Consider the following 57,671-nt stretch of genomic DNA (forward strand, 5'->3'; position numbering starts at 1 on the left):
CGCTACTTTGCCGACATACGGTCCGAGCACCAATTCTTCGCCCCGCGCAAAGTAGAAACCAGACCAATTCAGCTCGCCCACCGTTTGCATGACAAACGCCGAGAACTGAGCCGCGTTGCAGATAAAATCTCGCTCTCCGCTTAATAACGCCGCCAGCTGAGTATTAAGATCTTGATACGTGCTTTCAAGGGAAGCATGTGAACCAACGTCTATCGTAAACATCGTGTTTTGCACCAGATAAAACAAAAAAACGATGATAACAAAGTCTGTATCAGAGCCAACCCAAAAACGCTTTCTACTATGAAAAATTCACCTGAAAACAAATATTACTGGCACAAAAAAGCCACCGACCTTTTGACTCACGACTAACGTGTGACAAAAAATCGATGGCAGATAGATCCGTCGTTAAGCGCATCATTCCGCTCGTGAAGGAACTATTTTTCGCCTAGTTCATTCGCAAGGTCGTTGATGTGCATATGACGAACATCGACGCCTTTGACCATGAAGATCAAATGCTGACAAATATAACGCGAGTGATCCCCAATGCGTTCTAGCGCGCGAAGCACCCAAATCACATTGATTACACGCGAAATACTGCGTGGATCTTCCATCATGTAGGTCACCAAAGAACGCATCGCTGTGTTGTATTCTTGAGCAATTGCACGATCTTGCTTAGCCACTTTAACGGCGGCAGCAATATCCAAACGCGCGTATGCGTCTAGTGTGTCATGAATCATGCGTGACACCATTTGGCCAATGCGGTTGATCTCAACATAGCCGCGTGGCGACTCGCCTTCGTCGATCAAGTTTAGGGTAAGATTGGCGATTTTCTTCGCTTCATCACCGATACGTTCTAGCTCACCCACCGCTTTACTGATGGACAAGATCATGCGTAAATCCGTGGCAGCTGGCTGACGCTTAGCCAAAATACGCGTGCATTCTTCGTCAATCAAACCATCTAGTTGGTTGACCGTCGCTTCTTTGTCTTTCACGTCTTCTGCCAGAGAACCGTTGCTGTCCAGTAACGATTGAACCGCGTCCTGTACCTGAGTTTCAACAACACCACCCATGGTTAAAAAGTGCTGACGTAGTCTTTCTAGCTCGTTATTAAACTGCTGAGAAATATGATCCGTTGTTAACTCTTTCATAATGCGTCCTCCGCCTAGCCGTAGCGGCCCGTGATGTAGTCTTCTGTTTGTTGCTTGCTTGGATTCGTGAACAACGAGTTGGTATCACCAAACTCGACCAAATCCCCCATGTACATAAACGCGGTGTAATCAGAAACACGCGCCGCTTGCTGCATATTGTGCGTCACAATGGCGATGGTGAACTCATTCTTTAGCTCATGGATCAGCTCTTCAATCTTCAACGTTGAAATAGGATCCAAGGCCGACGCAGGCTCATCCAACAAAAGCACTTCGGGTTTTACCGCGACGGTACGCGCAATCACCAAACGCTGCTGCTGACCGCCAGACATGCCAAGCGCACTTTCGTGCAGACGGTCTTTTACTTCGTCCCATAGCGCAGCAGAACGCAGCGCCCACTCAACGGTTTCGTCTAAAAGGCGCTTTTTATTAATGCCTTGAATACGCAAACCGTACGCGACGTTTTCATAAATACTTTTAGGGAATGGGTTTGGCTTCTGGAATACCATACCAACACGACGACGCAACTCGGCGACGTCGGTGCCTTTGGCGTAGATATTTTCATCACGTAGGTTTATTTCCCCCGTAATACGACAGCCATCCACCAAATCGTTCATGCGGTTAAAACAACGTAATAGCGTCGATTTACCACAACCAGAAGGCCCGATAAACGCCGTCACCTTTTTCTCTGGAATGACCATGTTAACGCCTTTCAGCGCTTCTTTGTCACCGTAATAAAGGTGCAAGTCGTTGACAGAAAGGCAAACTTTTTCGTCTTCAATGCGCAAAGCCTGTTGGCTGCGCTGCATTGCTGAAATATCAATAGAGTGTGTTTTTGCGTCGCTCATAATAATCTCTTCTTAGCCGCTTACATTTCCAGCGATTTGTATTTTTCACGTAGGTGGTTTCGGATCGTTACTGCTGATAAGTTTAACAAAGCAATAACCAACACAAGTAAAAAGGCTGTTGCATAGACCAATGGTCTTGCGGCTTCTACATTTGGACTTTGGAAGCCCACATCATAAATATGGAAACCTAAGTGCATGAACTTCTGATCCAAATGGATGAACGGGTAATTCCCATCCAACGGCAAGGATGGCGCAAGTTTCACTACACCAACCAACATCAATGGCGCCACTTCACCGGCCGCACGAGCGACAGCAAGAATCACCCCCGTCATGATCGCAGGGCTCGCCATCGGCAAGACCACACGCCATAAGGTTTCGGCTTTCGTTGCACCCAACGCCAAGCTGCCTTCTCGCACATTGCGAGGAATACGAGACAAGCCCTCTTCCGTCGCCACAATTACCACAGGCACCGTTAATAGCGCCAATGTGATAGACGCCCACATCAAACCACCCGTACCGAATGTCGGCGATGGTAAGGCTTCCGGGAAGAACGCTTGGTCAATGCCAGACCCTAGGAAGTAAATAAAGAACCCTAAGCCAAACACACCGTAAACGATAGAAGGAACACCCGCTAAGTTATTGACGGCAATACGAATAATACGAGTCACCCAACCTTGTGACGCGTATTCACGTAAGTAAACCGCCGCTACCACACCAAATGGGGTAACCAAAACCGTCATCAGCAATACCATCATCACCGTACCGAAAATAGCCGGAAACACGCCACCTTCTGTATTGGCTTCACGCGGCTCGTCTGACAAGAATTCCCACAACTTGGTGAAGTAAAAACTCATTTTTTGGCCAACGTTCATCGCATTAGCGCGGTAAGCATGAACAATTTTCGCCACTGGCATTTCGTGTTCAGAGCCGTCCATCACTTGCACAACAAACGTATCACGATTAAACGCCTGATAAAGATCAATCAAGCTTTGCTGAAGACCTTTGTATTCTTCATCGTATTGACTACGCTCTACAGCAAGATCGGCTTCTGCTGCTGGCGTTAACTTGTCTTCTAGCTCAAGACGACGTTGCTTAAGACGAATGCGCTCAAGGGCGTAGTTGATCTTGCCAATGTCGCCTTTCTCAATGTCATGGATTTGGTCGTAAATCCCTGCCGCACGCTCAATGCTTGCTTCAAAAACCGCCCATGTCGCCAACGCAGAATCTGTTGGCGTAAGATCCGTCGTTTGAGACGTGATCTGACCATCTTCTTTCACTGCTTTGAGGTAACCGTATAAATTACCCCACTCACGACGTTCCGCCGTGAACAGCATGTCCGGACGCTGAGTGTTCGTGATGTATTCGTCGATCACCCAACGGAAATCGGAACCGTACACATCACGGTTACCGGTTTTCATTAAGGTACGTTGCATCAGCTGATGATTGTCTGGAATGTCGATGCCCGCTTCGCGCAACTGCGCTGCTGGCACTTCCAAACTTTCTACGCGCTCGGCGACGATGTTGTATTCCGACTCACCCGGCAAAGCGTAATGTGACTCCACCACGTCTGCAGGCCAGAAATGACCTAAACCACGTACGGCAATCAGCAATAACAAACCCAGCACCATGATGACGGAAATCGCCACCGCGCCGGCGTTAAGCCACACCCATGGATCACCTGATTTGACCCACTCGGATACGGACTTTTTCTTCATTTTCATTGGAGTACTCATTATAGCGACCCGTATTTTTTGCGTAGGTGCTGACGCACGGTTTCGGCGATTGTGTTCACGATAAAGGTGAAGATAAAGAGCACAAATGCCGCTAAGAACAAGATACGATAATGTGAACTGCCCACTTCAGATTCCGGCACTTCCACCGCCAAATTGGCAGCCAGAGTCCGCATTCCTTCAAAGATGTTCGCGTCCATAATTGGCGTATTACCCGTTGCCATCAAGACAATCATGGTTTCGCCCACCGCACGTCCCATACCGATCATGATCGCAGAGAAGATCCCTGGGCTCGCCGTCGGTAATACCACGCGCGTCATGGTTTGCCAGTAAGTGGCACCCAAGGCCAAAGACCCTTGGGTCAAGGCTTTCGGCACACTGAAAATGGCGTCTTCGGTAATCGAGAAGATGGTTGGAATCACCGCAAAGCCCATCGCAAAACCCACTACCAGCGCGTTTCGTTGGTCGAATGTGATGCCCAAATCGTGCGTTATCCAACCGCGAATGTTACCGCCGAAGAAGTTCAACTCGATGATAGGGCTTAGCGCCAAACAGAACCACGCCAAGAAAACGACCACTGGAATCAACACCAATGGCTGCCAGCCATCCGGCACTAACCAACGGATTTGCTGAGGCAAACGCGACCATAGATAAGCAAATATGAGAATACCGACTGGCAAGACCACCAAAATACTGAAGGTCGCGGCAAGGTTTTCTTCTAAGAAAGGCGCGAAAAACAAACCGGCTAAGAAACCCAGAATAACGGTCGGCAAAGCTTCCATTAACTCGATCACAGGTTTGATCTTACGGCGCAGCGCTGGCGCCATGAAGTACGCCGTGTAAATCGCACCACAAATTGCCAATGGCACGGCCATCAACATGGCATAGAACGCGGCTTTCAAGGTACCAAATGCCAACGGCATTAAGCTGTATTTTGGTTCGAAGTCATTGTTCGCCGCAGAAGACTGCCACGTATAAGTCGGCTCTTGATAGCCTTCATACCAGACTTTACCCCACAATGAAGACCAAGAGACTTCTGGGTGTTCATTGTCGACATGGTAGAAGTGCAAACCTTTCGAATCTTCTAGCAACAAACCATTCGCACGTGGCGCAAAGCTGATTAAACGCGCGGTGTTGTCGCTGAGTTTTTCGTCGATGACTTGGCGAGTCGATGTGGCGTTGTAAATCGCCACCAAACCACGTTCGTCCAAGGTTGCAAAGCCTTTACGACGTTGCTCCATGGCCAAATCCACCAAGGCAACCGGTTGTTTTACATCACGGATGAACGTCAGTTTTTCTTCGTTTGTCGCATCATTACGAACGTTGAACCATTGGCTCACACGGCCAGAAGAATCTGCAACCATGATGGACGACTTGCCCAATAGATACGTCATCGAGACCAATTTGGCGTCGCCGTTAAACAGTGACATTTCGTCTTTAAGTGCGATGTTATCAAAGTCACGCAGATCAAATTCACTCATTGCACCAGAGCGTGTGGCCACATAAAGATAGCGCTGATCACCACTCAACAGCATGCTAGCAACATCGGCAACGAACGGTAATGGCTCGCTTTGTTCGCTCAACTCCACTTCTTCGGTGATGAAGTTAACTTCTTTTGTCACCTTAGTAATGGCGCTGCTGTTGTCACCAATCGCGGCCATTGTCATAGCGTCACTGCCATCACGCAGTGTTAGCTTTTTGATCGCAAAGTCCGCCACATCAATCGCGTCTTCGCCATAAGGGTATTCAACGACTGGGGTGATTTTACGTTTGCCGTCTGGGTAAGAAATTCGGTAATCGTGTTTGACGATTAACGCTTTGCCATCTTCATAACCAAACGCCATCAAATGGCTGGTGTCTGACTCAACGGCAAAGGCGGTGACTTTTTCAGTACGAAGGTTTTTAACGGTGTCGATTACGCTGCCATCCGCAACAGAGAAAAATACGATGCTGCCATTACTCGCTACTCGCATACCGACTTCGGCTTGTTCTTCCGTCGTTAAGTAGAGACTTTCACCTTGATCTTCTGCCGGCATCGAATAGCTGGCCTCAAGATCAATACTAGCGCTCGAAAACAGCGGCGCCACTTCATAAAGTAAATAGAAACAGATCAGAAGCACAGCCAAAATAACGCTGCTGCCTCCAATGGCAATGCCCATGCCGGCCATACGGTCCTTCAGGGCGCGAATTTTACGATGACGCTTTAAAGCTGGCGTATTGAAATCCAGTTCAGGCATCCGATGGTCAGTTGGTTTAGTCATCCGCATTCATCTTTGTTGTGTGACATTTTATATATGACAGTAGTGTGACAGCTAACAGAACAAGAAAAGTAGGAGAGCTTCTCAGCCCTCCTACTCTAAACACCTTATTCCTAAGCTCGCTACGGCGTTGCTTAGTTAATACCTAGATCGTTTAGGTATTTGTTGGCTACTTTCGATGGTAGAGGAACATAACCGTCTTTTACGACAACCTCTTGACCCATTTTAGAAAGAACCATCTTAACAAACTCACGCTGTAATGGAGCAAGTGGCTTGTTAGGTGCTTTGTTTACATAAACGTAAAGGAAGCGAGACAGTGGGTATTTACCTGTTGCTGCGTTATCAATTGTTGCATCGATAAACGCGCCGCCTTCTTTCTTCGTTAGTGGTACAGCACGTACAGAAGACGTTTTGTAGCCAATACCAGAGTAACCGATACCGTTAAGAGAAGTAGAAACAGACTGAACAACAGACGCAGAACCTGGTTGCTCGTTCACACTGTTTTTGTAATCGCCTTTGAAAAGCGCGTGTTCTTTAAAGTAACCGTAAGTACCAGACACTGAGTTACGACCGAACAACTGAATGTCGCGATTCGCCCAAGCTCCGGATAGGCCTGCTTTGCCCCAAGATGTGATGTCTTCGCTGTGGCCACCCTTACGAGTAGAAGAGAAGATCGCATCAACTTCAGGAAGAGACAAACCTTTGATTGGGTTATCTTTATGTACGAAAACCGCAAGTGCATCGATTGCTACTGGAACCGCTGTTGGCTTGTAGCCGTATTTTTTCTCAAATGCTGCGATTTCTTTGTCTTTCATCTTACGAGACATAGGGCCGAAGTTAGACGTGCCTTCTGTCAATGCTGGTGGCGCAGTAGAAGAGCCAGCCGCTTGAATTTGAATGTTTACATTTGGGTATAGACGCTTGAAGTCTTCCGCCCACAATGTCATCAAGTTTGCTAATGTGTCAGAGCCAACACTTGAAATATTTCCTGAAACGCCGCTTGCCTTGTTATAAGACATCAAATTTGAATCAACATCTGCAAAAGCGTTAACAGAAACGCCTACTGCTGCTGTCATTGCTAAACCTGCAACTAGTTTTTTCATCACATAAACCTCAGTGGTTATAGTCAAATATTTATGAGCGACTGCTCATTGCTCGTTTGATGTTTCGTACTATAGAAAAGTTATGTGACAGTTATGTTAAAGAATGAAATATTTCAAAAAAATATTGAGAGGGGTTGATGAACAAATTGAGATTGAGGCTAAAGGCGTCACTATTTTTAAAGAACCTGACCCTTTAGGACTAATAATAGTGATTAGATAACAGACGAATTTTTCAATCAGCGTTGCTTATCGTACAGACTCGACGTAATAAAAAAGAACATGGACATGTTCTTTTGGGAGAAATTCTACAGTTTTAACGCCTCATTCAGAAGCAAATAATTTTTGACTAAAATAGCAACGCAGGAGCAAAAGCCAACTGTTATTTATCCTGCTGAAATAACTTGTTAAGTCACTGATGCGATGGTCAAAATTTCATGTATCATCTCTGCTTCAGGTTTGCCTTGAGGATGTTTAGCAATAATAATTTTGACGTCTTTGTCATTAATTTTTAACACTCCATGAGCCTCAACCAAACTATGTTCTTTGTTGCTTGATAGTGATACAGCCTCGTTTAAGAAGCCATTGAACCAGTTCAGACCAGTAAAGAAAACAATTACTCTTGGTCTGTATTCTATAATTTCAGCAAGTAGTAATTCATTACAGTAGGTAAACTGTTTATCACACAGGCTGTCACTAGGGTTTCCTGTAATGCTTGGAGCTATTTTGTAAAGATTTGACCATACAATTTTACTTGCCCAACCTGTAGTTGAAGAGGCTTCATTTAAACGTTGAGATACTTGTTTGATAACACGCCAAAATGCAGATGATTTTGTATTGTATCCTTCCTGACTACCCCATGAATCCTCAACCCACTTCAACGGACATTCAAAAGTAGTCGGCTGCCTAAAGACTTCTTCAACCATCGACTCTACGTTTAAATTATTCAGCTCAAACTCATGGTGCCAACTATTCACGGCCCGCCCGACGACCATAAGGTTGTTATTATATTCACTCCCTTTTTGAGCATTAAAACAACACAAACTCTGAGAGCTGTTTCTATATTTAGAAACCTTTAGCTGATTAAGTAAATTTAGGTACTTCTGTGCTTGCATGTAAACCTCAGACTCAAGTGACTTAACGCCGCAATAAGCGGACTAAAATGGTGGGTTATAATGTGTAGCGAAGCGAAACCTAACCCACTGTTTTAGTTCCGTTTAATTGCCTTGTTATATTTCTATTACACTTCCACTTTCTTTCATTTTTGTATTTTTAATATGTTCTTTATTTTCTTCGTCAAAGCTTAATGAAATTAATGAAGCAGCATCTCTTGTTAAGTCCTGAGCCTCTTTAAATGTCTGAAACCCGACATCAGGGTAAAATAATTTTGCATCCCCTAATGAATCGCGTAGTGGCTTAAGTCGATAATACGAGAATTGCAAAGGTAATTTACCAACTTGGTCTGTTGTTAATACTATGAAAGCAATTTCCCCTATAACTCCGGACATTACAATTGCATTTACCTCATTAGTATTGCATAGCCCCATAGGAAGGTATTCTTTTCCCTGATACGGGTCTTTTATTAATGCAACAGCTAGTACTAGATTCCCTCTAATAGAATCTAAGCTTTTTAATACTCTTTCTTTAACTGTATAAACACCCGAGTATTGGGAATCAGGCAAGCTAACCCTCCAAGAAAAAGCCTCCATTTTCCATGCACAGCGAACAAAAATTTCAGCATCATTATCTGAAATTCCTTTTCCGAGTTCGATATCGATAAGTAATTCCATCATTGGTTTTTCTAATTTACTACCAAATTCAGAATTGCATGATAAGCATAATGGGATCGTTGCTGTTAAAGGATAAACTCTATCTTCACTCATCCACATTATTTTATGGCCAGTCATATTTGTATGCTTAATTAACCATTTTGGCCAAAAATGTTCTTTGGTTGGCTTCTTCATTTTTTTATCACAGCTAATACAAATTTTCTTAAACTTTTTCATAAAACTCCGATGAAATATAACGCCTAATTAACAGGCAAAAAAATAGTTGGCTAAAATAAGTGAACGGAGTGAAAAAAAAGCCAACTGTTTTTTGTCCTTTTTGAATTTCTTGTTATATTGCATTAACTGAAATGCTTTAAGTACCTGTAATACAATTCTTTTTGACCACCAGCAAGAGTAACATTTAAAGTACCAGCTTCTAGGCATTCCAGAGCTTTCTGTGCAACCGACGAGGCGAGATCTATAATTTTATTTGGATTAATTAATGTAGTCATCTCAGGTTTATAGCTCTCAATGTTTCCATCCCAAATCACAGATGAATACTCAACTAAAGTTTGTATTTCTCTATCAAATCTAAAATTAAAACTAGGCTTGTTCTTATGTTGTGCGATTGCCATTAAACTTGCGTTATGAAGAAATGAATTACGCAATGCATATACTGCTTTGGTATCCATGTGACCTTCAGGGTAATCAGCAAAATAGTATAAGGCTTTCAAAATTGGACTAGAGGCTGAGTTAGAAAATTCTTCCTTATCTGTACGCGCGTAACAAAAACCTATTTGTTCTATTACTGCAAAAGCACCAACAACAGGGACGAAGTTTTTAGAATACTCCATATGTTTAGCATGATTAATTTCTTGTAGAGTAATCGGTAGAATTGATTTTAGATGGCCGTCCTTAAGTTGGTAAAAAGAAGCTCCTCCTAAATGTGCATACGCTAACTCGGAAAGGGATAATTCCGTAAGAATCTTATGTTTCCATTCACTGATATCCAATTAATACTCCATGCCTACTTTGCAATATAACATCTTTAATAGTGCGCATGCGCGTTTACACATTTTTAAAACTCTTTAAATATCCCTATAACTAACTGAATTTTCAGTATTTTATAAAATTATTCATAAAGTCCAAAACTGGCTAAACGAGCGTGCGCGTTATTCCTTCTTTTTATAAGGAAAGCCCAGCACGTTATCTCTGCACTGAAAATGCTTATCCATTGATATTAAAAGACTTTTTATTTATCTACCAGTACAAACGCGTAAAGCAGTGATTATTTTTTAGACAAAACGAGCATACAATAGACAGGGCAAAAAATAACCTTTCTCTTAATTATTTTTTCCTATGGTGAATTGATCACCTAAATTAAGGTGCCTTTAAAATCCGTTTTTTGTATTGAGATGACGCTGTAAGCGCAAAGCAAAGCCGATGAGCGAGGTCAAACGATAGTGTCGAGCGAATGGGGTTGGTTGGCTCTAACGTCGAGGAGAAGTCTGGGACACAACCCTTATGAACTCCTACGCAAGAGCATGGAAACGAGGAATGTTTATTACCTCTATGAAGTGTCTTAAAGCAAAAAGGGGCTCGATCCTTTCGGAGTTTCATGCATGCTGACAGAAACACATCACGGGCGAATAACATTTCAACAAGGTAGGCGGTCGTTTCGAGGAGGCATGTTATTCGGTCGATGAGTATAAAGTCGCAGAACAAAGAACAACCCCATCCTAGCCTTCCCCTTGAAGAAAGGGGAAGGAACAAGTGCATGTTCAGGTGTACTTCCAATGTCCTAAACATCACTAAAAAAAGACAACGTTACATTAGCTCAATCCAAATACTGAAAGTGACTTCTTGGTTTTATGTGTTCCTAAAATGCGCTGTAAAACCACTTTCACACTAAAAACCCCATAATTTGTTCATAAAATACTACGAACACTCGCTTACAAGCCTCTGTAATATTCCCAAGAGTGGCGTTATCCAATAGACTAACCGTCCGGATTTTATAGGCACTGTGGCCTCGCTAAACGTCCGATAATAATGATTAAAAACTGTGGGTACTTTAATGTTTAACAAACTGGTCTGTTCAGCTGAGGCCATTTCCCATTACACGGGGAAATGTGTGGCTTGGCTCACGTTAGCGATGATGCTACTTACCTGTCTCGTCGTACTTCTGCGCTATGGTTTTGATATGGGTTCCATCGCGCTACAAGAATCTGTTCTTTACCTTCACGCTATGGTTTTCATGCTGGGCGCGGCTTATACCTTTAAAGACGATGAACACGTTCGTGTGGATGTGTTTTATCGAGACTTTTCCGCCACCAAAAAAGCCTGGGTGAATATCATTGGCGGTATCTTCTTTCTATTACCCTTTACGCTTTATACGGCGTACTTGAGTATGGATTACGTGAGCGCGTCGTGGCGCGTATTAGAAACGTCTCCAGAACCAGGCGGTTTGCCGTTTGTATATCTCCTCAAAACACTGATCCCAATGATGATGATCACTCTCATCATTCAAGGTACGGCGGATATTTTGAAAAATATTGGCGTGATACGTGCGGCTTGCTCCCCCATTAATAGACAGGCTAAAGGACAAAACTAATGGCTGAATTTATCCCTTTATGGCTCTTTGCCGGCGTTTGTGTCTGCTTATTATTTGGTTACCCTGTGGCGTTTTCTCTAGGCGGCACTGCCTTAATTTTTGCGGCAGTGGGTTCCTTTTTTGGTACCTTCGACGGTGTGTTTCTCGAAGCCTTACCAAACCGCTTGTTCGGTATTATCGGTAACGAAACCCTAATCGCGGTGCCGCTCTTCGTATTGATGGGCGTGCTACTGGAAAAATCAAAACTGGCTGAGAAGCTGCTTGATTCCATGGCGATGCTGTTTGGTACCTTGCGCGGTGGCTTGGGCATTTCGGTGATTTTGGTAGGAATGTTATTGGCCGCCAGTACCGGTATTGTGGGGGCGACTGTGGTCACCATGGGCATGATTTCATTACCAACCATGCTACGCCGTGGTTATGATCCTGCGTTAGCCGCCGGTACCATTTGTGCGACGGGCACCTTGGGACAAATCATTCCACCATCGATTGCGTTGGTGTTATTGGGCGACGTTATGTCCAATGCCTTCCAAAAAGCGCAACTGGAAATGGGCATCTTTTCTCCAAAAACCATTTCGGTCGGCGACTTGTTTGTTGGCGCCTTGATTCCTGGTTTGATCTTAGTTGGCATGTATATTCTTTACGTCATCGCTGTCGCATGGTTACAGCCTCATAAAGCACCAGCCGTGCCGCGTGAAGAATTGCGTAATGGCTCTACTGAACCGTTGGCCATACAACTTATAAAAGGCTTGGTTCCACCTTTGGCGCTGATCTTTGCCGTTCTTGGTTCTATCTTAAGCGGTATTGCAACGCCAACCGAAGCCGCTGGTGTCGGTGCATTAGGCGCCGCGATTTTAGCCTTAGCAAGCGGTAAATTGAGCTTTCCAACGTTGAAAGACGCGGTGTACTCCACCACAAAAGTCACCTGCATGGTTTTCATGATCCTCATCGGTGCGTCACTGTTTTCTTTGGTGTTCCGTGGCTTTGGCGGCGAAGAGTTGATTCAAGACTTCTTCTCTCAGCTTCCTGGTGGTGTGGTTGGCGCCATGATTGTCGTTATGTTGTTGATGTTCTTTCTTGGCTTCATTTTAGACTTCATCGAGATCACCTTTGTCGTCGTACCGATTGTGGCGCCAGTTTTATTGGCAATGGGCTTAGACCCTGTTTGGTTAGGCATCATGATGGCGATCAACTTGCAGACATCGTTCCTAACGCCGCCGTTTGGCTTCGCTCTGTTTTACTTACGTGGTGTCGCGCCACCAGAGCTAAAAACACAGTCTATTTATAAAGGGGTTTTGCCTTTTATTCTGATCCAGCTGTTTGTGCTATTAATGCTCTCAATCTGGCCAGAGCTGGCGACCTGGTTGCCTGAACAAGTGTATGCAGACTGATTTAAGACATAACTTTTGAAATAACAAAAACAGAACTCATTAAGTTAGGACAAAAAATATGAAAGCAATGCAAATGAAAGACTACGGTCCAGCCAGCGATTTAACGCTGACTGATGCCAACAAACCCAGCATCAATGCGGATCAACTGTTGGTTCAAGTCGGTGCGGCTGGCGTGAATCCAGTCGACACCTACATTCGCTCTGGCACAAACAACTACAAAGCAACGTTTCCGCATACACCAGGATCCGACGGCGCCGGCACCATTGTTGAGCTAGGCGAAAACGTCACCGGGTTCCAAGTCGGTCAGCGCGTGTATTTCAGTCGTAACCTTGGCGGCTCTTCGGCGGAATTTACCGTGTGTGCTACCACGCACACTTACCCGTTAGCCGACGCGTTATCGTTTGAAGAAGGCGCGTGTCTAGGCGTGCCTTATACAACGGCGCATCGTGCGTTATTTGGCCGAGCACACGCGAAAGCGGGAGATAAAGTCCTTGTGCATGGCGCAACAGGCGCAGTCGGCATTGCCACTGTTCAGCTGGCGTTAGCCGCTGGCATGGATGTAGTGGCCAGTGCAGGCACGGCGGCAGGCGCAGAATTATTGCGTCAACAAGGCGTCGACACCGTTATCATGCACAACGAAGCCGACCATCTTGTGCCTTTCCAAACGCTTGAAAACGGCTTTGATGTCGTGATCGAAATGTTGGCCAACCATAACCTAGATCAAGACTTAAAAGCCTTGGCCTTTGGTGGTTGTGTGGCCGTGATTGGTAACCGTGGCACGGTTGAGATTAACCCTCGTGACCTGATGGCGCGTGATGCGTCTGTGGTTGGCGTGGCGTTGGCCAATGTACAGCCAAACGAGCTCGCATTGATTGCAAAATCCCTATTGCCACTGTTTGAAAAAGGCGTGTTGAAGCCCGTGGTTCGCCATAGCTATGCCTTAACGGAATTGGCACAAGCCCATGAAGATGTTCTGAAATCAGGGGCATTGGGCAATCTTGTTATTCGCGTTAGTGAGTAAGAATCACTAACGTCGCCAAACTCGACGTTTTAATACTATAAAACGTCGAGTTTGCTATCTCTTTGAATTTCCCTCATATTCTCCCCTAAACACACGAAATCACCGTAAATTCGGGTATCTCCAAAAAAATACGCTACTAAAGCGCCAATAAGCTCGCTATACTTTCCCGATTAATCCACCCAAAAGGCACATTTTGACTCAGTCTGATTCCGACGTTTTCAGCCTGCCAAATGAAGCGGATACCCATGATCACGACTTTCACCAATTGGTGGTCGTTTTAGATGGTAATACCGATTTCGATATTCAAGGCAAAGGCAAGCAGCTGCATACTGGCGAAGGTTGTATCCTTCCGTCAGAAAACAGCCATGCGTTTGCGGGTCTGGGGGAAAATCGCATCATGGTGGTCAATCTGCCGATTCCGCCGCAAAAAAGCATTACCGACGAAGAATACGAAATCGTCTCGCGTCTGTTCGATCAAGCCGCGTATTTTCAGCTCAATCCACGTTTACAAATTTTAGCGTCTGCCTTGTCGGGCGAATTGCAGCAATATCCAAACGACACTGTGCTGGCTAGGGCTTGCGGTAACACCTTGCTCAGTGCCATTCGTCATCAGCTCAACAGCAAAAACGTTCGTACACGCGGCAATCACCTTGATATCGACAAGCTCGACCAATTTATCGAGCTCAACTTATCGCGTCGTGTACACATCGATCAGCTCGCTAACTTCTGCTTTCTGAGTGTCAGCCAATTTCACGAACGCTTTAAAGACAGAACGGGCATGACGCCGCATCAATACTTGATGCGCAAACGCTTAGAACGCGCTCAAGCATTATTACGAGAAGGCTTCCCGCCGATCCAAGTGGCTGAAATGTGTGGTTTTTCCAGCCAGAGCGCGATGACCAACGTGTTTTCTCAAACACTCAGCATCACACCGTTAAAATACCAGAAACAATTCGTCAGCCGCTAAGCCCTCTTTTCTCTTACTTTTTCCCGATATCGACTCAAGAACACCGACACTTTCTGCGGATTCTAAAAAAGTCGGACTTTCTTATAAAAAAAAACGATTTTTTCGAAAGACACAAAATCCCTTCTGTCACTAAAGTGTCAGCATTATCCAGATATGCGCGCGGCGTCTTTTGATTGATTAAAAAATAGCCAAAGATACGCGTTATGCTCTATAACAAATATGCGGCCAATTATAAAAAGCCATGTCGATTTTTATGCCTACGCGGGAGAATACAACCATGTTTAAAGCGATTGAGGTGTTACAACCTAACTTCATTCAGCGACCACTTAACGAATTGTGGCAGCTTATTTCTCCTCTTTATAAGATGGATGAAGAAAAGTGGTTGAACGAGCTTTTGCCATTGGCAAAACCGTCTGAAAGCGAGCTACTAAACCAAACCAATGCCGCGTCCAACTTGATTGCCGATGTGCGCCAAGACGACGACAGCATGTCGATGATTGACGCCTTGTTGTTAGAATACAGCCTAGACACCAAAGAAGGCATTTTGTTGATGTGCTTGGCCGAAGCGTTAATGCGCGTGCCAGACAAAGAAACCGCAGACGCCTTCATCAAGGACCGTTTGAGCGTCGCCGATTGGGCCTCTCATGCAAAAAATTCTGACTCCTTCTTCGTCAATGCCTCCACGTGGGGATTGTTGCTCACTGGCAAAATCGTCACCATGGACGAAAACCAAGACGGCACACCCGCCAACCTGGTGAATCGCATGGTCAACCGGGTTTCTGAGCCAGTGATTCGCAAAGCGATGAACCAAGCGATGAAAATCATGGGGCATCAATTTGTATTAGGTCGCAGCATCCAAGAAGCCTTGTCTCGTGGCAAAAGCTACCGCGACAAAGGGTACACCTATTCTTTCGACATGTTGGGTGAAGCCGCACTGACCGCAGCGGATGCCGAAAAATATCTAAAATCTTACGAGCAAGCTGTCGACGCCGTTGGCAAAGACACCTACAGCCAAAAACACCGCCCGACGATTTCGATCAAACTGTCTGCGCTTCACCCTCGCTACGAAGTGGGTTGTGAAGAACGTGTGATGACGGAGTTGTTCGACAGCGTGAAAGGCTTAATCACCAAAGCGCGCGCCTTAAACGTCGGCATTACCATCGACGCCGAAGAAGCCGATCGCTTAGAGCTGTCTTTACACCTATTTGAAAAACTCTACCGCGATGAATCAACCAAAGGCTGGGGCTTATTTGGCCTAGTGGTTCAAGCTTACTCCAAACGCGCGCTGCCGGTTTTGGTTTGGTTGGCGGCACTGGCCAAAGAGCATGGCGATCGCATTCCTGTTCGTCTTGTAAAAGGCGCGTACTGGGATTCTGAAATCAAGCTTTGCCAACAACGAGGCATCGACGGCTACCCTGTTTACACGCGTAAAGAGTCCACCGACGTGTCCTACTTAGCGTGTGCGCATTTCCTATTGAGCGAACACACTCGCGCGAACATTTTTCCGCAGTTTGCCAGCCACAATGCACACACCATCGCGACCATTAACTGCATCGCAACGCAGCTAGGCGCGACCACGCAAGAGTTTGAATTCCAGCGATTGCACGGCATGGGCGATGCACTCTATAACCGTTTAATTAAAAACAGTGACATCTGTGTCCGTATTTACGCCCCAGTGGGTAGCCACAAAGACTTACTGCCTTACTTGGTTCGTCGTTTGCTAGAAAACGGCGCAAACAGTTCCTTTGTCCACCGCTTGATCGATGCCAGCTACCCAATTGCAGACTTGATCGATCACCCTGTCACAACGCTAGAAAAACGCAAATCGTTGGCGAATCCACATATCAACTTGCCATCCAGCTTGTTTGACGATCGTAAAAACTCGTTCGGACCGAACATCGAAATCGAATCCGATTGGACACCATTCAAAGCCAAAATCGACGCCTTCATGGGACAAGACACCCAATGGCGTGCTTTCCCTATCGTTGGTGGTGAAAAGGTCGAAACAGGACACACTCACGCAGTACTAAGCCCTTATGATCACAGTGAATCCGCGGGGCAGATCGATTGGGCAGACACCGCGACCGTCACCAAAGCCATCGACTTAGCCGAAGCCGCTTTCCCTGCATGGTCTGCGCGTCCTGCGACAGAGCGTGCCGATTGCCTTGATAAAATGGCCGACTTGATGGAAGAAAACTACGCGGAGCTGATGGCACTTTGTCATCGTGAAGCGGGAAAAACCATTCAAGACAGCATCGACGAAGTGCGTGAAGCCGTGGATTTTTGTCGCTACTACGCACAACAAGCGCGTAGCCATTTTGCCACCGCAACGCCTTACACCGACTTCTTGGGTCAAGAAAAACACGCCACGCTAAATGGTCGTGGCGTATTTACGTGCATCAGTCCTTGGAACTTCCCATTGGCGATCTTCACCGGTCAAGTGGTTGCCGCGCTTGTCGTGGGTAATACGGTCGTTGCCAAACCGGCGGAACAAACCAGTTTAATCGCGTTTCGTGCGATTGAATTGATGCATCAAGCTGGCATTCCAACCGACGTACTTCACCTTTTACCTGGTGACGGCGCGACGGTTGGTGCACCGATCACCAGCGACAAACGCATTGCTGGATTGGCTTTCACAGGGTCAACCGGTACGGCTCAATTGATCAACCGCACACTCGCTGCACGCGGCGTAGCGCCAGTGCCTGTCATTGCCGAAACCGGTGGTCAAAATGCCATGTTGGTGGATTCCACGTCGTTACCAGAGCAAGTCGTTCGAGATGCCGTTCGTTCCGCGTTTGCATCCGCAGGACAACGCTGTTCTGCACTGCGCGTCTTGTTCGTACAAGAAGACATCGCGAATCGCGTTATTCCAATGATCAAGGGCGCGATGCAAGAACAGTCCGTTGGTTTGCCGTATTTGCACAGCACGGATGTCGGTCCAGTGATTGATAAAAAAGCTCAAACCATGTTGCTTGAGCACATTGAACACATGACCAAAGACGCCAAGTTGATTGCACAAGCCGCGCTGCCATCGTTTGCGGACAAAGGCACGTATGTTGCGCCAACGGCATTTGAAATTGCCAGTATTGATCAACTTACCGATGAAAAATTCGGCCCGATCCTTCACGTTGTGCGCTACAAAGCACGCGACTTAGACAAGATCATCGATACGATTAACCACTCAGGTTTTGGTCTGACGTTAGGCGTTCATAGCCGTAACGAAACCACTTGTGCGCGCATCGCGAGTCGAGCTCGCGTGGGTAACTTGTACATCAACCGTGACCAAGTCGGTGCCGTGGTGGGCGTTCAGCCTTTCGGCGGACAGGGTTTGTCTGGTACTGGCCCAAAAGCCGGTGGCCCGCACTATCTTCAACGCTTCGCCATTGAGCAAGACCTTTAAGGGGAGACACTATTATGACAATCGTACAACCTATCCAAATTCAGGTCGCTCAAAAAGTCTTCGAAGCATGGGACAAAATCGGTGTCACAGGTCGAGCAGAAAAACTGCAGAAAGCCTTAAACGCCTTTCCTAACAACGAAAGAAAAATGGCCGCTTGGCAGATCGAAAATGCAGAAAAAGAAATAGCGGAAACTCGCGTCATGCATGGCCCGACCGGTGAACGCAACGAGCTATCAAGCCAAGGCCGTGGCCCGTTCCTTTGCATGTCATTGGTCGAAAGTGACAACGCCAAAGTTGGTTTGGTTGGTCAGGTCTTTACGGCGTTAATCGCGGGCAATCCGGTGATTACCGTCGGTCCGACTGGGCAAGAAATCATGGACATGATTGCACCATTCGTTGCCGAAGGCGTCATTCAAAACATCGCAGAATCGGCACAAGACTCTTTAATAGAAGCCAATCATTTGGCTGGCATTGCAACGCTTTGCGACCCTATGCAAGCGCAATTGCTAAACCAACGTCTTGCAGCAAAAGGCGGCCTTATTTGTCAGTTGATCGAAGAAACCGACAGCGACAACCTAAGCGCTATCGCGAAACCGCATTACTTATTGCGCTTCGTTACGGAACGCACCGTGTCGAACAACACCACCGCGATCGGCGGCAACGCGACCCTGCTTGAATTGGGTAGCATGAACGACTAACGTTGTTAGACAATGAAAACACAGCTCGAAAAAAAACCTCTTTGTTACCAAAGAGGTTTTTTTATGGATGCTGATTAATCTAACAGATTATTCAATGTCTCGAGCGTTGATGTAAGCGCGCTCAGACACTTCGTGCCACGCTCTTACTTTGCCGCCAAAGTCTTTGAATGAGTCATATACTTTCTGGCTCATAGGGTCTGCTGCGGCCACTTCTTCTAATGTTTCTGTAGAGGCTTTTTTCAGTGCCGACAAAACGTCATTAGGGAACGGTTTCAATACCACATTGTGCTCATTAACCAACGTCTCTAGTGCCGTGTTGTTCAAGGCTGTGAACTCATCCAGCATGTCTGCGTTCGCTTGGCGAGTCGCCGCACGTACGATCAACTGAAGGTCTTTCGGTAAGGCTTCAAACGCTTCTTTGTTATAAAGCGCTTCCATGGTGGAACCTGGCTCATGCCAACCTGGGTAGTAGTAAAACTTCGCCGCTTTGTACAAGCCAAACGCTAGGTCATTGTAAGGTCCAACCCACTCTGTTGCGTCGATTGCGCCCGTTTGCAATGACGTGAAGATCTCGCCGCCTGGCAAGTTGATTGGCGTTCCGCCGACTTTCTTCAAGACTTCGCCACCAAGACCAGGAATACGCATTTTCAGACCTTGGAAGTCATCAAGCGAGTTGATCTCTTTATTGAACCAACCACCCATTTGCACGCCCGTATTACCGGCCGCCATTGGGATTAGGTTAAACGGGGCATAGATTTCTTCCCACAGTTTCAAACCGCCACCGTGGTGAATCCAAGAGTTGATTTCTTGTGCTGTAAAACCGAATGGAACCGCGGTGAAAAACTGCGCCGCTGGCGCTTTGCCTTTCCAGTAATACGCTGCACCGTGACCCATTTGAGCCGTGCCGCGTGATACCGCATCAAACACTTCCAATGGTGGAACCAGCTCACCCGCCGCATACACTTTAATGTTTAAGCGACCATTGGACATTTCCGTAATATTTTTAGCGAGCGCTTCTGCGCCTGTACCCAACCCTGGAAAGTTTTTCGGCCAAGTCGTGACCATTTTCCAGTTAATGACGTCGACTTTCTTTTCTGCTTTTGCTGTTTCTTCCGCTTTTTCGGATCCACCGCACGCCGCTAATGTTGCTGCTGTCAAACCGACTAACGCCAGCTTGCCCCACGTTTTTATTGTTTTCATTCGCTTTATCCCTCAGGAGATGAGTTAGATTTATTGTTATAAGACCAAGCCTTCCAGCTCGATTAATCACACAACCCCAATTGTGCGATTCGGGTCAGTATTAAGACTAAATATTGACCCTTTAGACACATTTTGTGCACTAAGTGATTTAGATAGTATGAATTGCCGTCTCAGCTCTCAAGATCTTTTTTATTTTATTTCTGCATCCCCCTCGTTACAGCGGGTTTATTGCCCATAAAAAAGCGCCGTTATCGACGATAACGGCGCTTAAAATCAGTCAAAACAATGACTTTCTGACAATATCAGAAGGATTATTCTCCTGCGCGTGCGTTAATAAACGCCCGTTCAGACACGTCGTGCCAAGCACTAACAGAGTCCAAGAATTTCTTGAACGAGTCATACACCTTCTGACTTTCTGGATCATTCGCTGCCACTTCTTCTAACGTCTCGTCAGAGGCTTTTTTCAGGGCGAGTAATAAATCCTGCGGATACGGCTTCAAAATCACGTGATGCTCGTTCACCAAGGTTTGCAGCGCAGCATTGTTACGCGCCGTAAACTCGCTCAACATAGACAAATTGGCTTGTTGAACCGCAGAACGCACAATCGCCTGTAAATCACTTGGCAAGGCATTGAACGCGTCTTTATTGAAAATCGCTTCAACCGCAGAACCCGGCTCATGCCAACCTGGGTAATAGTAATACTTCGCCGCTTTGTACAAACCAAACGCTAGGTCGTTGTACGGGCCAACCCATTCTGTCGCATCAATAGTGCCTGTTTGAAGCGCGGTGAAGATTTCGCTACCCGGTAAATTGATAGGAGACGCACCGACTTTTTTCAGCACTTCGCCGCCCAAACCTGGCATGCGCATTTTCAAACCTTGGAAGTCGGCTAAAGAATTGATTTCTTTATTAAACCAACCACCCATTTGCACACCGGGATTGCCCGCTGGCATTGGGATCAAATTAAAGGGCGCGTAAATTTCTTCCCATAATTTCAAACCGCCACCGAATTCAATCCAAGCGTTAAACTCAAGCGCGGTTAAACCAAACGGCACGGTGGTGAAGAATTGCGCCGCAGGGACTTTGCCTTTCCAGTAATACGAGGCGGAATGCCCCATTTCTGCGGTACCACGTGATACCGCATCAAAGACTTCCAACGCAGGGACTAATTCGCCCGCCGCGTAGACTTTAATGTCTAAACGACCATTCGACATGGCTTTGATGTTCTTCGCCAACGCTTCGGCGCCCGTTCCTAATCCTGGAAAGTTTTTAGGCCACGTTGTGACCATTTTCCAATGAATTGTCTCTGCTTTCTTTTCTACTTTTGCGGTGTCTTCCGCTTTCTCTGATCCGCCACAAGCGACCAAAGACAAGGCTAATAAACCAGCGAACGCCAACTTGCCCAATACCATTAAATTACGCATTACTTTCCCTCAGTGTGCCGTTACTTGATAACAATATGACTCTGTCTGTGACATGTGAAAGTGATGCCCAACATCACCAACCATTGTAGAGTTGATCAACCACCAGCGAATGTTTCTCATCGCTCGTTGTTGTATTTTTATTTTAGGGTCAGACAGAAAAACGCCTCTTTCATGCATGAAACAAGAAAGAGGCGATTGATAATAAGAAGTGTAGGATTTTTGCTCAACCCTTTTGTCACAAAAAAGCCGTATTCACTCAATAATGCTGCATTCCATTAAGTATTCGGAGAATAGCACCATGATATACGTCGAGCGGCATCAGTCGCCCTTCTAGTATTTTGTGTACCACATTGATTTGGTTGAAAAACAAACAGACCATTACCAACCCTGATAGTAAGAATCGGTCTACGTCAGTCATATTATTATTCGATAAAAACCGTTTGGGCTATCGGCATTGATGGCGTTTGTTGATCAGGGACATACCCTAATTTCGTTGGATCAATGTAGGATGATTGGAGGAATTAAACGTCAATTAGTTGAGGTTATCATGACAAAATTAACGTTCCACGGTGCAATAGAAGGCGTGACAGGGTCTTCTTATCTATTAGAAACAGCGACAGCAAAAATATTACTGGAGTGCGGTCTTTATCAAGGCCGACGCGAAGAAGAGAAGCAAAATGACAATGCTTTCTCGTTTAACATTGGCGAGCTGGATGCGGTGGTTCTGTCACATGGTCATTTAGATCACTCTGGCCGACTACCAAAATTAAGCGCCGATGGTTATAAGGGTCCCATCTATATGACGAGCCCAACCGCCGAGCTGTTGGAGGTGTTACTCAAAGATTCGGCATCACTTCAGCGCAGCGACGCAGAATGGGAAAACAAACGTCGTCGCAGATCCGGAAAGGATTTGATTGAACCGCTGTACACAGCGGAAGACGTGGAAGAGATGTTAACCCAGTGTGTTGGCAATCGTTATGGCAAACGCATTTCAATCGTCGAAGGCGTCGATGTATGTTTTCGGGATGCTGGCCATATTCTCGGCTCATCGATTGTTGAAATGTTTATTACTGAAGGCGGCACAGAAAAGAAACTCGTTTTTTCAGGCGATCTTGGTAACAGTTACGCAGCCTTGCTTGCGGACCCTGAAGTCGTAGAAGAAGCAGACGTGCTATTGCTTGAATCCACCTACGGTGATCGTAACCATCGCCCTATGGATGACACGCTGGAAGAATTTGAAGACATCATAGTAGAAGCATCAAAGAATGGCGGCAATATTCTAATTCCTTCCTTTGCGGTTGGGCGAACCCAAGAAATTATCTTTCGTCTTGGTCAGTTGTATCAAAAAGGCAAACTGAAACAACAAGCCGTTTTTCTAGACAGCCCAATGGCCATAGCCGTGACGGAAATCTATCATCGATATCAGAATGTTTATAATACGGAAGATGCCGCCGCGTTGGGGCAAAGCTAAAAAAGCAGCCTACACACGTTTTTACCCGTATTACGCTATTCAACCTCCACGGCAGAATCCATGGCACTGAATCGAATTGAGTCAGGCGCCATTATTATTGCTGGCAGTGGTATGTGTACGGGTGGGCGTATTCGCCATCATTTTAAACATAATTTATGGAAGCGTAATGCGCATGTGATTATTGTTGGCTATCAAGCCAATGGAACGCCCGGAAGAGCCTTGGTCGATGGCTCAACAGTCTTTCGCACCGGCGGTGAAGAGATTTTTGTTCGGGCGGCCATCCATACACTCGGCGGGTTTTCAGCGCACGCGGGGCAATCGCAGCTATTGGATTGGGTCAGTAATTTTAAAAAACCGCATCCTCGTTTGTTTCTTGTGCATGGCGAAAATAACGCCAAAATAGCGCTCCAGAAGCACCTTGCTTCGGCTGGCTGGTCCGCCGACATTCCAACTAAAAATCAAAGTATTTCATTTTAAAGGAAAAACCTTGGGGGCTTATTTGTCCCCAAGCCCTTAATGAGAAAATATTTTGCCAACAGGATAAGCTTTAATGCCGCAATCTAGAAAGCCAGAAAGTGTATTTCCCAGTGCGGGTGATGATGTCCATTCGGCCAAGCAAGTTACAGAAAGCGCTCAAACAAGCTCGCCATCCTATAGGTTGGCCTACACAGACGAAGCGTTTTTATTACGCGATGAACTACGACCCGTCAGATTACAATTAGAGCTTCTCAAGCCCGATTTAATTCAAGATGAGCATAACATTCACTCTACGGTTGTTATCTTTGGCAGTTCCCGTATCCCCGAACCCACCATTGCTACTGAAAAATTAAACCACGCTAAAGCCAATGCTCTACTGGAACCAGACAACAGCGCGTTGGCGCGTAAAGTGCGCATTGCTGAACGCGTACTTGTTAATAGTCGTTTTTATGATGAATCACGAAAGTTATCTCGGCTAATCACAACGGAAACAGAAAATGACAGTAGATGTGAGCTGGTCGTGATTACGGGAGGTGGCCCAGGTTTAATGGAAGCCGCGAACCGTGGCGCCGAGGACGCTGGAGGGAAAAGTATAGGGCTTAATATCGTACTGCCATCAGAACAACATCCTAACCCTTACATAACCCCTGAATTCTGTTTTCAGTTCCACTATTTTGCCATTCGTAAAATGCATTTCCTTAAACGCGCCAAAGCATTAGTGGCCTGTCCAGGAGGGTTTGGAACATTAGATGAATTATTTGAAACGCTGACCTTGATTCAGACGCGAAAAATCAAACCGGTTCCGGTGTTATTATTGGGCAGTGAGTATTGGCGTCGAGTCATCAATTTTGACATGCTCGTTGACGAAGGAATGATAGATGAAGCGGATTTATCTCTGTTCAAGTTCGTTGATTCTGCCGAAGAGGCTTGGAAAATAATCCACGAATATTGGGACTTGTGAGCGCTTAACAACATCAAGATGAAAAGCATTTTTCAGAGTCGCGCCGTATTTGGCGACGCCTCTGAAAAACGCAGACTCAGTCATAATTTATTCGCCCTCCCGCTCCATCGAGGAATAAAAGCGACTTTGTTACATGGCTGGCGTGTAATTCCAAACCATACGTTGACCACTCTCTGAAGACTGCTCAGCTAAACACAGACCGTAAATCAACTGACACGCTTGTTCCATCGGCACAGGGGCGTTTCCTTTACCGAGAATCGCATCGCGAAGTTGCGCATAAAACGCCGCGTATTCACCTTGAGTCGCGTCTTCTTGAATCGCATCAATGTCATCTTGAGAATGTGCGACAAAGCGCGTATTGCGTTGTGGGGTAGCCCGTGAAGGAAATTCTGGTTCCCATGGCATTTGCCCAGCTCGCAACGCGTCTTCTTGCGGATCCAAACCGACACACTGCCAACTGCCTTTGGTGAATCTGGCATTAAAACGACGCATTTCCCCCGCTTCAAATGGACTGGATCCAAGGCAAATACGTTTATCTGCGTAACCCAACTCAAGCTCAAACCAATCGGCCGTTTGGCCGCCATCTCGTAAGGTATCAATGCTGGCCTGCAACCAAATAGGTTCTCCAAACAAGCAAAGTACTTGATCGAAAATATGCGGTCCAAGATCCCAAAAAATCCCCGTTCCCACCCCAGGTTCTTCACGCCAACGCGCTTGAGATGTCGGGCGGAAACGATCAAAGCGAGAATCAATATGCTTCAACTCACCCAACTCTCCGCTTTCGATCAGGGCTTTAAGACGCAGAAAATCGCCATCAAAGCGACGATTTTGATAAACACAAAACACCAAGCCTTTTTTCTTAGCAAGGGTACACAAGGCTTCTATCTGAGATAAATTAGTAACAGAGGGTTTTTCTAGCAACACGTGCTTGCCGTTTTCCAACGCTTGTTTCGCCTGATCAAAATGCAACACGTTTGGTGTGGTAATCACCACCAAATCAACATCAGACGCCATAAACACAGCCTCGGCAGACGACACAACCATGGCATCAGGCAATACCGCTTTCACTTCACCCGCCTTGGAACTGCAAACATACGCCATCGTCATGCCAGGGTCGTTCATCACAAAAGGTGCGTGAAACACTCGCCCAGACAAACCAAAACCGATCAAACCAACACGAATAGCCATCCCTTACCCTCTTTCACCTAAACTTTATATTTATGGACAGTCTTACAGACAAACAAATCAACATAAACCAGAACACAATAGACTAAATAACTTCCAATTTAGCGAACGATAACACCAGCCATTTGGTGCCTTCATCATCGAAGTTAACCTGAACGCGTGCTTGTGGGCCTTGGCCTTCGTAGTTGATTACTAAGCCTTCACCAAACACCGGATGGTTTACTCGATCACCCATGCTGACGGTGACTTCTGGCGCTTTGTAATTGTTCAACACATTGCTGTTTTGCAGTTTGTTCTTTTCAAAGCTGTAATCCGGTCGCTGCATCGAAACCGGTCGGCTGACTTGTGAGCGAAGACGGACTTCTTCCAAGCATTCCGGCGGTAATTCTTTGATAAAGCGTGATGGACTGTTGAACGATTCGCTGCCAAACAATCGACGAGATTCGGCGTACGTGATGTAAAGCTTCTCCATCGCACGCGTAATACCCACGTAGCAAAGGCGACGTTCTTCTGCGAGTCGTCCCGGTTCTTCGAACGACATTTTACTTGGGAAAATATTTTCTTCCACGCCGGTTAAGAACACCAATGGGAATTCTAGGCCTTTTGCAGAGTGAAGCGTCATGAGCTGAACGGCGTCTTGGTATTCGTCTGCTTGCGCATCGCCTGCGTCCAATACGGCTTTGTCTAAGAAGGCCATCAGTGGCGAGCTGAATTCTTCGTCTTCGTCGCTCCAGCTGAACCCACCCGCCGCGCCAACCAACTCTTTCAAGTTTTCGATGCGCGCTTCGCCTTTTTCGCCTTTCTCTTTTTCATGGAAAGGGATCAAACCCGCTTCTTCGATGATTTGCTCGAAGATGTCGTTCAAGTTCAAATCAGGCTGCTGAACCGTAGTGCTCAATCCTTCGATAAGGTACAAAAAGGCTTTAATGGCGTTGGTAGCGCGCGCGGTCATTAGGGACTGGCGCACAATTTCTTGGGCGGCGTGCCACATAGAACAGCCGTGATCTCGAGCAAACTCTCGCAATGTACCAATACTGCGTTCACCAATGCCGCGCGGTGGCACGTTGATCACGCGTTCCATGGCGCCGTCGTCGTTAGGATCAAGCGCCAAACGTGCGTACGCCAAGGCGTTTTTGATTTCGAGACGGTCGTAAAATCTGTGCCCACCATAAATACGATAAGCAATCTGTTCCCTAACCAAGCATTCCTCGATGACACGAGATTGCGCGTTGGATCGATACAGAATCGCCATGTCGGTGAGAGCGGTGCCCTTGTCGCGCCATTGCTTGATGATGCCAACGATAAAGCGCGCTTCGTCTTGTTCGTTGAAACCCGCGTACAAGGAAATAGGATCGCCATCGCCGCTTTCGGTCCATAGCTCTTTGCCTAGACGATCGTCGTTGTGTTTGATCAAGCCATTGGCGGCATTCAAAATGTGGCCTGTTGAACGGTAGTTTTGTTCTAGGCGAACCGTACCAACGTCTTTAAAGTCTTTCGTAAAGCTTTGGATGTTTTCGATTTTCGCGCCACGCCAGCCGTAAATAGACTGATCGTCGTCGCCCACGGCCGTGATCGTGCCATGTTCGCCCACCATAATACGTAACCAGGCGTATTGAATGGTGTTGGTGTCTTGGAACTCGTCCACCAGCACATGACGAAAACGGTCTTGATAATGGCGTAATAACGCCGGCGTACTGAGCATCAGCTCATGCGCACGCAATAGCAGCTCACCAAAATCGAGTAATCCGCCACGCTCACAGGCTTCTTCATAATGGTAATACAGCTCGCGCATGCCTTTGGTGAAGGGATCGTGACTGTCTGGTACATGCGCGGCGCGACGACCTTCGTCTTTTTGTCCATTGATAAACCAACACACTTGTTTCGGCGGCCAACGTGTATCGTCGATGTTCAGCTCACGCATGATGCGTTTGATCAGGCGCAACTGGTCGTCGCTGTCCATGATCTGGAAGTTTTCTTTCAAGCCTGCATCACGCCAATGGGCGCGTAATAGTCGATGAGCCAAGCCGTGAAATGTACCCACCCACATGCCTTGTGGAGGCACACCAACAAGCTGTTCGATACGACCTTGCATTTCACGCGCCGCTTTGTTGGTAAAGGTGACGGCCATCAGGCTGTAAGGTGACAATTCATAGGCGTGCATCAACCACGCGATACGGTGCACCAAGACTCGCGTTTTACCGGATCCAGCGCCGGCCAATACTAGGCTGTTTTGCAACGGTGCTGCGACGGCTTCACGCTGTTTGTCATTCAGTGAGTCGAGGATAAAAGAAACGTCCATTACATTCCGCCATGATTAATTAATATTTTTGTCATAAAAACCGTGTAAAAATAGGTTGATTTTCGATCTATTTACGTTTTTTATTAGTTTGAATAATGTGTTGTCTGTCTATTTTGACTTTTTTTAACTGTTGATGACAGTGATCTGTGCAGTTCAATGTCGTCGAACGTCCAAAAGGGTATAACGATGAGCGATTTTACTGAAACACTAACTGAAGTAAAAACCGACATAATGCACGCTTCCATTAGCTTGCAGAATGAAACAAAAGAGCAGAATAAAAAGGAAGATGCGGTGCGTTTGCTAAAAGCCAGGCGCGCCATTGAACAGCATTTGGAACAGAAGCGCTTACATCATGATATATCAAATGGTTGGGATGATTAGTTTTATCTAATCACTCTCTTCGTTCAGAGACACAAAACTCGACCTAACGCTTGATTAGGTCAAGGGGCTTTTTTCCCTCTAAAAAGCCTCTCTTTGTCATTTATTCGTTCATTTCTCCTGAGTTAATTTCCCTCCCTTTTCCTTCAACTTATAGCGGTTACTCACGTCTTGGAGTACCATGTGAGCTGATTTTAATATCTTCTAATCCATAATAAAAAAAGCAAATAACCCTCTTGGGGGAGTGACCATGTTTGAACATATACAAGCCGCACCAGCAGACCCAATTCTTGGCCTGAATGACGCTTACAAGAAAGATCCAAATCCCAATAAAATCAACTTGGGCGTTGGTGTTTTTAAAGACGAGCAAGGTAATACACCGATTTTAAACGCCGTAAAACAAGCAGAAAAACGTTTGTTGGCAGAAGAAACAACCAAAAATTACCTCAGCATCGAAGGCGCCCCAGCTTATCGATCTGCCGTGCAAACTCTTTTATTTGGGCATAATCATCCGATTATTACCAAGCAGCTTGCTCAAACAGCTCACACTCCTGGCGGCACAGGCGCATTACGTGTTGCCGCAGAATTCATTAAAAAGCATCTGCCAGAAGCCACTATTTGGGTCAGTAACCCAACTTGGGCGAACCATCAGTCGGTTTTCCAATCGGTCGGGTTGGAAGTCGGCAGCTACGCGTATTACGACGCCAATGCCAAATCGCTAGATTTTGAAGCCATGTTGGCCAGTTTGTCACAAGTGCCAGAAGGCGATGTGGTGCTGTTTCATGGCTGTTGTCACAACCCAACAGGCATAGATCCTACGCCAGAGCAATGGTATCAGCTGGCGAAGCTTTGCAGTAAACAAGGCTTCTTGCCATTGTTTGATTTTGCTTATCAAGGCTTTGGCCAAGGTTTACAAGAAGACGCTCAAGGACTCCGCACTTTCTTGGAATACGTTCCTGAAATGTTGATCGCGAGCTCATTTTCAAAGAACTTTGGCTTGTATAACGAACGTGTTGGCGCACTGACAATTCTGTGTGAAACCGCAGAACAAGCTGACACCGCATTTACTCAAATCAAACGTTGTATTCGCACCAACTATTCAAACCCACCTTCTCATGGTTCCGCCGTTGTCGCTGAAATTCTGAACGACAAAGAGCTGTATGCATTATGGGAAAGCGAGTTAAAAGGTATGCGTCTTCGTATTCACGAAATGCGCAGTTTGTTTGTGAATACGTTGCGAGCAAAGGGCGTGATTCAAGACTTCTCTTTCATCTCTCATCAGCAAGGCATGTTCTCTTTTTCTGGCCTAACACCAGAGCAAGTTACTCAGTTGCGCAAAGAATACGGTATTTATATTGTTGGTTCTGGACGCATCAGTGTGGCGGGTATGACCCATGACAATATGGGGCCGCTTTGTGATGGCATTGCTGCGGTTTTAAAAAGCGAATAATCGTTTTTCGAGCAACGCATTAAACGGCTTCAACTTTCGTTGAAGCCGTTTTTTTATGTCTAATCGTTTTGCTTGTTGTTTTATCGACAAAGAGACTGTTACCTTATCCGTTCTTACTCTTCCAAAAGAAACCTCTCAACTCAATATTGGAGCTACTAATGACCGCCACACTAATATATTGCTATGACCCTATGTGTAGCTGGTGCTGGGGATTTCGCCCAACTTGGACAAAGCTACAGAAAGCGCTGCAAGGGTTAGTCGACTCAGATCAGTTGGCCATTCAGCCCATGTTAGGTGGACTTGCTATTGATTCGGATGCGCCAATGGCAGACGACATGAAAGGCAAATTAGAAGCCACGTGGAAAAATATTCATTCGACACTGGGAACAGAGTTCAATTTTGATTTCTGGCAAACGGCGTCACCACGTCGTTCCACCTACCCTGCTTGCAGAGCCTGTTATGTGGCAAGAGACATGGGATTAGAAGAGGAAATGTATCATGCGATCCAAGAAGCCTATTACTTGAAGGCGAAAAATCCATCGGATATTGATACGTTAACCGAATGTGCAGAACACATTGGTTTGAACCCTGCTGGCTTTCAGAAAAATATGCAGCACGTTAAAAACGAACGCTTATTAGAAGAAGAAATAGAACAAGCCAGACACATTGGGTTGAATTCTTTCCCTTCTCTCGCCTTGATCATTGGGGATAAATTGACATCGATCCCACTGGATTATAAAGACCATACCAGCATGTTAAACGCCATAAAAAAGGCGCTGTCATAGCGCCTTTTTTATATCTATAGACCTTCTAACCAAGTAGAAACAGTCTCGTTATTTTAGCCAAATGTAATTTTTGAATACTCGAAATAACGCGGCCGCAGACACCACATACAACAATGGCAACGCAAGCTTATAATCATTGCCATCTACGAAGATCATAATGCAGGCAATGACCAACAAGGTCAGCGTGAATAAATGAACGTAAGCGCAAATTCCAGCTTTCCATTTCGCCGTCACCACCACACCTGCTACGCCCAGCACGACACCTAAGGCACCACCTATTAATACATCCATTGGCCAATGAACGCCGATCAAAACTCGACTCAAACCCACCAAGACAGCCAAGGTCATAATAGACACTTTAAAGTACAGGTTCTGCACGTAACAAAAGCAAATAGTGGCCAGCAAGAACGCCGTCATACTGTGACCAGATGGGAAACTGCGCGACTTATACGCCCGCCCAAGCAAGTTAAATGCCTCAGGATCAAGCACCGCTGGCGGACGAGACATCGCGAAATAGTCTTTCAATAAATTCACAACAATCGCAGATACGATCGTCGTAAACAAAACCGTCCAATGAAAACGAATATGACGACATGAAAAAAGCAACACCAACGCCAATAGAAACACACCGTCACCAAACACGGTGAGGTTCTCCAGCAAGGTAGGAGAAATATAAGAAGATAAGTGGTTTATTTCTAAGAAGGCAAATTGATAACCTCCCATAGAATATCCAATGCTTGCCAAACTGGCTAAAACAATGGCAATCACTAATAAAATCTGGATGTCAGATTGCGACACAACAGTTGGTGTCGACCGAGCCTCTTCTAATAAAGACTTATAGTTATTGCAAATATTGGTTGAAGAGCAGCGCATAAAATCCATCTCCATTGGGAATTTCTAATATGAAATAACAGTTAGCGTTTAATTTTAACCATATTCTATGCATATTGCGTGAAAAATATATAAAAATTCATGACAAACATACCAATAATGGACATATGACCTTAATTTTTGGGGAATGTATTCTGCGCCTTCTCAATGACACGGATTCGCCATGATCCTAAATACGTCTACGATTAGTGTTAAATTGTTACCATCGGGCTTGCGTGATAAAGTGACTCCGTGGTGCAAACAAGCATCTATCATGTAACCTAGAATTGATATTTAACCATTAACGCCTTGCACTTTTCGGCACGAAGCCGCCGTAGGATCAACAGGAAACAACTCGCCCATGAAGCGCCAACACTCTGGTTTTTCTCGCTTTTTCAAAAGCACACCAAAAACATCAACCTTCATTATTTTCATCACCTTACTGAACATCGCCCTCTACAACTGGCCATTGTTTTCTTTTTCATTGAAAAACTTAGATGGCATCACTCTCAACAGTTTGCATACGCTGCTGGCGGTGTTCGCGGTGATTTACTTAGAGACGGCGTTGATTCTGTACCTGTTGTTTTTGATATCAAGACGCCTTGGTAAAGCGGTTTGTGTGGTGTTGGCGTTAGCGAATTCGCTGGCGGTCTACTTTGTTGTGACCTACAACGTCATTTTAGACAGAACCATGATGGGCAATATCTTCAACACACAATATTCGGAATCTGAGCAATTTCTAAGTCCTACACTGCTGGTGTATTTTGTACTTATGGGCGTCATTCCGGCTTATTTGATCATGCGATCTTCGATTCAAAAGACGTCTAGAATCCGCTTAGCGTTGCATCTTGTGCTTACTATTGTCGTGATTTCTACTTTTTTATGGCAATCGCAAAGCAAATGGCTTTGGGTGGACGACCATGCCAAACAGCTGGGCGGTATGACCATGCCTTGGTCATACGTCGGCAATGCCGCGCGTTTCCAATACAGCAAGTCTCAGGAAAATATTGTTCAAACACCACTGCCTGATGCGACTTTCCTATCCAATAATAAAACCGTTGTGGTATTGGTGATTGGTGAATCGGCACGCGCACAGAATTTTTCGTTGTATGGTTACGATAGACCCACCAATCCATTACTCGCCGCATCGGACGTCATTACGTTGAAAAACGCCACATCTTGCGCCAGCTATACTACCGCCGCCGTAAAATGCATTCTCTCGCACCACACTCCAAGCGGCGTATTTACTGAAAATTTTGAGCCGTTACCCAGTTACCTACAACGCCAAGGAATTGATGTTATTTGGCGCACCAAGAACTGGGGTGAACCACCAATTAAGGTATCTAGCTACCTAAGTTCAGGGGATTTAAAGCAGAATTGTGAAGGCAATGAATGCGGCTATGATGGTGTTTTACTCAGCCATTTGGCCGAACAAATCGCCGCATCGGATAAGCAAAAAGTATTTGTGGTATTGCATCAAACAGGCAGTCACGGCCCCTCTTATTACAGCAAATACCCTAAAGAATTTGAGGTGTTTAAGCCTGTCTGTCGATCCGTTGAACTGAGCAAGTGCACACAAGCAGAGCTGATTAACGCGTACGACAATACCATTTTGTACAACGATCATTTCTTGGATCAATTACGCCAAACACTGGCGGGCATAAAAGACACATCAAGTGCCTTTTTGTATGTATCTGATCACGGAGAATCACTTGGAGAAGGTGGTATTTATTTACATGGAACGCCCTATTCTATTGCGCCAGAACAACAATTGCATGTGCCCTTCCTTGTCTGGATGTCGCCGTCTTTTATCGACCAACAACACATTAACGTCGATACGTTAAAAAGCAGAGAAAGCAGCACACAAGCCAATGTGTTCCACAGCGTTATGGGGGCATTCGACATGCGCAGTGAAATTTATAACAAAGATTTAGACATGTTCGGCGCAGCAAGCCAACCTTAAAACACATTTCGTACACGACAATAAAAAGGGCCGTCAATCTGGCCCTTTTTATTGCTTCGATCACTGGCATCACTCAGTATCGACTTAATGCGCCGATACAGAGAACCTAATGAATCAACCAAAATCGTGATTGATTAAATCCAACATCGGGTTATAAAGCGGTTCGGTACTCGCATCACGCGACTTTTTATCTTCCTCTTTTGTAATCACCTTTTCTTCGCTCGACGCCTTCGCGGTATTCGCCGTTTCTACTACCTCTGACAGCGTAACATCGCTGTCCATCGATTCCGTTTCGACATCTTCAGGTTCTATATCTTCAGGTTCTATATCTTCAGGTTCTACAGCAGGCGCTAGATCAGCCTCTTCCGTTGATTCCTCTAACGGCTCAATGTTTTGATTGTCAGGTGAAGCCTCATCCGATACCAGATGCTCCGCCAAGGCTTTTGCCAACGGCTCGACATCGTCTAATGTTACATTCACGGCAAACCAATGTTTGGCGTCTGCTTCATGGCTCACTAACGCGCCAGGCACAATCGCGTGTCTAAAATTGGCCAACAAGGCCGTCGTACCCGCCATGTCTAATGGTGTCGATAAATGCATCCATAACGACATTCCGCCTTTGCTCGAAGCAAAGCTAACGTGTTCGCCAAGACGTGCTTCCAAATGCGCTTTGACGCGCTCTGAATTGGCCCAAATTTCTCTCGCTCGACGAGTCAGCGAACGCTTACTATTTGGTTGTAATGCATCGCTTAACGCCGTTTGTTGTGTATCGCTCAATGACATATCTGCGCCTAAAAAAGCGCCTTCCAACACACTCTGATGTCGCCCAGCCAAACACCAGCTTGCCGAACGGCCTACGCCTTTCGATTCCACGCCGCCGATGTAGACAATATGATCGGACGAATCTAATGATTTGTAAGTCATCATAGAACCTGCACGATAAGCAAGATGTGAACACATGTCCCACTCGATCACTGGCAACTTAGTTTCTTCGATAATCGCTAACCAACGACGCAGACTTAAATTGCTAATCAATTGCCCTGCAGGAAACGAGAATTGTCCCGGCAACACAACCAAACGAATTGATTCATCACGTAAACAACGAATGGCGATATCTAAATCGGCACCGCGTTCACCAGAGCCCAACGCAATAACTTGTCGCCCTAAGCTTTGTAACGTCGTGGTAATTCTAGGATCACATGGTGTTAACACCAACACGGCATCGCCTCGCTGAGTCAACGTTTGAACACTCTGTGTAAACATCGCCAAAGGAGAGTAACCAAGCCATATTTGCGACGCGTGTGCTTTGATACCCAAACCTTTTAAATAATCGCTGATCGACTCTCGCGCCGTTAAATGGCCTTTTCCCAGTACGGGTAAATGCACGTCTTCCTGACGAGTGGTCGGGCTCAAAAACGCATCACTTTGATCCACCAAAGCACCGCGATGAGCAAGGCAAGACCAAGCCGGTTTGGCGCCATCATTGGCGAGCTTTATGAGCGTTTCGCTGGCCAATAACAAGGCTGGTTTAGTTTCACTACGATGACAAACGAAATAACCGGATTTAGGGCGAGATTCGATCCAGCCATCTTCACCCAGTAACTCATAGCCATGAATGATGGTGTTTAAGCTCAAACCCAATTGCTTCGATAAAACACGTAAAGAAGGCATACGATCGCCGGGCAAAATCGCGTCTTGCGCCATTTGATCCAAAAACCAATCCACCACACCTTTATATAAAAAATCCGCCACCGCTTTGTACCTTTTCTAGTTTGTCATCTAGTATCTGTTATCAATCATTATTGTTGTCTTAAAAAAACGCAAGTAAAAGGCCAATAATTCGCGATTTTAATGGGAGTTAAGGTACAATTTCACACTCTTTGCGGCCAATTTCATTGCTTTTCTTAAGCTAATCGCCCTTTGAAAACCCTGATTATCCAAACACAAAGTAGAGTATCCATGGCTTTTGACCCTTCATCGCTTCGCCCCCTTTTCCCTATTTTGTCGCAGCAAGCCTACGATCATCCTTTAACCTACTTAGACAACGCGGCCACCACCCAAAAACCTTTATCCGTGTTGGATGCGATTCAACATTATTACCGTCATGACAATGCCAACGTGCATCGCGGCGCACATTGTCTGAGCGATCGTGCAACCAACCGGTTTGAGCAAGCCAGAAACACGGTGGCACACTTTATTAATGCACCCGAACAAAGCCATATAATCTGGACAAAAGGGGCGACAGAAGCCATCAACATGGTGGCCTTTGGTTTAGAGCACCTGCTGGAAGAAGGCGATGAAATTCTCATCACTAGCTTAGAACATCATGCGAATCTTGTTCCGTGGCAACAATTGGCCTTTCGGACTGGCGCACGACTTCGCGTTCTTCCTTTAACCTCGAAAGGAGATTGGGCGCCAGAATTTAGCCGATACTTCACCGATCGCACTCGCATCTTTGCGGCGACGCAAATATCCAATGCCATCGGCACCACAACACCGCTGAAAATCATGCTTGAGCATGCCAAACAACAGGGCGCGTTTACCTTGGTTGATGGCGCACAAGCGGTGGCGCATTATCCGATTGATGTTCGAACACTAGATTGTGATTTTTACGCTTTTTCTGGCCATAAGATGTACGGCCCAACAGGCATTGGCGTGTTATACGGAAAAAATCACGCGCTGGAGGTTTTGATGCCGTATCAAACCGGCGGGGAAATGGTGCGTCATGTATCGCATCACGCCACAGAATTCAATGTGCTTCCTTATCGACTGGAAGCCGGTACGCCGAACATCGAAGGTGTGATTGGTTTGGCCGCCGCATGCGATTTTCTAAGCGCACAAGATCGCAATGCGTTATTGGCGTGGGAGCATACTCTGGCGGAACACGTTTATTCCCGCCTCCATAAAGAAGGTGACATCGAGATTTATTCACCAGAAAAATGCGCCACCTTAGTCTCGTTAAGTGTACCTAATATTCACATCTTGGATTTGAACGCTTACCTAGATAGCCAAGGTGTAGCGGTTCGAGCTGGCAGCCACTGTGCCCATCCATTAATGGCGCAACTTGGTGTTGCGGGAACCTTGCGCGCCTCTTTCGCCTGTTACAATACCATGGAAGAAGCCAACCGTTTTTGTGACGTACTTCTAGAAGCCATAGACTTATTAAGTGATGAGTAACAAGCAATGACAGACTCTTTAGGACAACAAAAACCAGTGAACATCAAAGCCCAACTACAAGCGTGTCGAAGCAAAGAAGAAACCTTTAAGGCATTGGTAACATTAAGCAAAACCTTACCGCGACTGTCGGCTGAAGAAAAGATCGAAGACAATAAGATAAAAGGCTGTGAAAGCGCCGTTTGGCTGATCACCACAGAAACAAACGGAGTACGCCACTTCAAAGCCGACAGCGATGCCAAACTCATGCGCGGCGTATTAGTCGCCATATTGAGCTTGGTAGAAGGAAAGACGCTAACAGATATTCAGCAAATGGATCTAAAGACTGAACTAGCAGAATTGAACCTCGCGAGCTATCTGACCAGCTCACGAAGCAATGGTGTATTGGCTATTTGTTCTCAGCTGCAGCGGACTTAGCCAAGCGGTCTAGCACTCTCGACACCGCCACAAACGCGAAGGAAGCTGTCACGGCGGTACTGGCACCAAAACCCGTATCACAATTCATCTTGGTTTCAGTATTCCCTTTCACCCTATCTTTCGATACGGTTCCGTCTCCTTGAGGGTACTTCAATTCTTCTACTGAATAGACGCATTCAATATTAAAGCGACGTGTCGAATTACGGCTAAAATTATAATAACGACGTAAGAAATTGCGTAACTTCGCCGCTAATGGATCGCCCACTGTTAGAGACAAATCCCCCGTTTGTATTTTGGTTGGGTCTGTTTGACCTCCGGCGCCGCCAACGGTAATGACTTTGCGCTTATTGCGCTTACACCACGCCACCAGAGCGGCTTTCGGTTTAATGCTATCGATGCAGTCAATAATATAGTCGAATGGCTCTGACAGAAGCTCAGGTATGTTTTCAGGGGTGATAAAGTCTTCGATTGAGGTTACTTGGCAACCTGGATTGATTAAACCTATACGTTCCGCCATCACATCGGTTTTCGACTCACCGATCGTGCCATTTAACGCATGAATTTGACGGTTAACATTGGTAATGCAAACGTCATCCATATCAATCAGTGTGATCTTAGCAATACCTGAACGCGCCAAGGCTTCAGCGGCCCATGAACCCACGCCGCCGATGCCAATAACACAAACATGCGCTTGAGAAAAAACCTCATACGCCGCATCGCCATATAAACGGCGAATACCACCAAACCGTTGATCATCTGTCACTTTTCTCTCCTCGCAGGGAGATCGCCCTGCGCTTTTCTTTCAATAAGTGTATTCTTGACTCTGTTAAAATACTGATATGTACAGTGAGCCTTATGATTGAGCAAGCCTTTGAACAACTTGGTTTAACACCGCGAGAAACACAGCTTTACCAAACTCTATTAAAACTCGGACCTTCGTCTATTCGGGACATTGCGGAACACAGCGGCATCAATCGTGGCACCGCTTACGAGTCACTAAAGCAATTGCAAGGCAAAGGCGTAGTCAGTTATTTTCCCAAAGGAAAGCGCCGTTTTTTCACGGCAGAAAATCCCGATATATTGCTCAATCTAGCGGAAGAAAAACGCAACCGCTTAGATAAAACCATCGAATCCTTAAAAACCACAATCATTCCGAGCTTGCACCAACAACAGCCAGATTATCATCATACGAATGTACGTTATTACGAAGGTGATGATGGCATTGAATGGGTTTTGCGCGATATTTTAAACGTGGTATCGGAACAAGACCATAAAGAATATTGTGTATTTTCCTCTAAACCAATTCGTCCGTTTTTGTATCGCCCTTTTCCCAACTACACAAAGCAACGTGTCAAGCTCGGTATTAATGTGAAAGTTATTGCATTAGGAGAAGGTGGCGAAGAAGCCGAACTATCAGAACGTAAATGGATAAAAACGGATGGCGCTGTCGACGCAAGCTACATTGCAATCTATCCACCAAAATGTGCAATTATTTCTTTGGCAAGTAACAACTTCCCTTCTGCCGTCGTGCTGGAATCCAAAGACATTGCCAAAGCACAACAAATTATCTTCGATACCTTATGGAAGATGCTTTAACCCTCAAATCTATAACTCCGTATTAAATCGAACCCAATAAAAAAGCAGCCCTTAGGCTGCTTTTTTTGACTTCAAACTCAACATATCCGCTTAATTGTGATTACGGAACTGCTGAATAGTGCGCAAACGGGCCATAGCTTCCACTAGTTCCGCTGTCGCACGAGTGTAGTCGACGTCAGGTTTTTGGTCTGCCAAAAGCTCTTGGGCATGAGCCTGAGCTTTTAGAGCCGCCTCTTCGTCCAGATCTCTTGCACGAGTGGCTGTATTAGCCAAGACGGTGACACGGTGCGGTTGAACTTCTAGGAAGCCACCGGACACGAAGATAAGTTCTTCATCACCATTTTCTTTAACCACACGAACAGGACCTGGCTCCAGGGTTGTCAACAATGGCGCGTGTCCAGGCATAATGCCCAAATCGCCATAGCTGCCTGCAGCCACAAGAGATTGAACCGTACCGGAAAAAATCTCTTGTTCAGCGCTTACGATATCGCAGTGTACTGTGATAGCCATAAGTTGCCTCTCTTAGTCATACTTAGCAAAAGCGTCTTTCAACGCCTTTGCTACGCGTGATGGTTAAAGTTTCTTAGCTTTCTCGACAGCTTCGTCGATGCTACCAATCATGTAGAACGCTTGCTCTGGAAGATCATCAAACTCGCCATCCAAGATGCCTTTAAAGCCACGAATCGTGTCTTTCAAAGAAACATACTTACCTGGAGAACCAGTGAAGACTTCTGCTACGAAGAAAGGCTGTGACAAGAAACGCTGGATTTTACGAGAACGGTTAACCGTTTGCTTATCTTCTTCAGATAGCTCGTCCATACCCAAAATTGCGATGATGTCTTTCAATTCTTTGTAACGTTGCAATACCATTTGAACGCCACGTGCTACGTCGTAATGCTCTTGACCGATAACTAATGGGTCAAGCTGACGTGAAGTAGAGTCAAGAGGATCGATCGCTGGGTAGATACCCAAAGATGCGATGTCACGAGACAATACAACGGTTGCGTCCAAGTGAGAGAACGTTGTTGCTGGAGACGGGTCAGTCAAGTCATCCGCAGGTACGTATACCGCTTGAACAGACGTGATAGAGCCAGTCTTAGTAGAGGTGATACGTTCTTGAAGAACACCCATCTCTTCAGCAAGTGTAGGCTGGTAACCTACCGCAGATGGCATACGACCTAGCAATGCAGATACTTCCGTACCGGCAAGCGTGTAACGGTAGATGTTATCTACGAAGAAAAGTACGTCACGACCTTCGTCACGGAACTTTTCAGCCATAGTCAAACCAGTCAAAGCAACACGTAGACGGTTACCTGGTGGCTCGTTCATCTGACCGTATACAAGAGATACTTTGTCGATTACGTTCGAGTCAGTCATCTCATGGTAGAAGTCATTACCTTCACGAGTACGCTCACCAACACCAGCGAATACAGAGTAACCACTGTGTTCGATAGCGATGTTACGGATAAGCTCCATCATGTTTACGGTTTTACCTACACCGGCACCACCAAACAAACCAACTTTACCGCCTTTCGCGAAAGGACAAACAAGGTCGATTACTTTGATGCCTGTTTCTAGCAGTTCGTTGCTAGAAGACTGCTCAGAGTAAGAAGGCGCAGCGCGGTGAATAGACCAACGCTCTTCTTCGCCGATTGGGCCTTTTTCGTCAATCGGATTACCTAGAACGTCCATAATACGTCCTAGAGTTTGAGTACCAACCGGTACAGAAACTGGGTTGTTTGTGTTTTCAACAACCAAACCACGTTTCATACCATCAGTGGAACCCATGGCGATAGTACGAACAATACCGTCGCCTAGTTGTTGTTGAACTTCCAACACCAACTCTTTACCCTCGATAGTAAGGGCGTCGTATACTTTTGGCACGCTATCACGTGGGAATTCCACGTCGATAACAGCACCGATAATCTGTACGATTTGTCCGCTACTCATGTTCGGATCCTCTTAAATACCTAAATACCTTAAACCGCTGCCGCGCCGCTGACTATCTCAGAAATTTCCTGAGTAATCGCTGCTTGACGAGCCTTGTTGTACACCAACTGCAATTCATCAATGATATCGCCGGCGTTGTCTGTTGCGTTTTTCATCGCAAGCATACGAGATGCTTGTTCACACGCAATGTTTTCAACGACTGACTGATATACTTGAGATTCAATATAGCGAACCAATAACCCGTCCAAAATCTCAACGGCTTCAGGCTCATAAATGTAATCCCAGTGGTGCTGTAACTCTGTATTCTCTTCCGCTTTTAATGGCAAAAGTTGCTCAACCGTCGGCGTCTGAGTCATGGTATTCACGAACTCATTAGACACTACATACAGACGATCAATGCGACCTTCATCAAATGCGTCTAGCATCACCTTAACACTGCCGACTAAGTCGTCAGCTTTGGGTGCATCACCTAAACCGGTGAAAGCTGCTGTTACATTTCCGCCGTAGTTACGAAAGAAAGAAACCGCTTTACCGCCAATAGCGCAGATGTCGATTTCAACACCTGAATCAGCGAACTGTTTCATATCTTTAATGGCTTTTTTGAACACGTTAATGTTCAAACCACCACATAAACCACGATCAGAAGAGATTACGATATAACCAACACGATTCGCCTCACGTTCGGTAAGGTAACGGTGTTTATACTCAGGATTCGCGTTGGCCAAATGACCAACTACTTGGCGAATTCGTTCCGCATACGGACGAGAAGCGGCCATACGATCCTGAGCTTTACGCGTCTTACTAGCAGCTACTTTTTCCATAGCACGAGTAATTTTACGCGTATTGTTAATGCTCGAAATCTGAGTACGTATCTCTTTTCCGACTGCCATAATAGAACTGCCCTTGTGAGAATGTTATTTCACAAACTGCAAGAAGATGGTGACAAGCTAAATTATTAGCGAGTCACCAAAGTCATTACCAAGTTTGCGTCGCTTTAAACTTCTCGATTGCCGCTTTCAGTGTCGCTTCAATCTCGCCGTTAAAATTACCAGTTTTGTTGATGTCAGCCATCAGATCAGCGTGTTCGCTGTTCATGAAGCCTAACAACGCAGTTTCAAAACTACCAATTTTGCTTGTTTCAACATCTTCAAGGAAGCCATCATTAGCAGCGTAAAGAACCACGCCCATATCAGCGACAGGCATAGGAGAGAACTGCTTTTGTTTCATCAGTTCAGTAACCTGTTTACCATGTTCTAGCTGTTTACGAGTCGCTTCGTCTAGGTCAGATGCGAACTGAGCGAATGCCGCCAATTCACGGTACTGAGCCAATGCAAGACGAATACCGCCACCAAGTTTTTTGACAATCTTAGTTTGCGCAGCACCACCAACACGAGATACAGAAACACCCGCGTTCATCGCTGGACGAATACCTGCGTTAAATGAGCTCGTTTCCAAGAATATCTGACCATCTGTGATGGAGATAACGTTGGTTGGTACGAATGCTGATACGTCACCACCTTGAGTCTCGATGATTGGCAATGCGGTCAAAGAACCTGTTTTGCCTTTCACTTCACCATTGGTGAATTTCTCAACGTAATCAACGTTTACACGTGATGCACGCTCTAGAAGACGAGAGTGAAGGTAGAATACGTCACCTGGGTAAGCTTCACGACCTGGTGGACGACGAAGAAGCAAAGAGATCTGACGGTAAGCCCAAGCTTGCTTGGTCAAATCATCATAAATGATCAATGCGTCTTCACCGCGGTCACGGAAGTATTCACCCATAGTACAACCAGTGTATGGTGCTAGGTATAGCATCGCCGCTGGATCAGATGCGCCAGCCGCTACCACAGTGGTGTAACTCATTGCACCGGCTTCTTCAAGCTTACGTACAACGTTGGCAATAGTAGATTGTTTCTGACCGATCGCTACGTACACACACTTAATGCCACTGTTTTTCTGAGCAATAATAGTGTCGATAGCCAACGCCGTTTTACCAATCTGACGGTCACCGATGATCAACTCACGTTGACCACGACCAATTGGCACCATAGCATCAATGGCTTTGTAACCAGTCTGGATAGGTTGATCAACGGACTGACGTTCGATAACGCCCGGTGCCACTTTTTCAACTTTATCCGTTAGCTTTGCATTGATATCGCCTTTACCGTCGATTGGATTACCCAATGCGTCAACAACACGACCAAGCAATTCAGGTCCAATTGGAACTTCCAATATACGACCTGTACATTTAACTTTTTGACCTTCTACAAGGTCTTGGTATTTACCCAATACGACTGCACCGACAGAGTCACGCTCTAGGTTCAATGCAATACCGTAAACACCACCAGGGAATTCAATCATTTCCCCGTACATAACATCTGCCAAACCGTGAACCAGAACGATACCGTCTGCTACACTGACAATTGTGCCCTCATTTTGGGCATCAGAAGTGACATCGAGATTCTCGATGCGCTTCTTGATAATCTCGCTGATCTCAGATGGATTCAGTTGCTGCATGCTAAATTCCTCAACCCTGTTTTCGATTTAACGAAACACTAGGAGTTTATCGCCTCGGACAGTTTCGCCAGTTTACCGCGAACTGAACCGTCGATGATTAAGTCACCTGTACGGATAACCACGCCACCAAGCAGGCTCGCGTCTGTTTCATTGGTTAAGTTGATAGTACGATCCAACTTTTTCGCCAATGATGCGGCCAATGCTTGTGCTTGTTCTGCTGATAATTCATAAGCAGAGGTAAATTCAACATCTACCGCTTTTTCGAAATTCAGTTTGAACTGTTGAAATAACACAGAAATGGCTGGAATCAGCGTTAAACGCTTTTTATCAGCCAGTGCAAGCAAGAATGCTTTACCCTGTTCTGTTGTTACTTCTGCACAAACGTCCGCTAGAGCGTTTGCCTTCTCTTCCGCACTAAAAGCTGGATTTCCAAGTGCCACTTTGAGCTTAGGTTCCGCTGTTACAGCGGCTAATATGCTTAGCATATCGGCCCATTCTGTAACATGGCCTTGCTCACGGGCAACTTCGAAAGCTGCTTTAGCGTACGGTCGCGCGACTGTTTTTAATTCAGCCATTAGACCCTCGCTTAAAGCTCTTTAGCGAGTTTTTCAACGATCTCGCTATGTGCTTTTTCGTCAATTGTGGCTCCCAAGATCTTCTCGGCACCAGCAAATGCAAGAACAGAAACTTGTGAACGCAATGCTTCTTTAGCACGCAATACATCCTGTTCTATTTCTACTTGAGCTGCTTCGCGCAAGCGCTTGCCATCGGCAATTACCTGCTCTTTTGCCTCGTCGACCATTTGGTTCGCACGTTTGTTGGCTTGTTCAATAATCTCGGCCGCGTTCTCTTTGCTTTCACGTAGAATTTGAGTGGCTTGTTCTTGTGCCAATTCAAGATCACGTGAAGCACGGTTCGCTGCTTCCAAACCGTCTGCAATTTTTTTGCTACGCTCTTCGAGCGCAGCAATTACTGGTGGCCACACATATTTCATGCAGAACCAGACAAAAATGGCAAACGAGATAGCTTGGCCTAGAAGTGTGAGATTTAAGTTCACGCTAATACCCTCGCTTTAAGTCGTTTAAAAATCATTTCCGCAAATGTTTGCAGAATATTAACCAGCGACCAAAGCAACAAAAGGATTCGCAAAAGTGAAGAACAATGCGATACCTACACCGATCATAGTTACGGCATCAAGAAGACCCGCTACGATGAACATTTTAACTTGCAGCATTGGAACCATCTCTGGTTGACGCGCAGCGCCTTCCAAGAATTTTCCACCCAAAATACCAAAACCAATCGCAGTACCTAAGGCACCTAGACCGATTAGAAGGGCTACAGCGATCGCAGTAAGACCAACTACAGTTTCCATTTTAACTCCTACATTTTCACAGTTTTAGATAAGGTTTAAAAAAATATTACTTTAAAGAACACACTTTTAGTGATCTTCGTGCGCCATACTCAGATAGACGATAGTCAACATCATAAAGATGAAGGCTTGAAGCACGATGATCAAAATATGGAAGATTGCCCATGGTACCGATAAAGCCCATTGTAGACCCCAAGGTAGAATAGCAATCAAAATAAAGATCAATTCACCAGCATACAAATTACCAAACAATCGCAATGCCAATGAAACAGGCTTAGCAAGTAGACCAACACCTTCAAGCAAGAAGTTGAAAGGGATCATCCATTTACCAAAAGGCTGTAACGTCAGTTCACCAACAAAACCACTCACACCTTTTACTTTGATACTGTAGAAAACGATCAAAGCAAAAACCGAAAGAGACATGCCTAATGTGGCATTAATGTCGGTTGTCGGAACAAATTTGAAGTACACATTATGAGGATCAGCACCGAATACAGAAACCCCAATCCATTGAGCAGCAGCTGGCAAGAAGTCAACTGGGATCAAATCCATGAAGTTCATCAAGAAGACCCAAACAAAAATAGTAAGTGCTAACGGTGCAATGACCTTACTCTTACCATGAAAGGTTTCTTTAACACTGCCATCCACAAACTCAACCATAAGCTCTACAAAATTTTGTAAACCTGATGGCGTATCTGTCGAAATTTTCTTTGCTGCTTTACGGAACAACCACAAAAACAATACACCCAAGGCGATAGAAACCGCCATTGTGTCTACATGAATTGCCCAGAACCCCATATCTGCTGCTTCTTTAGCATCATGAGCAAGGCCCCATGTACCATCAGGATGTTGACCAAAGGTCAGATTCTGAAGGTGATGCTTTATATATGCAGAAGCTGTTGGACTTTCAATACCCATACTTATATCCACGCTCTCTCAATGATTAAAATCCTACCCTCTATTATGCTAACTATTTCTTAGCACGATAGGGCTGAGCCAATGGCTCAAAATTGCGCCACCAAAACCTGCAAAAAAAGCCCCTGCAGCTAATGGTTTTATCAGAAGAAAAACCAGCGACAATAAAATCACTGTCATAGCCAATTTACCGGCTTCTCCACGATAGAATGATCTAACAACCTCTTTTGCTGGACGAACACCTTTGTAACCAAAGATGCGCCAAGCCATAAACATACTCGGTAAAATACTGGTTAATGCACCCAATATAAAAGAGTACCCATACAGACAACCAGCACTGTAAAAAATTCCCAAAGAAACGAATAAAGTAAGTAATAATTGTAGCAAGAGGAAACGAAACACAGCCTTTTTTCTGGCGCTGATGATAGCACTCGCGCTTAACGGCTTATTTGTTCCCATTACCCAATTCTACTCCGCACTTAAAAAGTGCAATCAATGTGATGATTTACAAAATTCGAGGCATTATATGGGTAATGACGGCTGTGTTCAACTTAAACTGGATAGCAAGACGACTTTCAGGGCATCTTGTCTAGATAGAAAAAACCTTTATTGAAAATTGCATCATTTCTCTGTGAGCAGTTCGCTAATCAAGAGTTCTAGGTGTTCTGGGTTTCGATATTCAATAACCAACTTACCTTTCCCTTTCGCGGAAGGTTGGATTTTTACCGCGGCATTGATTTTTTGACTGATGCGTTCGGCTTCTGCACTTAAATCAGGCAGAGAAGGTTTACTATCTTCATTTTTTTCAATTACTTGGAAGTTTTTCGCCAATCGTTCTGTTTCACGAACCGACAACGATTTTGTCACCACTTGCGATGCGGCTTGTATTTGTTTGTCGTGCTCTAATGGCAACAAGGCTCTGGCATGGCCCATTTCAATATCACCGTGTTCAAGCAAACGACGCACTTCAGGTGTCAGGCCAAGTAAACGTAATAAGTTCGCGACAGTAGAGCGTGACTTACCCACCGTATCAGCGACTTCTTGCTGAGTAAGATGAAAATCTTCTACTAAACGCTGCAAAGCCAACGCTTCTTCAACGGGATTTAAGTCTTCACGTTGAATATTTTCAATTAAAGCTAAGACCACTGCGTCGGCGTCTTCAACATGACGAACAATCACAGGAACTTGGGTTAAATCCGCCAATTTAGCCGCGCGCCAGCGGCGTTCACCTGCAATGATTTCGTATTGATTATGGCCGCTTGGACGAACCACGATTGGCTGCATAATACCTTGAGTACGAATCGAAGACGCAAGATCTTCCAATTGCGCAGGGTTCATGTCACGACGAGGTTGGAATTTGCCTTTTGAAAGCCAATCCACAGGCAAATACGTTAAGCCTTTGATTTCTTCATTAGCGGTGCCAGCATCAGCGCCTTTCGTTGCTGCCGCTTGAGGCGCCAATAAGGCATCTAAGCCACGACCTAAGCCTCTTTTTTTCATCGTCATTTCATTAACCTTAATGGGTATTAAGCGTGCTTTGTAAAAAAATCATCAAGCGACGCATTTTCTAATAAATTCACCCGCTAACGCGAGATAAGCAATCGCACCACGAGATTGTTTTTCGTAGTGTAAAACAGGCAAACCATAACTTGGCGATTCTGCAAGACGGATATTACGAGGGATTACCGTGTCGTACACCTTGTCGCCAAAATGCTTATGAAGCTGGTTAGAAACATCATGCGTTAAGCTCGGGCGAGGATCATACATGGTTCGTAAAATACCTTCGACTTCAAGAGATGGGTTTAACGCTTGCGTAATACGTTCAATGGTTTGCAATAACGCCGTTAACCCTTCCAGCGCGTAATATTCGCACTGTACAGGAATCAACACACCTTGAGACGCCGCCAACGCATTGACGGTTAGCATGTTCAATGCAGGAGGACAATCGAGCAAAATGTAATCGAAATCATTGTCAACTTCATACAAACCCGCGCGTAAACGTGTTTCTTTACTCGGCAAATCCAATAACACGACTTCTGCGCCGGTTAAATCGCCGTTGGCAGGCAACACCCAGTAATCACCAGGCATGCTTTTTTTCATGACTTCTTTTACGCCATGCGTGCCAATCAATACGTCATAAACGCTTGTGTCTAATTCATCTTTAGTCAAGCCACTTCCTGTCGTGGCGTTGCCTTGCGGATCTAAGTCGATTAATAACACTCGACGTTTCATCGCCGCGAGTGAAGCCGCTAAATTGACACAGGTGGTCGTTTTGCCAACACCACCTTTTTGGTTTGTCACTGCAATGATTCTTGCCATTATTTACCCTTTACGCGTCATCACAACCATGTGACGCTCCGCTTGTATATTGGGCACATTAAGAGGCTCTACGGACACTAAATCAACCTCTTTCGGTAGCGCGGCGATTTCTTCCGTAGGATAAACCCCTTTCATTGCCAAAAAATTACCAGTGTCGCTTGGCAGAGGCAAAGTCCAATTTATCATATCTTGTAAAGAGGCAAACGCTCGAGAAATAACATGATCGTATTCGCCTTGATGAGCGTGCTTTTCAACACGTTCATTCTCAACAGTCACATTATCAATGCCCAGTTCCATTTTCACTTGCGTTAGAAAACGTGTTTTTTTGCCATTACTATCAAGCAAGGTAAAACGTTTCTCTGGGTAACATATAGCAAGCACCATACCAGGTAAGCCAGGACCTGTGCCGACATCAATAATCTTGTCACCTGTTATATAAGGTAATGTTGCCAAGCTGTCCAATAGGTGCAATGAAATCATTTGTTCAACATCACGAATGGCGGTCAGGTTGTATGCCTTATTCCACTTTTCAAGCATGGCAAGATAACGAACAAGCGATTGAATAGTATTATCTGAAAGAGAAGCGCCCATTTGTAGGGCGCCTTTTTGAATAGTGTCAAAGTGAGTCACAGTCGATCCATTTCTATAAAGATAGCAATAAGGAATTATCGGCTGATGATTCTAGGCACTTTTTCGTGCAATGGCACGTTTTTTCAAGTGAATAAGCAGTAAAGAAACCGCAGCAGGGGTGATGCCTTGAATTCTCGATGCCGCCGCCAGCGTCGCAGGACGAAGCTGATTTAGCTTCTGTTTTACTTCATTCGACAAGCCTTCCATGCTGCTGTAATCCAAATCATCTGGCAACGGCGTATTTTCTTGTCGACGTAAACGCTCAATGTCTTCCGCTTGACGAGTAATATAACCCGCGTACTTAACCGCAATTTGAACCTGTTCAGACACTTGTTCATCAACCGCTTCTTCTACCGCATTTTTTAAATTTGCTATATCAGAATAAACAATATTGGGACGTTTGAGCAAATCCAACAAGCTGTATTCATGTGTGATTGGCGTTTCTAATTTTGGATTAATCATCGCCGCTTCCGGAGAATTTGGCACAATCCAGCTGGATTTCAAACGCTGTGTTTCGATTTCAATCGCTTCGCGTTTTTTGCAAAATGCGGCCCAACGTTCATCGGAAACCAAACCAAGCTCACGGCCTTTTTCAGTCAAGCGCATGTCTGCGTTGTCTTCACGTAAAATCAGACGATATTCCGCACGACTGGTAAACATTCGATACGGTTCTTTGGTGCCCATGGTGATCAAGTCATCGACCAACACCCCCAAATACGCTTCATCACGACGAGGCGTCCACGCGTCCTTCTCTTGAGCAAGCAATGCCGCATTCAACCCAGCCAACAAACCTTGCGCGCCCGCTTCCTCATAACCCGTTGTGCCATTGATTTGTCCAGCGAAGAACAAACCCGGCATGTGTTTGGTCTCTAACGAATATTTTAAATCCTGAGGATTAAAGTAATCGTATTCGATGGCATAACCAGGACGCATAATATGCGCGTTTTCCATGCCTTTCATTGAACGAACCAACTCAATTTGCACATCAAAAGGCAAGGACGTCGAAATACCATTTGGGTACAGCTCGTGAGTGGTTAATCCTTCAGGTTCAATGAAAATTTGATGCGAATTTTTATCGGCAAAACGCACGATTTTATCTTCAATGGATGGGCAATATCGAGGACCAACACCTTCAATCACGCCCGTGTACATCGGAGATCGATCCATACCTGCACGAATAATGTCGTGTGTTTTTTCATTGGTATGGGTAATGAAACATTCAATCTGACGCGGATGCATCGCTCGGTTTCCCATGTACGACATAACGGGTGTCGTGTCGTCACCAGGTTGCGCTTGCATCTGAGAAAAATCGACAGATCGAGCATCAATTCGAGGTGGTGTTCCTGTTTTTAAGCGGTCAACACGGAATGGAAGCGCTCGTAATTTTTCCGCCAAACCTATTGAAGGTGGATCTCCAGCTCGGCCACCAGAGTGATTCTGCAACCCTATATGTATGATGCCGCCTAAAAACGTTCCTGCTGTTAACACCACGGTTTTACTGTTAAAGCGAATGCCTGTTTGGGTAATAACGCCGCGTGCAGCGCCGTCTACCACGATCAGATCTTCTACTGACTGCTGAAAAAGCCAAAGGTTTTCTTGGTTTTCTAATTTATGGCGAATGGCCGCTTTGTATAATATACGGTCAGCTTGAGCTCGAGTTGCTCGAACCGCTGGACCTTTACGAGAATTCAAAGTACGAAATTGAATGCCAGCTTTGTCTGTTGCCAATGCCATTGCACCGTCCAAGGCATCAATTTCTTTTACCAAATGGGATTTCCCTATACCACCAATTGCAGGGTTACAGGACATTTGTCCTAACGTTTCAATGTTGTGGGAAAGTAACAATGTTTTAACACCCATACGTGCTGCAGCCAAAGCCGCTTCTGTACCAGCGTGTCCGCCACCAACCACAATCACATCAAAACTACTTGGGAAATCCACGGGAACCTCGGTATTACGAATAAACAGAAAAAATGAATAAAAAACGATCAACTATCGATAAGGCCGCTTAGTATATAGGCTAATTTCTAAAAAGAAAGAGATCGAAAACCAACTTACCCGGTCATCAATATTAATATATATAAGTAAGTATATAAGATCTTTTATGTTTGTTATGTTTATATAGCAAGCGAAAATCTGTTGATAAGTATATTTTATACATATAAATCATACCGATATAGCTATAACATCTTGTTAACTTCCCCCCTATCTTCCTGTGTTGTGGATAACCTATTCCTGTGCATAAAAGTACTACTTATACACTCCCAATTTTAAACTGCTAAGTTGTTAAAAACTGTGCAAAACTTCCTATCAAGCTATCACCATACTTATCAACAGGTGTGTTTCGAAAATTTTTTTTAATTAACGTTATGTTTATAAAAGGTTTTATGACTTTTATGGGGTGTTTTTAAGCATTTTTTAAATGAGATTAATCCACAAGCAAAAAAAATAAAAAAATCTAAAAATACGATTTTTTACTGTGAATAGTTTGATCAAAGCCATGCTTTGAAAGGCTTGGCCTGCATTGTGGAGAAACAGAGACAATGTTTAAAAATCTCCGTCTGTGAGTAACTTTGCTCTGTTACCGTGATCAAGATGAATTGCGCAACTAAACTTTGCAGGAAGTGTGAGTGAAGGTCGACGTTATAGGCTGTTTTTGAATATCATCACGCGCAGTAAAAAATCGTCATCAAAACGACAATAAAAAGCGCCCTACATGAAATGTAGGGCGCATATTTATGACTAGGATGTCATATTAAATAATTAGCCGTTTTTAAGGCTTTTCATGTCAATGATGAAACGGTACTTCACATCACCTTTTTTCATACGTTGATACGCTTCATTAATATCTTGAATGTTGATCATCTCAGCATCGCACTCAATATTGTGTTCAGCGCAGAAATCCAATACTTCCTGAGTTTCCGCAATACCGCCAATCAAAGAGCCGGTTAAAACACGTCGCTTTAATACCAGATTTACAGAATGCACAGTAGGCTCTATCGGCTCAATCAATCCGACTAAAATATGAGTACCATCTACTTTTAAGCAGTTTAGATATGGGTTTAAATCGTGTTGTACTGGAATGGTGTCTAACAAGTAATCGAATGACATTGCTACGGCCTGCATTTGAGCATCATCCGTTGAAACAATGACATGATCCGCTCCTTGTTTTTTCGCTTCCGCAATTTTGCTTTCAGACCGAGTGAAAATGGTCACTTCCGCGCCCAATGCTTTTGCGAATTTTACCCCCATATGACCTAATCCGCCCATGCCTAGAATACCGACTTTATCACCTGCTTTTACACCATGATGGCGAAGCGGCGAATAGGTGGTAATTCCTGCACACAATAATGGTGCCGCTTTACGAACATCCAGTGCTTCTGGAATAGAAAGAACGAATTTCTCACGAACCACAATATGATCAGAGTAACCGCCGTAAGTTAAAGTACCATCGATTAAGTCTTTAAAACCGTAGGTTCCAACAAAGCCATTATCACAATATTGCTCTAAATCTGACGAGCAGTGTGAACAGTGCTGGCAAGAGTCGACCATACAACCAACGCCAACAAGGTCTCCTGCTTTATACTTAGTGACTTTGCTGCCAATTTCTGTCACACGGCCCACAATTTCATGACCTGGAACGATTGGGTAATTACTCGGTCCCCAATCACTTTCTGCAACATGAATATCAGAATGACAAACGCCACAATAAAGAATATCGATGTTTATATCGTCTTCACGAAGCGCGCGGCGTTCAAAAGAAAAGGGGGCTAAAGGGGTTGTTGCGGATTGTGCCGCATAGGATTTCGCTTGGCTCATAAAGAGTACTCCAGAATTGAACATGAAATAGGACTCCTGCAGTTTAGAGCCGTTTTTCGAATTCTGTGTTGTGCATTTTGCTTATACTTTTGCCTATTTCTCTAAATAAATTAAACTTAACTTTTCTTGCGCAATCTAAAGAGGATAATGCTTTTATTGATTTTTAGAGAGCAAGGGTAGACATATGGCAGACAGTCGTTTAATAGACTTGATCAAACCGCTGGTTGATGATGATGGATTTTTTGACACGTTAATACCCAATGTACGACTGATGAAATGCGCAAAATCGCTGCCTAGAATGCCACTTATGTATCGCCCAGGACTAACAATTATTGCTCAAGGGCAAAAAATTGGTTACTTAGGCGACAGAGAGATTCATTACAACCCAGGTCATTTTTTAGTGCAGTCTCTGCCTTTGCCTTTTGAGTGTGAGACATTCGCCAGTTTAGATCGGCCACTATTAGGTATTTCAATTGATATTGATTTTGCATTATTGTCTGAATTGGTTTCTGATTCCTTAGATAATCCCATAGAGCAAAGTGTACCCTATTGCCCTATGTCTTCTGTGCCTGTCAGCGAAGATATGGAAGCCGCCTTGATTCGTTTGATCCGTGCTTTATACGACACTAGAACCGCAAAAATTATGGGGGCAAGTCGCGTTCGAGAAGTTATTTTTGAGGCGCTTCAACATACAGAAGCCAATGTATTAAGAGAATTGGTTGTTAATCAAGGTCAATTTTCTCGTATTGTTCAATCTGTCCAAAAAATGAATACCTTTTTAGACCAAGAAATCCGCGTTGAAAAACTGGCCGAAAAAGCCAATATGAGCGTCTCTAGTTTCCATTATCATTTTAAAAATGTGACTGGATCTTCTCCGTTGCAATATCTCAAGCAATTACGCTTGCTAAAGGCCCAAATGTTATTGAATCAAGGAGTCCTTAGTGTGGGACAAATTGGCTTTGAAGTAGGTTATAAAAGCGTTCACCAATTCAGCCGAGATTATAAACGCTATTTTGGTTCACCACCGACCAAAGATAAACGCAGAGAAGATGCGGTCATTTGATGTTCTTTTAAAAATTGATTTTTATAGACGATCGGTCTAAATTATCGATTCTTTCGAAAATAAAACACCGAGGCGACGTATTGCTCAATCTCATTAATGAACAAAATACGACGATACACTTAGCAAATAAACCTCGTCGAGGTCGGCCAAAAAAAACACAAACAGACGACATGCATACTCGTGACGCGTTATTACGAGCGGGTATGCTCGTACTAACGGAAACCGGTTTTACTCGCAGCGGAATCGACCCTATTTTAAAGTCTGTCGGGGTACCTAAAGGGTCGTTTTACTATTATTTTTCCAGCAAAGAAGCCTTTGGTTTAGCGGTTCTTGAGCGTTATCGTCGTTATTTTGAAGCGAAACTAGACAGTTTTTTATTAGACGACGCCTTTCCACCTTTAGAGCGTTTACAGCGGTTTGCGCAGGACGCTCAAGATGGCATTGTTCGTCATAATTATAAGCGCGGCTGTTTAGTGGGAAATTTAGAACAGGAGTCGACGCATTTGTCTGAGGCATTTCGAGCGCAACTTCAACAAACCTATCAAAGTTGGCAGGTTCGCGTTGCTGCTAGTCTTAAACTTGCTTTAGAAAAAGGTGATATTGTCCTGTTGGACTCGATTGAAAACACATCTCAAGCCTTTTGGATTGGCTGGGAGGGTGCGGTTCATAGGACACGCTTAATGAAAAATACACAGCCATTATCTGTGTTTCTACATTTCTTTATTCAGGCGATTAAAGTGAAATAGTCTTGTTATATTTTAGCGCCAAGCGCTTAGGCTTGGCTTTTTTAACGAATTAAATAGACGATCGGTCTAAAAGTGAGGTTGATATGTTTAAAGGTGTATTGATTACACAAGAAGACAAAAAAAGTTCGGCATCAGTTGTGGCTATAAACGAAGACCAGTTACCTGAAGGTGATGTCTTGGTCGATGTGCATTACAGCACATTAAATTATAAAGACGGTTTAGCCATTACTGGAAAATCACCTGTTGTTCGATCTTTTCCCATGGTGCCGGGCATCGATTTAGTTGGCAAAGTGTCGCATTGTGACTCTGAGGTTTTTTCCCAAGGTGATTGGGTATTGTTGAATGGTTTTGGGGTGGGGGAAATGCACTGGGGCGGATTGGCTGAAAAAGCCCGGCTGAAAAGCGATTGGTTAATTTCACTTCCAAAAGGTATAGACGCAAAACAATCTATGGCAATAGGTACAGCTGGATATACCGCCATGTTGTCTGTTTTAGCGCTTGAAAAACAAGGTGTTACACCAGATTCTGGTGAAGTTTTAGTGACGGGTGCAAACGGTGGTGTTGGCAGCTTTGCGATACGTTTGCTTAACCGATTGGGTTATCAAGTTGTGGCGTCTACTGGGCGAATGGACGAACTCGAATATTTAAAAAGTCTTGGGGCAAATGACGTCATTGATCGGGCCAGCTTATCTGAGCCGGGCAAACCTTTGCAAAGAGAGCGTTGGGCTGGTGTGATTGACTGCGTCGGTAGCCATACGTTAGCCAACGCTTGTGCGAGCACAAAATATGGCGGTGTCGTAACCGCGTGTGGTTTAGCGCAAGGCATGGACTTCCCTGCGTCCGTTGCGCCATTTATTTTACGCGGCGTTAAACTCATTGGTATCGACAGCGTCATGCGTCCTAAGGCGGATCGTATCGAAGCATGGCAACGTCTGAGTGAATTGCTTCAACCACAAGACTTTGATGCAATAAGTCAGGAAATAGGATTGGAAGACGTGGTGGAAACGGCCTATAAATTGCTAGATGGTCAAGTACGAGGTCGAGTGTTGGTTAACGTAAAATCATAGAATACGACAAAGTACTTTATTCCTAATAGACACAGAGTATTTTTATACTCTGTGTCTGGCTGACTTCCAACTCACTGTTTTACCTCGTTGATTTTCAGTAACATGATGTCGACTTTGTTATTGATTGGAGTTCCAATGGACGTGTTAGACCCTGCTATTGCTATGCAAATAGTCACTCGTACCATGAGTATTTTGGGGCACAATGTTAATGTGATGAACAGCCGAGGCGTGATCCTTGGTTCCGGCGATAATTTGCGTATTGGCGCTGTCCATGAAGGTGCTTTATTGGCTATCACTCAAAACAGAGTGGTAGAAATTACTCTAGAAGTGGCTTCTGGTCTCATTGGTGTTAAGCCTGGTATTAATTTACCACTGCATTACCAAGGTAAAATCATTGGCGTTATTGGTATTACCGGTGAATTTAAGGAAATAACGCCATATGGCCAGTTACTCAAAATGACCGCCGAAATGATAGTTGAGCAAGCGAATCTACAAGACAATTTGCAATGGAAAAATCGTCAAAAAGAAGAGTTTATACTGCAGCTGATTAAGGGCGATTTTTCCCATAAACCTCAGCTTATCGAGTGGGCCATGAAGCTAGGGATCTCTCTCGATACCCCACGAGTTGCTGCCATTATTGAAGTCATTGGTCTGAACTCGCATTCGGAACAGAGCAGTAATGGCGCTAATAACCTCAAAGAAATATTACACCTTTTGCAGAGTCCAGAGCGCGATAATTTGGTTGCAATGACCTCGTTAAATCAGTTGGTTATTTTAAAGCCCGCTTTTCTTGATGGTAAACAATGGGATCCTATTTTAGAAAGTACACGGATCGACTCGCTACTAAATCGCTTGCCTGCTCATCTCAAGGAATGCACTAAAATCGCTTTAGGACATTATTTTCCAAGCATTGAGGGTATTGCATATTCCTATCAGACTGCGCAAGAAACCTTAGCTATTGGGAAACAGGTAAAAAACGAAGAGAGAAAGTATCTTTTCGAAGATTATTCTTTGCAGGTTTTACTATCAGGGCTTAAAAATAACTGGCGAGGAGATGTTTTATGTAGTCATTATGAAAAACTTCAATCACTTGATAATAAAGGGATTTTAAGGAAAACGCTTGCTGCTTATATTACTCATTTTGGAGACTTGCAGCGCTGCGCAAATGGGCTTCATATCCATCGTAATACGCTGCGTTACCGTTTAGACAAGATCCAAGCCATTACTCGAGTCGATATTCATACATTAGATGGTCTTTTTAGCTTGTATCTAGGTCAGCTGATAGCCAACCAATGACAGAAAAATAACCATTCCATCGAATTAATTCTAAATTTTTTGTGCGAATGACCAAATACCGAAGGATTTATAGCCAAATATCCAGCCAAGTGTCTAAAGCTTCTGGTGTGCATTTATTGAATAATCAAAAGTCCTAAAAACAGGTGTCATTGACTCCCACACTAAAAATAAAAAAGGACATTACTCGATGAGCTTAGTACTGATCTTGATAGGGGTTATCGCCTTTATCGTCGTTGCAACATCTAAATTTAAACTTCATCCTTTCCTAACCTTGATATTAGCCGCATTTATTGCCGCTTTTGCCTATGGTTTACCTAGCATTACGATTGCAAAAACCATCACATCGGGTTTTGGCGGTATTCTTGGGTATATAGGATTAGTGATCGTCTTAGGGACGATTATTGGTACCATTTTAGAAAAAAGCGGTGCTGCTATTACCATGGCAGATTGTGTTATTAAGCTTTTAGGGAAGCGCTTTCCTACCTTAACCATGTCTTTGATTGGTTATCTCGTCTCTATCCCTGTATTTTGTGATTCTGGTTTTGTCATTTTAAATTCATTAAAGCAGTCGATGGCAAATCGCATGAAAGTTTCCAGTGTGTCCATGAGTGTTGCGTTGGCAACAGGGCTTTATGCGACTCATACTTTTGTACCTCCAACGCCTGGCCCTATTGCCGCCGCAGGAAACTTAGGTCTAGAGTCGAATTTAGGCTTGGTTATTTTAGTGGGGATTTTTGTTGCTGCCGTTGCCGCTTTGGCGGGCATGTTGTGGGCAAATCGTTTTGCTAATGTCGAACCAGATGGTGAAGGCGCGGATGAACTTAAAACTCAAAATCAAGACTACGAAATCTTAAAGCAAAGCTATGGTGCATTACCAAGTCCATTTAAAGCTTTTGCGCCAATTTTTGTACCTATTTTATTGATTTGTTTTGGATCTATTGCTGGTTTTCCTTCCGCGCCTTTAGGAAAAGAGACTTTATATGATGTATTTGTCTTTTTAGGACAACCCGTTAACGCCTTATTAATTGGCTTGTTTTTATCGTTATTACTGCTAAAAAGTGATAAAAAAATTGAAGAGTTTAGTGAACGTATTAGCCAAGGTTTGATTGTAGCTGCGCCTATTTTGTTGATAACGGGCGCGGGTGGTGCTTTTGGTGCGGTTCTTAAAGCGACACCAATTGGTGAATTTCTTGGTACGTCACTGTCTGCGCTTGGTATTGGTATTTTTATGCCATTTATCGTGGCTGCAGCACTAAAGTCGGCACAAGGCTCTTCTACGGTCGCTCTAGTAGCAACATCGGCTTTGGTTGCTCCTATGTTGGGTGATATTGGCTTAGCCAGTGAAATGGGTCGAGTGCTAACCGTAATGGCGATTGGTGCGGGCGCTATGAC

Annotated in this window: 50 protein-coding genes and 1 pseudogene (2 of these 51 cut by a window edge); 21 read left to right on the forward strand and 30 right to left on the reverse strand. The window is 44.9% G+C overall.

What is annotated here, in order from left to right; genetic code table 11:
- The 9 genes from D104_RS29470 to D104_RS29505 form a co-directional block, all read right to left on the reverse strand.
- On the reverse strand, nucleotides 1-222 hold the 5' portion of the coding sequence (locus tag D104_RS29470; RefSeq protein WP_024024240.1) for a GAF domain-containing protein. The gene continues 279 nt to the left of window position 1, outside the view; only the first 222 of its 501 coding nucleotides appear in the window; the start codon lies at nucleotides 220-222; the stop codon falls past the left edge of the window.
- 212 nt (nucleotides 223-434) lie between these two features.
- Nucleotides 435-1,148, reverse strand: coding sequence for a phosphate signaling complex protein PhoU (gene phoU, locus D104_RS29475; protein ID WP_024024241.1), 714 nt, complete (start codon nucleotides 1,146-1,148; stop codon nucleotides 435-437).
- A gap of 14 nt (nucleotides 1,149-1,162) precedes the next feature.
- Nucleotides 1,163-1,993, reverse strand: a complete 831-nt coding sequence (gene pstB, locus D104_RS29480) for a phosphate ABC transporter ATP-binding protein PstB (protein WP_024024242.1) — start codon at nucleotides 1,991-1,993, stop codon at nucleotides 1,163-1,165.
- Nucleotides 1,994-2,013: 20 nt separating this feature from the next.
- Nucleotides 2,014-3,714, reverse strand: coding sequence for a phosphate ABC transporter permease PstA (gene pstA / locus D104_RS29485; RefSeq protein WP_031214943.1), 1,701 nt, complete (start codon nucleotides 3,712-3,714; stop codon nucleotides 2,014-2,016).
- A gap of 11 nt (nucleotides 3,715-3,725) precedes the next feature.
- Nucleotides 3,726-5,984 (reverse strand): ABC transporter permease subunit, encoded by a 2,259-nt coding sequence (locus tag D104_RS29490; RefSeq protein WP_031214944.1) that lies wholly within the window; start codon nucleotides 5,982-5,984, stop codon nucleotides 3,726-3,728.
- A gap of 131 nt (nucleotides 5,985-6,115) precedes the next feature.
- Entirely contained in the window at nucleotides 6,116-7,084 is a 969-nt protein-coding gene (locus D104_RS29495; RefSeq protein ID WP_024024245.1) for a PstS family phosphate ABC transporter substrate-binding protein, read from the reverse strand.
- A gap of 404 nt (nucleotides 7,085-7,488) precedes the next feature.
- Nucleotides 7,489-8,196 carry a uracil-DNA glycosylase family protein gene (locus tag D104_RS37470; RefSeq protein WP_024024247.1) on the reverse strand — a complete coding sequence of 236 codons (708 nt, stop codon included), beginning with the start codon at nucleotides 8,194-8,196 and terminating at the stop codon, nucleotides 7,489-7,491.
- A gap of 114 nt (nucleotides 8,197-8,310) precedes the next feature.
- Nucleotides 8,311-9,087 carry a hypothetical protein gene (locus D104_RS29500; RefSeq protein WP_024024248.1) on the reverse strand — a complete coding sequence of 259 codons (777 nt, stop codon included), beginning with the start codon at nucleotides 9,085-9,087 and terminating at the stop codon, nucleotides 8,311-8,313.
- 122 nt (nucleotides 9,088-9,209) lie between these two features.
- A complete protein-coding gene (locus D104_RS29505; RefSeq protein WP_024024249.1) occupies nucleotides 9,210-9,863 on the reverse strand; it encodes a hypothetical protein in 654 nt (217 codons plus the stop codon).
- A 1,061-nt stretch (nucleotides 9,864-10,924) separates the two neighbouring features.
- Here D104_RS29505 and D104_RS29510 point away from each other — a divergent pair.
- The 6 genes from D104_RS29510 to D104_RS29535 all read left to right on the forward strand — a co-directional run bounded on the left by D104_RS29510 (nucleotide 10,925) and on the right by D104_RS29535 (nucleotide 18,935).
- Nucleotides 10,925-11,461, forward strand: coding sequence for a TRAP transporter small permease subunit (locus tag D104_RS29510; protein ID WP_024024250.1), 537 nt, complete (start codon nucleotides 10,925-10,927; stop codon nucleotides 11,459-11,461).
- Nucleotides 11,461-12,849: a TRAP transporter large permease gene (locus tag D104_RS29515; protein WP_024024251.1), complete on the forward strand. Its 1,389-nt coding sequence runs from the start codon at nucleotides 11,461-11,463 to the stop codon at nucleotides 12,847-12,849. The genes D104_RS29510 and D104_RS29515 overlap by 1 nt, the downstream gene beginning before the upstream one ends.
- Before the next feature lie 58 nt (nucleotides 12,850-12,907).
- Nucleotides 12,908-13,870: an NADPH:quinone reductase gene (locus tag D104_RS29520; RefSeq protein WP_024024252.1), complete on the forward strand. Its 963-nt coding sequence runs from the start codon at nucleotides 12,908-12,910 to the stop codon at nucleotides 13,868-13,870.
- Between the two features lie 193 nt (nucleotides 13,871-14,063).
- A complete protein-coding gene (locus D104_RS29525; protein ID WP_024024253.1) occupies nucleotides 14,064-14,837 on the forward strand; it encodes a helix-turn-helix domain-containing protein in 774 nt (257 codons plus the stop codon).
- A 277-nt stretch (nucleotides 14,838-15,114) separates the two neighbouring features.
- On the forward strand, nucleotides 15,115-18,237 hold the full coding sequence (gene putA / locus D104_RS29530; protein WP_024024254.1) for a bifunctional proline dehydrogenase/L-glutamate gamma-semialdehyde dehydrogenase PutA: 3,123 nt from the start codon (nucleotides 15,115-15,117) through the stop codon (nucleotides 18,235-18,237).
- Nucleotides 18,238-18,251: 14 nt separating this feature from the next.
- Entirely contained in the window at nucleotides 18,252-18,935 is a 684-nt protein-coding gene (locus tag D104_RS29535; protein ID WP_024024255.1) for a 1-pyrroline-5-carboxylate dehydrogenase, read from the forward strand.
- Between the two features lie 87 nt (nucleotides 18,936-19,022).
- Here the strand turns inward: D104_RS29535 and D104_RS29540 are convergent, their stop codons facing one another.
- Nucleotides 19,023-20,135 (reverse strand): TRAP transporter substrate-binding protein, encoded by a 1,113-nt coding sequence (locus D104_RS29540; protein WP_024024256.1) that lies wholly within the window; start codon nucleotides 20,133-20,135, stop codon nucleotides 19,023-19,025.
- A gap of 311 nt (nucleotides 20,136-20,446) precedes the next feature.
- Nucleotides 20,447-21,559 (reverse strand): TRAP transporter substrate-binding protein, encoded by a 1,113-nt coding sequence (locus D104_RS29545; RefSeq protein ID WP_024024257.1) that lies wholly within the window; start codon nucleotides 21,557-21,559, stop codon nucleotides 20,447-20,449.
- A 547-nt stretch (nucleotides 21,560-22,106) separates the two neighbouring features.
- On the opposite strand from D104_RS29545, the pseudogene D104_RS29550 reads away from it, so the two are divergent.
- The 3 genes and pseudogenes from D104_RS29550 to D104_RS29555 form a co-directional block, all read left to right on the forward strand.
- Nucleotides 22,107-23,240, forward strand: a pseudogene (locus D104_RS29550) (MBL fold metallo-hydrolase); the annotation flags it as partial.
- Nucleotides 23,241-23,249: 9 nt separating this feature from the next.
- Complete coding sequence (locus tag D104_RS37645) at nucleotides 23,250-23,507, forward strand: MBL fold metallo-hydrolase RNA specificity domain-containing protein (RefSeq protein ID WP_327026061.1); 258 nt, start codon at nucleotides 23,250-23,252, stop codon at nucleotides 23,505-23,507.
- Between the two features lie 73 nt (nucleotides 23,508-23,580).
- Nucleotides 23,581-24,468: an LOG family protein gene (locus D104_RS29555; protein WP_024024258.1), complete on the forward strand. Its 888-nt coding sequence runs from the start codon at nucleotides 23,581-23,583 to the stop codon at nucleotides 24,466-24,468.
- 129 nt (nucleotides 24,469-24,597) lie between these two features.
- On the opposite strand, the gene D104_RS29560 is transcribed toward D104_RS29555, so the two are convergent.
- Nucleotides 24,598-25,656: a Gfo/Idh/MocA family oxidoreductase gene (locus tag D104_RS29560; protein ID WP_024024259.1), complete on the reverse strand. Its 1,059-nt coding sequence runs from the start codon at nucleotides 25,654-25,656 to the stop codon at nucleotides 24,598-24,600.
- A gap of 82 nt (nucleotides 25,657-25,738) precedes the next feature.
- Nucleotides 25,739-27,952, reverse strand: coding sequence for a DNA helicase II (uvrD, locus tag D104_RS29565; RefSeq protein ID WP_024024260.1), 2,214 nt, complete (start codon nucleotides 27,950-27,952; stop codon nucleotides 25,739-25,741).
- Between the two features lie 186 nt (nucleotides 27,953-28,138).
- Between uvrD and D104_RS29570 the strand changes: the two genes are divergently transcribed.
- The 3 genes from D104_RS29570 (at nucleotide 28,139) to D104_RS29580 (ending at nucleotide 30,565) form a co-directional block, all read left to right on the forward strand.
- Nucleotides 28,139-28,333, forward strand: a complete 195-nt coding sequence (locus D104_RS29570) for a PA3496 family putative envelope integrity protein (protein WP_024024261.1) — start codon at nucleotides 28,139-28,141, stop codon at nucleotides 28,331-28,333.
- Between the two features lie 247 nt (nucleotides 28,334-28,580).
- Nucleotides 28,581-29,780, forward strand: a complete 1,200-nt coding sequence (locus tag D104_RS29575) for an amino acid aminotransferase (RefSeq protein ID WP_024024262.1) — start codon at nucleotides 28,581-28,583, stop codon at nucleotides 29,778-29,780.
- Nucleotides 29,781-29,938: 158 nt separating this feature from the next.
- Complete coding sequence (locus D104_RS29580; RefSeq protein WP_024024263.1) at nucleotides 29,939-30,565, forward strand: DsbA family protein; 627 nt, start codon at nucleotides 29,939-29,941, stop codon at nucleotides 30,563-30,565.
- Nucleotides 30,566-30,613: 48 nt separating this feature from the next.
- On the opposite strand, the gene D104_RS37030 is transcribed toward D104_RS29580, so the two are convergent.
- On the reverse strand, nucleotides 30,614-31,438 hold the full coding sequence (locus D104_RS37030; protein ID WP_024024264.1) for a phosphatase PAP2 family protein: 825 nt from the start codon (nucleotides 31,436-31,438) through the stop codon (nucleotides 30,614-30,616).
- Nucleotides 31,439-31,796: 358 nt separating this feature from the next.
- On the opposite strand from D104_RS37030, the gene eptA reads away from it, so the two are divergent.
- On the forward strand, nucleotides 31,797-33,398 hold the full coding sequence (eptA, locus tag D104_RS29585) for a phosphoethanolamine--lipid A transferase EptA (RefSeq protein WP_024024265.1): 1,602 nt from the start codon (nucleotides 31,797-31,799) through the stop codon (nucleotides 33,396-33,398).
- 114 nt (nucleotides 33,399-33,512) lie between these two features.
- Here eptA and D104_RS29590 read toward each other — a convergent pair whose 3' ends face one another.
- Nucleotides 33,513-35,150 (reverse strand): aminotransferase class I/II-fold pyridoxal phosphate-dependent enzyme, encoded by a 1,638-nt coding sequence (locus D104_RS29590; protein ID WP_024024266.1) that lies wholly within the window; start codon nucleotides 35,148-35,150, stop codon nucleotides 33,513-33,515.
- A 207-nt stretch (nucleotides 35,151-35,357) separates the two neighbouring features.
- Here D104_RS29590 and D104_RS29595 point away from each other — a divergent pair, with 207 nt between their 5' ends.
- On the forward strand, nucleotides 35,358-36,575 hold the full coding sequence (locus D104_RS29595; protein ID WP_024024267.1) for an aminotransferase class V-fold PLP-dependent enzyme: 1,218 nt from the start codon (nucleotides 35,358-35,360) through the stop codon (nucleotides 36,573-36,575).
- A gap of 6 nt (nucleotides 36,576-36,581) precedes the next feature.
- A complete protein-coding gene (locus tag D104_RS29600) occupies nucleotides 36,582-36,989 on the forward strand; it encodes a SufE family protein (RefSeq protein WP_024024268.1) in 408 nt (135 codons plus the stop codon).
- Here D104_RS29600 and tcdA read toward each other — a convergent pair.
- Nucleotides 36,961-37,752, reverse strand: a complete 792-nt coding sequence (gene tcdA, locus D104_RS29605; protein ID WP_024024269.1) for a tRNA cyclic N6-threonylcarbamoyladenosine(37) synthase TcdA — start codon at nucleotides 37,750-37,752, stop codon at nucleotides 36,961-36,963. The two genes, D104_RS29600 and tcdA, sit on opposite strands and share 29 nt — an antisense overlap.
- Before the next feature lie 92 nt (nucleotides 37,753-37,844).
- On the opposite strand from tcdA, the gene D104_RS29610 reads away from it, so the two are divergent.
- Nucleotides 37,845-38,585: a TrmB family transcriptional regulator gene (locus D104_RS29610; RefSeq protein ID WP_024024270.1), complete on the forward strand. Its 741-nt coding sequence runs from the start codon at nucleotides 37,845-37,847 to the stop codon at nucleotides 38,583-38,585.
- A 90-nt stretch (nucleotides 38,586-38,675) separates the two neighbouring features.
- Here the strand turns inward: D104_RS29610 and D104_RS29615 are convergent, their stop codons facing one another.
- The 14 genes from D104_RS29615 to D104_RS29680 all read right to left on the reverse strand — a co-directional run bounded on the left by D104_RS29615 (nucleotide 38,676) and on the right by D104_RS29680 (nucleotide 52,107).
- Nucleotides 38,676-39,095, reverse strand: a complete 420-nt coding sequence (locus D104_RS29615) for a F0F1 ATP synthase subunit epsilon (RefSeq protein ID WP_024024271.1) — start codon at nucleotides 39,093-39,095, stop codon at nucleotides 38,676-38,678.
- A gap of 63 nt (nucleotides 39,096-39,158) precedes the next feature.
- On the reverse strand, nucleotides 39,159-40,535 hold the full coding sequence (gene atpD / locus D104_RS29620; protein ID WP_024024272.1) for a F0F1 ATP synthase subunit beta: 1,377 nt from the start codon (nucleotides 40,533-40,535) through the stop codon (nucleotides 39,159-39,161).
- A 29-nt stretch (nucleotides 40,536-40,564) separates the two neighbouring features.
- A complete protein-coding gene (gene atpG / locus D104_RS29625; protein ID WP_024024273.1) occupies nucleotides 40,565-41,425 on the reverse strand; it encodes a F0F1 ATP synthase subunit gamma in 861 nt (286 codons plus the stop codon).
- Between the two features lie 85 nt (nucleotides 41,426-41,510).
- Complete coding sequence (gene atpA / locus D104_RS29630) at nucleotides 41,511-43,055, reverse strand: F0F1 ATP synthase subunit alpha (RefSeq protein ID WP_024024274.1); 1,545 nt, start codon at nucleotides 43,053-43,055, stop codon at nucleotides 41,511-41,513.
- Nucleotides 43,056-43,093: 38 nt separating this feature from the next.
- On the reverse strand, nucleotides 43,094-43,630 hold the full coding sequence (locus D104_RS29635; RefSeq protein WP_024024275.1) for a F0F1 ATP synthase subunit delta: 537 nt from the start codon (nucleotides 43,628-43,630) through the stop codon (nucleotides 43,094-43,096).
- A gap of 11 nt (nucleotides 43,631-43,641) precedes the next feature.
- On the reverse strand, nucleotides 43,642-44,112 hold the full coding sequence (locus D104_RS29640; RefSeq protein WP_024024276.1) for a F0F1 ATP synthase subunit B: 471 nt from the start codon (nucleotides 44,110-44,112) through the stop codon (nucleotides 43,642-43,644).
- A gap of 57 nt (nucleotides 44,113-44,169) precedes the next feature.
- Nucleotides 44,170-44,427 (reverse strand): F0F1 ATP synthase subunit C, encoded by a 258-nt coding sequence (gene atpE / locus D104_RS29645; protein ID WP_012072127.1) that lies wholly within the window; start codon nucleotides 44,425-44,427, stop codon nucleotides 44,170-44,172.
- Between the two features lie 66 nt (nucleotides 44,428-44,493).
- The gene (atpB, locus tag D104_RS29650) at nucleotides 44,494-45,342 is read right to left on the reverse strand and encodes a F0F1 ATP synthase subunit A (protein ID WP_024024277.1); all 849 of its coding nucleotides are present in this window, start codon (nucleotides 45,340-45,342) and stop codon (nucleotides 44,494-44,496) included.
- A gap of 48 nt (nucleotides 45,343-45,390) precedes the next feature.
- Nucleotides 45,391-45,798, reverse strand: coding sequence for an ATP synthase subunit I (locus D104_RS29655; RefSeq protein WP_024024278.1), 408 nt, complete (start codon nucleotides 45,796-45,798; stop codon nucleotides 45,391-45,393).
- 162 nt (nucleotides 45,799-45,960) lie between these two features.
- Nucleotides 45,961-46,845: a ParB/RepB/Spo0J family partition protein gene (locus D104_RS29660; RefSeq protein ID WP_024024279.1), complete on the reverse strand. Its 885-nt coding sequence runs from the start codon at nucleotides 46,843-46,845 to the stop codon at nucleotides 45,961-45,963.
- A gap of 45 nt (nucleotides 46,846-46,890) precedes the next feature.
- Nucleotides 46,891-47,658 carry a ParA family protein gene (locus D104_RS29665; RefSeq protein WP_024024280.1) on the reverse strand — a complete coding sequence of 256 codons (768 nt, stop codon included), beginning with the start codon at nucleotides 47,656-47,658 and terminating at the stop codon, nucleotides 46,891-46,893.
- A 3-nt stretch (nucleotides 47,659-47,661) separates the two neighbouring features.
- Nucleotides 47,662-48,288 carry a 16S rRNA (guanine(527)-N(7))-methyltransferase RsmG gene (gene rsmG, locus D104_RS29670; protein ID WP_024024281.1) on the reverse strand — a complete coding sequence of 209 codons (627 nt, stop codon included), beginning with the start codon at nucleotides 48,286-48,288 and terminating at the stop codon, nucleotides 47,662-47,664.
- Between the two features lie 51 nt (nucleotides 48,289-48,339).
- Nucleotides 48,340-50,229: a tRNA uridine-5-carboxymethylaminomethyl(34) synthesis enzyme MnmG gene (gene mnmG / locus D104_RS29675; protein WP_024024282.1), complete on the reverse strand. Its 1,890-nt coding sequence runs from the start codon at nucleotides 50,227-50,229 to the stop codon at nucleotides 48,340-48,342.
- Nucleotides 50,230-51,051: 822 nt separating this feature from the next.
- Nucleotides 51,052-52,107 (reverse strand): NAD(P)-dependent alcohol dehydrogenase, encoded by a 1,056-nt coding sequence (locus tag D104_RS29680; RefSeq protein ID WP_024024283.1) that lies wholly within the window; start codon nucleotides 52,105-52,107, stop codon nucleotides 51,052-51,054.
- A gap of 184 nt (nucleotides 52,108-52,291) precedes the next feature.
- Here D104_RS29680 and D104_RS29685 point away from each other — a divergent pair, with 184 nt between their 5' ends.
- The 5 genes from D104_RS29685 to D104_RS29705 form a co-directional block, all read left to right on the forward strand.
- Complete coding sequence (locus D104_RS29685) at nucleotides 52,292-53,170, forward strand: AraC family transcriptional regulator (RefSeq protein WP_024024284.1); 879 nt, start codon at nucleotides 52,292-52,294, stop codon at nucleotides 53,168-53,170.
- A gap of 80 nt (nucleotides 53,171-53,250) precedes the next feature.
- Nucleotides 53,251-53,916: an acrylate utilization transcriptional regulator AcuR gene (gene acuR / locus D104_RS29690; protein WP_024024285.1), complete on the forward strand. Its 666-nt coding sequence runs from the start codon at nucleotides 53,251-53,253 to the stop codon at nucleotides 53,914-53,916.
- An 83-nt stretch (nucleotides 53,917-53,999) separates the two neighbouring features.
- Nucleotides 54,000-54,983: an acrylyl-CoA reductase (NADPH) gene (acuI, locus tag D104_RS29695; RefSeq protein ID WP_024024286.1), complete on the forward strand. Its 984-nt coding sequence runs from the start codon at nucleotides 54,000-54,002 to the stop codon at nucleotides 54,981-54,983.
- A gap of 141 nt (nucleotides 54,984-55,124) precedes the next feature.
- Nucleotides 55,125-56,279, forward strand: coding sequence for a sugar diacid recognition domain-containing protein (locus tag D104_RS29700; RefSeq protein WP_200866760.1), 1,155 nt, complete (start codon nucleotides 55,125-55,127; stop codon nucleotides 56,277-56,279).
- A 187-nt stretch (nucleotides 56,280-56,466) separates the two neighbouring features.
- Nucleotides 56,467-57,671 carry the 5' portion of a GntP family permease gene (locus D104_RS29705; RefSeq protein ID WP_024024288.1) on the forward strand. 154 nt of this gene lie beyond the right edge of the window, so the window shows 1,205 of its 1,359 coding nt (coding positions 1-1,205); its start codon is at nucleotides 56,467-56,469; its stop codon lies off the right edge, out of view.

This window comes from Marinomonas profundimaris, from assembly GCF_000508165.1.
Taxonomy (GTDB): Bacteria; Pseudomonadota; Gammaproteobacteria; order Pseudomonadales; family Marinomonadaceae; genus Marinomonas; species Marinomonas profundimaris.

Bases quoted from the DNA above. Each gene is read 5' to 3' on its own strand.
- D104_RS29575 (WP_024024262.1), top strand. From the start codon at position 28,581: ATGTTTGAACATATACAAGCCGCACCAGCAGACCCAATTCTTGGCCTG.
- pstB (WP_024024242.1), bottom strand. From the start codon at position 1,993: ATGAGCGACGCAAAAACACACTCTATTGATATTTCAGCAATGCAGCGC.
- uvrD (WP_024024260.1), bottom strand. From the start codon at position 27,952: ATGGACGTTTCTTTTATCCTCGACTCACTGAATGACAAACAGCGTGAA.
- atpB (WP_024024277.1), bottom strand. From the start codon at position 45,342: ATGGGTATTGAAAGTCCAACAGCTTCTGCATATATAAAGCATCACCTT.
- D104_RS29510 (WP_024024250.1), top strand. From the start codon at position 10,925: ATGTTTAACAAACTGGTCTGTTCAGCTGAGGCCATTTCCCATTACACG.
- pstA (WP_031214943.1), bottom strand. From the start codon at position 3,714: ATGAAAATGAAGAAAAAGTCCGTATCCGAGTGGGTCAAATCAGGTGAT.
- D104_RS29535 (WP_024024255.1), top strand. From the start codon at position 18,252: ATGACAATCGTACAACCTATCCAAATTCAGGTCGCTCAAAAAGTCTTC.
- D104_RS29635 (WP_024024275.1), bottom strand. From the start codon at position 43,630: ATGGCTGAATTAAAAACAGTCGCGCGACCGTACGCTAAAGCAGCTTTC.
- D104_RS29540 (WP_024024256.1), bottom strand. From the start codon at position 20,135: ATGAAAACAATAAAAACGTGGGGCAAGCTGGCGTTAGTCGGTTTGACA.
- D104_RS29610 (WP_024024270.1), top strand. From the start codon at position 37,845: ATGATTGAGCAAGCCTTTGAACAACTTGGTTTAACACCGCGAGAAACA.
- D104_RS29555 (WP_024024258.1), top strand. From the start codon at position 23,581: ATGCCGCAATCTAGAAAGCCAGAAAGTGTATTTCCCAGTGCGGGTGAT.
- D104_RS29500 (WP_024024248.1), bottom strand. From the start codon at position 9,087: ATGAAAAAGTTTAAGAAAATTTGTATTAGCTGTGATAAAAAAATGAAG.
- D104_RS29580 (WP_024024263.1), top strand. From the start codon at position 29,939: ATGACCGCCACACTAATATATTGCTATGACCCTATGTGTAGCTGGTGC.
- D104_RS29520 (WP_024024252.1), top strand. From the start codon at position 12,908: ATGAAAGCAATGCAAATGAAAGACTACGGTCCAGCCAGCGATTTAACG.
- D104_RS37030 (WP_024024264.1), bottom strand. From the start codon at position 31,438: ATGCGCTGCTCTTCAACCAATATTTGCAATAACTATAAGTCTTTATTA.
- D104_RS29600 (WP_024024268.1), top strand. From the start codon at position 36,582: ATGACAGACTCTTTAGGACAACAAAAACCAGTGAACATCAAAGCCCAA.
- atpE (WP_012072127.1), bottom strand. From the start codon at position 44,427: ATGGAAACTGTAGTTGGTCTTACTGCGATCGCTGTAGCCCTTCTAATC.
- D104_RS29490 (WP_031214944.1), bottom strand. From the start codon at position 5,984: ATGACTAAACCAACTGACCATCGGATGCCTGAACTGGATTTCAATACG.
- atpG (WP_024024273.1), bottom strand. From the start codon at position 41,425: ATGGCAGTCGGAAAAGAGATACGTACTCAGATTTCGAGCATTAACAAT.
- D104_RS29545 (WP_024024257.1), bottom strand. From the start codon at position 21,559: ATGCGTAATTTAATGGTATTGGGCAAGTTGGCGTTCGCTGGTTTATTA.
- D104_RS29680 (WP_024024283.1), bottom strand. From the start codon at position 52,107: ATGAGCCAAGCGAAATCCTATGCGGCACAATCCGCAACAACCCCTTTA.
- D104_RS29660 (WP_024024279.1), bottom strand. From the start codon at position 46,845: ATGACGATGAAAAAAAGAGGCTTAGGTCGTGGCTTAGATGCCTTATTG.
- atpD (WP_024024272.1), bottom strand. From the start codon at position 40,535: ATGAGTAGCGGACAAATCGTACAGATTATCGGTGCTGTTATCGACGTG.
- D104_RS29665 (WP_024024280.1), bottom strand. From the start codon at position 47,658: ATGGCAAGAATCATTGCAGTGACAAACCAAAAAGGTGGTGTTGGCAAA.
- acuI (WP_024024286.1), top strand. From the start codon at position 54,000: ATGTTTAAAGGTGTATTGATTACACAAGAAGACAAAAAAAGTTCGGCA.
- D104_RS29560 (WP_024024259.1), bottom strand. From the start codon at position 25,656: ATGGCTATTCGTGTTGGTTTGATCGGTTTTGGTTTGTCTGGGCGAGTG.
- D104_RS29595 (WP_024024267.1), top strand. From the start codon at position 35,358: ATGGCTTTTGACCCTTCATCGCTTCGCCCCCTTTTCCCTATTTTGTCG.
- D104_RS29515 (WP_024024251.1), top strand. From the start codon at position 11,461: ATGGCTGAATTTATCCCTTTATGGCTCTTTGCCGGCGTTTGTGTCTGC.
- D104_RS29570 (WP_024024261.1), top strand. From the start codon at position 28,139: ATGAGCGATTTTACTGAAACACTAACTGAAGTAAAAACCGACATAATG.
- D104_RS29495 (WP_024024245.1), bottom strand. From the start codon at position 7,084: ATGAAAAAACTAGTTGCAGGTTTAGCAATGACAGCAGCAGTAGGCGTT.
- D104_RS29685 (WP_024024284.1), top strand. From the start codon at position 52,292: ATGGCAGACAGTCGTTTAATAGACTTGATCAAACCGCTGGTTGATGAT.
- phoU (WP_024024241.1), bottom strand. From the start codon at position 1,148: ATGAAAGAGTTAACAACGGATCATATTTCTCAGCAGTTTAATAACGAG.
- D104_RS29615 (WP_024024271.1), bottom strand. From the start codon at position 39,095: ATGGCTATCACAGTACACTGCGATATCGTAAGCGCTGAACAAGAGATT.
- putA (WP_024024254.1), top strand. From the start codon at position 15,115: ATGTTTAAAGCGATTGAGGTGTTACAACCTAACTTCATTCAGCGACCA.
- D104_RS29655 (WP_024024278.1), bottom strand. From the start codon at position 45,798: ATGGGAACAAATAAGCCGTTAAGCGCGAGTGCTATCATCAGCGCCAGA.
- atpA (WP_024024274.1), bottom strand. From the start codon at position 43,055: ATGCAGCAACTGAATCCATCTGAGATCAGCGAGATTATCAAGAAGCGC.
- D104_RS37470 (WP_024024247.1), bottom strand. From the start codon at position 8,196: ATGCAAGCACAGAAGTACCTAAATTTACTTAATCAGCTAAAGGTTTCT.
- eptA (WP_024024265.1), top strand. From the start codon at position 31,797: ATGAAGCGCCAACACTCTGGTTTTTCTCGCTTTTTCAAAAGCACACCA.